This is a genomic window from Mesorhizobium waimense (genome assembly GCF_003601975.1).
GTDB classification, from domain to species: Bacteria; Pseudomonadota; Alphaproteobacteria; order Rhizobiales; family Rhizobiaceae; genus Mesorhizobium; species Mesorhizobium waimense.
The window spans coordinates 173,015-230,379 of record NZ_QZWZ01000005.1 but is presented as its reverse complement, the minus strand read 5'-3'; the positions used below and the strand labels follow the sequence as shown (position 1 = coordinate 230,379).

The window sequence follows — 57,365 nt, the reverse complement described above, 5'->3', positions numbered from 1 at the left end:
AACAGCGAAGGTCAGATCATCGACTGGATCCACGAAGCGATCGACGAGGGAGCCGGGATCGTCATCAACCCGGCGGGTCTCTCCTTCACGTCGATTGCGATCCTCGACGCTCTAAAGATGTTTTCCGGCCCGATCGTCGAGCTCCACATCTCGAACATTCACAAGCGCGAGGCCCACTATCACCATTCCTACGTGTCGAAGGTCGCGACGGCGGTCATCGCAGGGCTAGGCCCGCGCGGCTATCCTGTCGCGGTTCGTGCGGTCTTGGATCTGCAAGCGGCGGCATCGAAGGTGTCATGACCTTGAAGACCTCCATCGCCACCGTGTCGATCAGCGGCGATTTACGCGAGAAGCTCGCGGCCATCGCTGCGGCCGGCTTCGACGGCGTGGAAATATTCGAGAATGACTTTCTTGCCTTCGACGGCAGCCCTGCCGAAGTCGGCCGTATGATCAGGGATCATGGCCTGGAGATCACACTGTTCCAACCTTTCCGCGATTTCGAAGGAATGCCCGAACAGCAACGTTCGCGCGCCTTCGATCGAGCGGAACGCAAGTTCGACCTCATGCAAGAACTCGGCACGGAGCTGATGCTCGTGTGTTCCAACGTCTCGCCGCTGGCGGTAGGCGGTATCGACCGTGCCGCCGACGATTTCCGCGACCTTGGCGAACGGGCAAAGAGACGCGGCCTTCGCGTCGGTTACGAGGCATTGGCCTGGGGGAGGCATATCAGTGACCATCGCGACGCATGGGAGATCGTCAGGCGGGCGAACCATCCCAACATCGGGTTGATCCTTGACTCCTTCCACACCTTGGCCCGACGATTGGATCTGGAGACGATCCGCGCCATCCCCGGCGATCGCATCTTCATCGTCCAGCTTGCCGACGCTCCGCTGATTGACATGGACCTGCTGTACTGGAGCCGCCATTTCCGGAACATGCCGGGCGAAGGCGACCTGCCGGTAGTCGACTTCATGCGAGCGGTCGCGGCAACCGGCTACAGCGGGCCGTTGTCGCTCGAAATATTCAACGACCAGTTCCGCGGTGGATCGCCCAGGTCTATCGCGGTCGATGGCCACAGGTCCCTTATCTACCTCATGGACCAAGTTGCACGCGCCGAGCCGGACATCGCGATCGACGTGCCGGTCTTGCCGGAACGTGTCGCGGTCAGCGGCATCGAATTCGTCGAGTTCGCCGCAAACGAGACCGAGGCTGAAGAGTTGGTGCTGCTGCTGCGTGCCATGGGGTTTTCGCAGATCGCCCGCCACAAGAACAAGGATGTGGTGCTGTTTCGCCAGGGCGACATCAACATTGTCATAAACACCGAAAAGGAAGGGCTGGCACACTCCTCGTACCTCGTTCACGGCACTTCTGCCTATGCGTTCGGATTGAAAGTCGACGATGCGGCCGCAACCGTAGCCCGCGCTCGCGCATTGGGCGCCGAGCTCTTTGAACAGCGCCATGGCCCTGATGAGCTGGCGATACCGGCAATACGCGGGGTCGGGGGCAGCGTGATCTATTTCATCGACGCCAAGAGCGAGTTGGCAAAAGTCTGGGAGATCGAATTCGAACCGGTCAACGATGCCGGCGACGATGCCGGGCTGATGGCAATCGACCACCTCGCTCAATCGATGAACTATGAGGAGATGCTGACCTGGCTGCTTTTTTACACATCGATCTTCAGGACGAGAAAATTGCCCGTGGTGGATGTGATCGATCCGGCCGGCGTCGTGCGCAGCCAGGTCGTGGAGAGCGACGATGGTGGCCTGCTTCGGCTTATTTTGAACGGTGCGGAGAACCGCAGGACGCTGGCCGGCCATTTTGTCGCTGAGAGCTTCGGCTCGGGCGTACAGCATCTCGCCTTCGCCAGCCGCGATATTTTCCAGACCGCCGATCGCCTGGCCGAGCTCGGCTTCAATGTGTTGGAAATTTCACCGAACTACTATGACGATCTCGAAGCACGTCTCGGTCTCGAACCGGAATTCACGGGCCGGTTGCGAAACCGAAACATCCTCTTCGATCGGGATGAGGGCGGCGATTATTTCCAGCTTTACAGCCAGACCTACGGCGAAGGCTTCTTCTTCGAGGTCGTCGAGCGTCGGGGCTATCGGGGCTACGGGGCAGCCAATGCACCGTTGCGCATTGCCGCCCAGAAGCGAACACTGCGGCCAAAAGGCATGCCAGGGGCCTGATCGTCAATCACTGTATCATGAAGCGTGAACTGAACGGCAGGCTCGCCGCTCCAACGGCTTTCGGGCTGATGGTGACACGCGCCGGCAATGCTTCGATGTTCGCAAATTCCCGGCTGATATCAGTGCACAATGCCATGGCAATTTTCTGCGGCGCATAGCTGGACAGCACGACCGTTCTGAACTCGACAAACTGGTTCAATGCAGAGATCGAAACCTTCAGACGGTTGGAACATTCATCCAACCATTCGGTATATGCCGCTCCGAGGTCAGGCCATTCCGGGCTGCTGCTCCAGATGATCTCGGATGGCTGACCGCGCGCACTCAGTTCGGTCTCCAGACGAATGAGACCATGATCAAAACTTGCGCTGGAGTTTCCCTTGTAGATTTGGTGGTTGAGGATGAGCCTGCTCTGCAGCCTGGCTCCTAGATAGAAGAACAAGTAGTCGTTCAGCGGCTTTGCAACGCCAAACATGCTTTCGCCGCCAGCTGCCGCGGTGATGTCGTTCTGCACGAAGACCGGCAGCTTGATCTGCTCTTCGATCTCGCCCTGCAAGGTCTTGAGTGACGTGCTCGATCCGTTGCGGTTTGCCGCCAAGGTGTCGACCTCGTCCGGAACAGCCAGCCCAACGCCAGCGATCCGACAGCGCGCCTCGACCGGCAGGCTCGTCATTGCCTCCCTGATCGCCTGCAGCAAATCGGCACTCTGCGGAAAGGGGTTGGCTTCCTCGGCTGGCAACTGCTTGTGGAAGCGCACGGTGCCAATGAAGTCGATGAGCGCGATGTCGATCCGTCGCCTGCTGAAGCCAACGCCAACCGCATAGGCACCCTCCGCATTGAGCGAAAGCGGTTTCGTCGGCGGCCCCACGCGCCCACGTTGCGCCTCGCCTTGCGAGACCAGGCCTTCTTGCTCGAGCGAGCGGACGATGACCGAGGCGGTCTGTGCCGACAGGCCGGTCTTCTCGCCGATCTCCATCCGCGATATGCCTTCGTTCTGAAGCAGCAAGGACAGCACCAGCCGCTCGTTGTAGCTGCGGACGCTCAATGCATTCAATCCGCTCGCACGATCAGCGATGCGCAAGGGATTGGGTGGTGCGAATCTCATATCAGGCAAGGGTTGCCCCGTCGGTAAGAGCGCGTTGCCTGGCGGTCTGATTGCTCATGTCGAGCGGCTCCAGCCGATGGCATCGACCGCGCGGGCGAGTGCCGTACCAAGCAGTCTGTGAGCTTCGGCGTCGATGTGAAACCCGTCCGCTTCGCTGCAGGACACAACAGAACCGGCATCGAAAAAGTGCAGTTCGAGGGAGTCCGCGAGAACCTCGTATTCGAGGGCGAGCAAACGCGATTTCGCCGGAGCGCCAGCGAAGATCGACTTCCATTCCTTGACGTCGTCCTGCATCGGAGGTGGCGCCACGATCATGATTTCGGGGGTGGTGCCCCCCGGACCAGGCGCCAGCTCCTTGATGTCGTAGACAAGACAGCCGATGCCCATCGCCACTTCCGATGGCGGCTTGTTGAAGCGAATCTTCAGGTCGTTCGTGCCGAGCATGATGATCACGAGATCGAGCGTCGTGTGGCTTTGCAGGCAAGGACGAAGATAGGTTCGGCCGTTCTTGTGGGCGCCTTCGATCGGATCATCGTGGACGGTGGTGCGACCGCTCAATCCCTCTTCAATGACGTACCAGTCGGCTCCCAGCTGAGCACGCAGTATCCCCGGCCAGCGTTCATCTGGACCGTAGCGCTCGAGCGGTCCCTTGCCGGGAATCTGGCCGTGCGTGTTGGAGTCGCCATAGCACAAGACTGATCGCATGTTTTTCCCGCCGGGACTGACCGCGCGCCGATGCCGGCGAGCGACATTCATGATGGATAGCGGAGCGTTGAAAGGCAAGCAAGGGAATAGTCATTCAACATGACTAACTATTGACAGGCCCATTTCGCTGTGCTTCTAAAGTGCCCGGAGGAGTTCTCAACCGTCACAACTGTCCAACCCAGTTGGACCTCGAACCACACGTGTTCGGGGGCGGGAGATCTGTGCGCGTCGGTCGGACTGCAACGCCGAGTGCGCATTGGGAGAGCGTCTCGCGGCCCGTGCGTCCGTACGGGCGCAGCAACCACAAGGAGGAGCTCAATGCTAGGATTGCTGAAAATCGTCGGTCTGGGAGTGCTCGTTGCGTCCGCGCTTGTCGCGACGTCCTTGGCACATGCGGAGGATGTCAAGCTGATGGACGGCGTGACGCCGCGTCCCAACGACACGCGCATGACCGCGGCCGGCGCGTTCAAGAAGGATCCGCCCTGGGTCATCGGAATGAGCGACTTCGGCGTGAACGCGAACACCTGGACCGTGCAGGTGGCGCACGAGGCCGAAAATGCAGCGGCAAAAGACAAGCGCATCTCCAAGTTCATCCTGCTGGATGCGGGCTTTGATCAAAAGAAGCAGGTCGCGGATATCGAGGACCTGATCGCGCAGCATGTCGACGCGATCATCGTCCAGCCGGTTACGAGCACATCGGCCAACGCCAGCATCGCGAAGGCAGTCGCCGCCGGCATCCCCGTCATTCTTCACACCGGCCGCATCGATTCCGATGCCTACACCACCGAAATCCAGGGCGGCGCCGAGCACTTCGGCAAGGTGATGGGCGACTGGCTGGTGAAGACCGTCGGCGACAACGGCAAGATCTGGGTCCTGCGTGGCCTGGCCGGCCATCCGGAAGACACCAACCGCTACAACGGCCTGCTGGAATCGCTCAAGGGCACGCATGTGCAGATCATTGCCGAGGAGCATGGCGACTGGCAGTACGACAAGGCCAAGAAGCTGTGTGAGACGCTCTATCTGAACAATCCGCAGGTTGACGGCATCTGGTCGTCCGGCGCCGACATGACGCGCGCCTGCGTCGACGTTTTCAAGCAGTTCGGCACGCCCATTCCGCCGATCTCGGGCGAGGGCAACAACGGCTATTTCGGCCAGTGGATTACGGACGGATTCAAGTCGATCTCTCCCGAATACAGCCCTGCCCAAGGCGCTGCCGGTGTGCGTGCCGCCGTCGACCTGCTCGAAGGCAAGCAGCTCTACAAGCGCTACGTCTACAACCCCGACGGCTGGGATCGTGACAAGGCCGCAAAATACTATCGCGACGACCTGACGGCCAACGTCTGGTGGCCCAGCGAACTGCCTGAGGACAAGCTCAAGGAATATTACGGCAAGAAGTGACGGCGAAAGCCACCGCCTGCGGGGAGGGGACTACCATTCCCCGCAGGCCGCTCCATCAGTTGAAGCAGGTTTGTTCGAGGGCTCCGTGACCAATCTTATCGAGATGTCCCACATTTCGAAGGCATTCGGGGGAAGCAGGGCGCTTCACGCCGTTTCGCTCGATCTCAAGGCGGGCACCGTTCACGCCTTGATGGGGGAGAACGGCGCCGGCAAATCGACGTTGATGAAGATCCTCGCGGGCGTGCACCGGCCCGATTCCGGAGAGATCTTCATGAACGGCGAAAAGCTCGATCTGAAGTCGCCGCGCGACGCCCTGGATGCCGGCATATCGACCGTTTTCCAGGAGCACTCGCTGCTGCCCAATTTGTCGATCGCCGAAAACATGTTTCTGGGCCGGGAGCCGATGACCCGGCTTGGCTCGATCGACTATCGCGCGATGAACAGACAGAGCGCCAAGGCGCTTGGCGAACTCGGCCTCACACTCGAACCGACGCAACTCGTTTCCAACCTGACCATAGCCGAGCGGCAATTCGTCGAGATCGCGCATTGCATCCAGGCCGATGCCAGCGTGCTCATTCTGGACGAGCCGACCGCGGCTCTCAACGCAGCCGATGTCGACGTGCTCAACCGCAACATCCGACGCCTGCGCGATAAGGGGAAGGCGATCGTCTACATCTCGCATCGCATGGAGGAAATCTTCGAGCTTTGCGACACGGTGACGGTGCTGAAGGATGGGGCGCTCGTCGGCACCAGAATGGTGTCCGAGATTACCACTGACGAACTCATCGCCATGATGGTGGGACGCGAACTCCAGGACCTTTTTCCTGTACGCATGGGCGAGAAAGGCGACGAGATTCTGCGCGTCGAGAATCTCAAGATCACCGAAACGTCGCGGCCGCTGTCGCTGACATTGCACAGAGGCGAGATCGTTGCCCTGGCCGGGCTGGAAGGGCAGGGCCAGCAGCGTTTCCTGCGATCCCTGATCGGTCGCTACCATCCCTTTGCCGGGACGATTTCCATCAACGGCAAGACGCTCAAAATGCCGCTCCCGACATCCGCTGGCGTTCGGCGCTTGCAGCAGCTTAGGGTCGGTTTCGTGCCCGAGGACCGGAAGGAAGAGGGGCTATTCCTCTCGCTCCCGGTCGCCCACAACATCGCCATCGGATTGCATTCGAGGCGATCCGAACTTGCCCTGGCGCGATCGTATCGAAGCGTTATTGCCCGCATGATGGACGCCATGAACATCAAGGCGGCAGGCCCATCCGCTCCGGTCGGCTCCCTGTCGGGCGGCAATCAGCAGAAGGTACTGCTCGGCCGCTACCTGGCAGCCGACCTGGATCTTCTGCTGGTGGAAGAGCCAACCCGCGGCGTCGACATCGGCGCCAAATCTGAGATCTACCATCTGCTGCGCGACTTCACCCGCAAGGGCGGCGCCGTGCTGGTGCTGTCGCGCGAGACGATTGAGCTGATTGGTCTTTGCGACCACATCTACGTCGTACACGACGGCACCATCGTTGCCGACATGCCGGCAGCGCAGGCGACTGAACACAAGATTCTCGATGCGGCCCTGATGGGCGGCTCCATGCGCCAGCATTAGAGGCCTGAATGTACCGTTCGCTGTTCACCATCCTAAGTGCCCGAAACACGCGGCAAGGCTTGTGGGGCCTGCCGCTGCTGGTCGCCTTGCTCATCTCGCTCTGGTTGACTGTCCAGACGACTGAATTCGCAACGGCTGAAAACCTCTTCAACCTGGTTGCCCAGGCGATGCCGCTGATCATCGCGGCGATCGGACAGCTGGTTGTCGTGCTTATCGGCGGGCTCGATCTTTCGGTCGGCTCGGTCATCAGCTTCACGACGGCGGTGCTGGCGCTGGGCCAGCCGGCCATCGTCCTGATCCCCTCGGTCTTCTTGCTGGCCGCACTCATCGGGCTGATCAACGGCCTGGCGATAACCCGCTTCAACGTCCATCCGATCATCGCAACGCTGTCGACGCAGTATATCGTGCTCGGCATCACCCGCATCTTGCGTCCCGTCTCCGGCGGCACCGTGCCGGAGGCCGTCATCGGAGCCGTCTCAGGCAGTTTGCTCGGGATCCCCTATCCGCTCTTCTGGGGCATCGTCGTGATCCTGGTCGCGTGGAAACTGCTCTACGGATCGCGGTACGGGCTGCATCTGTTTGCGATCGGCGGCGGCATCGCTTCCGGCACTGAGAGTGCTGCCCGCAACTTCGGCGTCTCCGATCGACGCAACATCATCCTTGCCTACGTCATCTGCTCCTGTTTTGCGGCCGTTGCCGGTGTCTTCCTGGCCGGGCGCATCGTATCGGGCGATCCGAATGTCGGGCTGCTCTTCGAACTCGACACCGTCACCGCCGTAGCACTGGGAGGCACCCAGCTCTCAGGCGGCATCGGCAGCCTGCACGGCACGGTGATCGGCGCACTGGTCATGGCGCTGCTGGCCAATGGCATGAACCTCGCCAACGTCTCACCCTTTGTCCAGACGGCGATCAAGGGCGGCATCCTGCTGGCGGTGGTTGGGCTGCAATCCCGCAAGAAAATGGGGCTCTGAGAGATGGCTGCCGTTCTCGCAAATCCGATTGCCCGGCGTCTGCTGCGCATACCGCCGTCCTATTTTGTTTTCCTCGTGCTTCTGGCCACGCTGTGGCTCGCCCGGCCAAACATGCTCAACCTAAACATCATGGGCATCTTCATAAGGCAGATCGTTCCGCTCGGCATCCTGGTGTTGGGACAGCTCGTCGTTATGCGGGTCAAGTCGATCGACCTCTCCGGCGGCGGCGTCATCCTGCTCATCAACTATTTCATCTCGTCGGGCAGTTTCCCCGGCGCGTCGCTGCCCTTCTTCGTGGTGCTGGCACTCGCCACTGGCCTCGCCATCGGCTTGTTCAACGGCTTCATGATAGGCAACCGGCGAGTGTCGGCTGTCATCGTCACGCTGGCCGTCAGCATCATCCTGGTCGGGCTGGTGCAGTACCTGTCGAGCGGCAATCCGCCCGGCGACGTGCCGAAGCTGTTCAATGACCTCTACAACACGAAGTTCCTGTCGGTTCCGACACCTGTGCTGTTCTGGATACTGCTGACCGCCGCGGTGTGGCTGCTTCTGGCGCAGACCGTGTTTGGCCGCTACGTCGCCTCTGTCGGGGAGAACGCCGAAGCCGCCCATTTTTCCGGTGTGCCGGTCCAGCGCACCGTCATCCTGGCACATACGCTCGCTGGGCTGATCGCGGCGATCGCGGCCCTCGTGCAGACCGGTTCGATTGCCGTCGGCAGTGTCCGGGTTGGTCTCGATCTGCCGATCCTGGCTGTCGCGGCAACGATCCTTGGCGGCGTCGTCTTCGGTCGCGGCGACGGCGGCGTCTGGGGGCCCTTCTTCGGTGCGCTGTGCTTTGCGCTGCTGTTCGTGGTGATGACGGTGCTCGGCATCGATGAACCGGGGAAACTCATCGCCCAAGGCGTCATCATCCTCGGCGCGGCGATCTTCTACGGAGTGCGCGTGCGAACCCCCTGACTTGACACGGCGAAAGGCAAGCCAGCACCGCTTTGACGGGACCAATAAAACTGCGCGTTCAGACAACTGCAAATAGATGGAGAAACATGGATGTCATCGCCAAAAAACATCATGTGCTACGGCGACTCGCTGACCTGGGGCTGGGTTCCAGTGAAGGAAGGATCGCCGACCCACCGCTACCCCTATGATCAGCGCTGGACGGGCGTCATGGCGGCGGCGCTCGGAGCGGGCTATCACATCATCGAAGAGGGGTTGAGCGCACGCACGACCTGCCTCGACGACCCGAACGATCCGCGCCTGAACGGCGCGAACTATCTGCCCTCGGCCATTGCCAGCCACCTGCCGCTGGATCTGGTCATCGTTATGCTCGGCACCAATGACACGAAATCCTATTTTCGCCGCACGCCCTACGAGATCGCCAATGGAATGGCGAAACTGGTCGGGCAGATCTTGACCAGTGCAGGCGGTGTCGGCACCCCTTATCCTGCCCCGAAGGCACTGGTCATTGCGCCGCCGCCGCTGACGCCTATGCCCGACCCATGGTTCGAGGGCATGTTCGGCGGGGGCCACGAGAAGTCGAAGGATCTGGCCAGGCAATACAAGGCGATGGCGGATTTCATGAAGATCGATTTCCTGAATGCCGGCGATTTCGTCACCACGGATGGTGTCGACGGCATCCATTTTACGGCGGGAAACAACGCCGAGCTGGGCCGCGCGGTCGCCGACAAGGTCAAATCGATTCTCGAGCCAAGCAAGGTCAGCACTGCCGCCTGAAGCCGCATCGCTCGACGGCTTGCGGCACACAGGCCGGCGGAGCGCGGGTGTATCGCCCTTTCTCCCACGATACACAAAATGCGGGGCCGAACGATGAGTTTGGCCCCGTATTTTAATTGGCATCCCAGGCTGACGGGTCAGACTGCGCTCTGAAAAGGAACGGCCCCTGAAAATGTGCCGTCCCATGACGGTCAGCACCTCGCGGGGGCTAACCTATGGCCGCACCACTTAGCAAACAACCGTTGGCCGCTTGATCTTCACGTCTTTCACCGAATGGTTCGTTCCGTGCTTCCGGTAGCTGCGTTACGCAAAGGGACCCATGGCCGCGTAGGTAAGCGCGGCGATCATGGCCGTAGCCGGCAAGGTAATGATCCAAGCCCAGACGATATTGCCGGCAATGCCCCAGCGGACAGCCGAAACACGGCGGGCAGCACCGACGCCGATGATCGCGCCGGTGATCGTGTGGGTCGTGGAGACCGGGATGCCAAGCCAGGTCGCCATGAACAGCGTGATGGCACCACCGGTCTCAGCGCAGAACCCCTGCATTGGATTGAGCCGGGTGATTCGCGTCCCCATGGTGTGGACGATGCGCCAGCCGCCTAACAAAGTGCCTAACGCCAAGGCCGCCTGGCAGGAAATGACCACCCAGAACGGCACATAGAAGGAGTCGCCGAGTTGGCCTTGCGAATAGAGCAGCACGGCGATGATATCCATCGTCTTTTGCGCATCGTTGCCCCCGTGGCCCAACGAATAGAGCGATGCCGACACGAATTGTAGCGCGCGAAAGGTGCTGTCGACGGCGAAGGGCGACTGGCGGACGAACAGCCAGGAGACCGCAAGCACCAGCGTCAATGCCAGGACGAAGCCAGTAAGCGGCGAGAGCACGATCGCGGCGGTGGTCTTCAACACGCCGCCGATCACCACCGCGTCACCGCCCGCCTTGGCGACACCGGCGCCGATCATGCCGCCGATCAGCGCATGCGAGCTTGACGACGGGATGCCGTAGATCCAGGTGACGATGTTCCAGACGATGGCGCCGACGAGAGCCGCGAAGATGACGCGCGGATCGACGACGCTGGCATCGATGATGCCGGTGCCCAGTGTTTCGGCGACGTGGAGGCCGAAGAAAAGGAAGGCGATGAAATTGAAGAAGGCCGCCCAGAACACGGCGTATTGCGGCCTAAGCACCCGCGTCGAGACGATAGTGGCGATCGAATTGGCGGCGTCGTGCAAGCCGTTGAGAAAGTCGAAGAACAGCGCGACGGCAATCAGCCCGACCAGCAGCGGGAAAGCGAGCGAGGCATCCATCAGACGTTTTCGATCACAATGCCGCTGATCTCGTTGGCGACATCCTCGAAGCGGTCGACCACCTTTTCCAGCTCGCCGTAGATCTCACTGCCGATCATGTAGGCCATCGGATCGGTCTTGCCATGACGGACAAACAGATCCTTCAGGCCCTGCTCGTGAAGGTCGTCGGCGCGGCCCTCGATGCCCGTCACCTTCTCGACCAACGCCTGCAGGCGCGCCGCATGAGTGCCGACCTTGGCGAGCATCGGAATCGCCTCGGCGTTGAGCCTGGCCGCCTCGACGATCAGCGCACCCATTTGCTGCATTTTCGGGTCGAAGCTCCTCTGCTCGAACAGCGTCACGGTTTTCACGGTCTTGCGCATCATGTCGATGGCATCGTCCATCGACTGGATCAGATCCTTGATGTCGCCGCGGTCGAACGGCGTGATGAAACTCTTGTGGACGGCGGTCAGAACCTTGTCGGCGATGGCATCGGCCTGATCTTCCAGTTCGATGATCTCCCTGCAGTATCGGTCGACGTCCTCGCCACCGGCCAGAAGCTTCTGCATGACTTCCGCTCCGCTGACCACGATGCGCGAATGCTCGGCGAAAAGATCGAAGAATTTGTCCTCTCGCGGCAGCAGCGCTCGGAACCAGTTCAGCATGGCCGCTCCTTTCAGGAATCAGGACAACCGTTGCTACATACCCCATTGCAGGCGGCGAGGTTCCCCTTCATAGCCGGCTAAACGGCGTTGTTCCACGGCAGAGTTATGAACAGACTTCTCCAGCAGTTGGTAGAAGTGTTTGAAGTGGTTGGCGCCGGCGTGACCCGTGGCGGCGGCTTTCCTCTTGCGGACGTGCCTGCTAGAGCCGGGGTCGCAAAGAGCAAGCGGTGGCACCGGTGCTACGAAAGCGACCTCGACCGCCGTCTGGGGTTCGCCGTCGACCTGACGCGCCGCGCCGGCGAATTCGGCACGTTGTATTTCGCGACGGCTTTTGAGCGTCAGCCAGTAAGCAGTACTGGTCCATGCTCGCAGAACCCAACGCCGACTTTCTGGCCTGCCTCGAACTGCGCATCGACAGTTGTCGAAATGGCGAACACCGCACCGAACTCGGTATCGACGACGAATTCGAGATGGCTGCCGACATAGGTGACCTTGTGCAGCGTGCCGGGAAGCGTTCTGGGGGCTCCCGCGCTGCCGAGTTCGATGCGGCCCGGCCGCACCGCCAATCTGGCAGGGCCCGGCCTTTGGTCGCGTGCCGGCAGTTTCAACGACAACGGGCCGAGTTCCACCGTCGCCACATCCTTCGCTACGTCCGTTATCCGGCAATCGAAGATATTCGCCTCGCCTATGAAATCGGCGACGAAGGCGCTTGACGGTGCGTCGTATAGGTCGCGCGGCGTGCCGTCCTGGGCGATCACCGCGTTGTTCATGACGATAATGCGGTCGGAGACCGCGAGCGCCTCTTCCTGGTCATGGGTGACATAGACGACCGTCAGCCCGAGGTTCTGCTGGATCTCGCGGATTTCCTCGCGAACATGTCGCCGCAGCTTGGCGTCAAGGTTGGAGAGCGGCTCGTCGAACAACAGCACCTGCGGTTCCAGCACCAGGGCACGGGCTACCGCGACACGCTGCTGCTGGCCGCCGGACAGCTGGCTCGGCAAGCGATCGCCGAAACCGCCGAGGCCGACGAGCTCCAAGCCAGCCTTCGCCTTGTCAGCGGTGTCCTTCTTGCTGAAGCCGGAAAACTTCAGACCGTATTCGACATTCTCGCGCACTGTCATATGCGGAAACAGCGCGTAGGACTGGAAGACCATCGACACGTCGCGGTCGGTCGCTGGCAGCCGTGTCACGTCTGCGCCCCCGATCAGGATCTGGCCGCTGGTGGCGAGTTCGAGGCCAGCGATCATGCGCAACGTCGTCGTCTTGCCGCAACCGGACGGCCCCAGCAGCGTCACCAGGTTGCCCGCCTCGATGAACAGCGAGATGTCGTTGACCGCCGGCACCTTGCTCTTGCCGTAGACCTTGGTGACGTTCCTGAACTCCACCGAGGCGGCGTTGCTTTTGATCTCAGCCATGTTCGATCATGTTCTCGTTCATGCTTCTATCCGGCGCCCGCGACGCCGACATTGGTGCGGGACTGCGAAAGATCGGTTTCCATGTGGCGCCGGCCGATGTTGCGCCGCCCGACGGCGAGTTGCATCAGCCCGATGACGGCCAGCATCACGCCGATAAGGACAGCCGAATAGGCGATTGCGATGCCGTATTCGTTGTTTTCGACGCGGCCGACGATGTAGCTGGTCGACATGTTGTATTGCGCACTGACCAGGAAGATGATGGCACTGATCGCCGTCATCGCGCGGACGAAGGAGTAGATCAGCGCCGCCAGGATCGCCGGCCGCAGCAGCGGCAGCACCACCTTGCGGAAGGTTTGCCAGGAATTGGCGCCGAGCGTCAGCGACGATTCATCGAGACTACGGTCGATTTGTGACATCGAGGCAATCCCGGCCCGGACCCCGACCGGCATGTTGCGGAAGATGAATGATAGCACCAGGATGATGCCGGTGCCGGTCAGCTCGATCGGCGGCACATTGAAGGCGATAACGTAGGAGACGCCGATCACCGTGCCTGGAATGGCAAAGGACAGCATGGCGCCGAATTCGAAGGCATCCTTGCCGCGGAAATTTTGGCGCACCAGCAGATAGGCGGTGAGCAGCCCGATTGCAGCCGTCAGCGGCGCCGAGATCAGCGCGATCTCCATCGTCGTCCAGAACGAACTCCATGCGGCGCCCCGCCAGTGGATGCCGAATTGATTCCAGCCAACGGCGAAACTTTCTACATAGTGATCGAAGGTGAGCGAGAAATCGACGCCCCATTGCTTGACGAAGCTGCCGTAGAAAATCGTCACGTAGATGAGCAGCGTAAACAGGGTCCACAAACCGGCGATCGCGTAGATGGCGTTGCGGAACGTTGCCGGAAGATGCGGGTGGATGCCGGAATCGCCCTTGCCGGAAACGGTGGTATAGGATTTCTGGCCGAGCCAGAAACGCTGCGCGTAGAACGCCGCGAGGGTGAAAAACAAAAGCACGATGGCGAGGATCGCAGCCTGCGCCTGGTCGTATTGTGCGCCCACGATGGCGAAGAAGATCTCCGTCGATAAAACATCGAAATTGCCGCCGAGCACCAGCGGGTTGCCAAAATCGGCCATGCTCTCGATGAAGCCGAGCAGGAATGCGTTGGCCAGGCCCGGCCGCATCAGCGGCAACGACACGGTGACGAACGTCTGCCAGCGGCTGGCACGCAAGGTCTGCGCCGCCTCTTCCATCGACGGGCTGACGCCCTCGACAACGCCGATCATCACCAGGAAGGCGATCGGTGTGAACGCCAGCACCTGGGCGATCAGGAGGCCGGGAAGCCCGTACACCCAACGTGTCGGCTGAAGGCCGAACAGATCCGAAAAGCCTTGCGTGATGACACCGGACAGACCGAACAGCAAAATGATGGCGAGGCCGATGACAAAGGGCGGTGTGATGATCGGCAATATGGTGAGCGCGCGCAGCAGCGAACCGTAGCGGAAGCCGGTGCGGGTCACCACCAGTGCGAAAACCAGGCCGAGCGCGGTGGTAAGCAAGCCGACGAGAACGGCAAGGAAGAGCGAATTCCAGGCCACACCGCAGCGCGGCCCGCCTGACACGCAGCCGAGCCCCCAGAGACGACTACTGAACAGTTTGGCAAAGAACACGCCGAGCGAATAGTTGCCGTCCTGGGTGACCAGCGCGCTGCCCAGCATCTGGACGATCGGCATGAAGATGAAGATGCCGACCACCGCGACGATGAAGCCGATCGAGCCAACGACGAATTCGTCGCCACCGACCGCGCCGCGCCCCGCGAGTCCGAGCGTGCAAAGGAACAGGAACGCGCCGCTGACCAGCAGCGCGCCCCATCCCATGCCGAACTGGCGATCGTCGAGCTCGCCGAAAAGCGCAGTCAGCCACGACCACTGGAAACCGCGCAGCCCAATGCCGAAGCCTTGCAGCATCAAGTAGGCGAAACCCGCCGCACCGACAGCGATCAGCAAGTGCCCGAAGTAGGGATCGGCCTTTTTGCGGCGCCACAAAAGAAGCGGCGCCAAGAGTAGGATTCCGAGTGGCGCAAGCCACAGCTTTTGCCCTTGCAGGACGAGAAAGAGCGCCGGCGCCACGTTGTCGTCGAACGGATAGCCGTCGAACAGCCATGACAGCGTGAAGAAATTGTCGCGCAGCCCGTACCAGGGCAGCAGGACAAAACCGATAAGGCCGACCGCCGTCCACAAGACGACGGTCGGGTGAAGCGGGGCAGTGCTGGCTTTAGCGCGCATGCGATGAAACCAGCACTGTCAGGATGGCGCGGAAGAAGGTCAAAACTGTGAACGAACTACTGCGGCAGCGTCGAAACCTCGGTGTCCCATTTCGACAGCAAGCGTTTGCGCTCGTCGCTCGAACCGTACTTCTTGAAGTCGTAGTCGATCAGCTTGATCGTCGACAGGTCGGGCGTCAGATCCGACACGGCAGCCGATTTGTTGGATGGCAACTGGAACGATTTGACGTCCTTGGCCTTGCCCTGCATGTCGGCCGTCAGCGCCCAGTCGTAGAACTGCCTGGCGGCTTCGGGATTGCGCGCGCCCTTGATCAACGACATCGAGCCGATTTCATAACCGGTGCCTTCGCACGGCGCCACGGTGACGATCGGAAAGCCGGCGGCCGTCTGCGTGACCGCGTCATGCATGAACACGATGCCGATGGTGGTTTCGCCAAGGCCGGCCGCCTTGATCGGGGCCGAACCCGACTTGGTATACTGGTTGATGTTGGCGTGCAGCGCCTTCAGATAATCGAAACCCTTGTCCTCCCCCATCAGTTGCACCATCGTCGCCAGCATCGTGTAAGCGGTGCCGGACGAGTTTGGATTGGCCATCTGAATCTGGCCCTTGTATTCGGGCTTGGTAAGGTCAGCCCAGCATTTTGGCTCGGGCAGATTGTTCTTAGCCAGTAAATCTTTGTTGTAGCCGAAACCGAGTGCGCCGGAGTAGACGCCGACGGTCTTGTTGCCAGCGGCCTCGGCCTGCTTGATCGCCCAGTCATGCAGTTCGCCGCGGTTCGGCGAGACATATTCCTCGGTCAGGCCTTCTTCGGCCGCCTGCAGATGCGGATCGCCGGTGCCGCCCCACCACACGTCGCCCTTCGGATTGCCCGCCTCCGCGCGCAGCTGCGCGTAGGTTTCGCCGGAGCTTTTGCGGGTCATGTCGACGGTGATACCGGTCTTTTCCTCGAACGTAGTCTTGATCTGCTGGCACCAGGCCTCGTCGGCGGCGCAATACAATGTCAGGCTGTCGGCCTGAGCCAGAGTTGTTCCAGAGACCAGAAACGCCGCGAGCGCGGCCGAACGAAAATAATCGCTTCTCATGAGTGAATTCCTCCCGCATTGTTTCGCCGTCTAACGAGTTTCGTTGCGACGGCGATAGATTGGGTTCATTCGATCGGATTTGCAATCACGATCGTTGCGAACGAGGCGCTCGGCAACAGGAACACAGACAAGGAGTACCCCGTATCCTGGCCATGGCGGTCGTCAGGTCCAGCTGAAGAACTTGGAGAATGTCGTCTAAGGAAGAGCAGATCATCAGCAAGGTCGAGAAGGGCAAACCTATCCGCCAGGTGGCGGCCGTTCCTTTCCGCTTGGATAACAGTGGCAGCGCCGAGGTGCTCTTGATTACCTCGCGGAAGACCGGTCGTTTTATCGTACCGAAGGGCTGGCCGATGAAGGGTAAAAGCGGCAGGAAGGCAGCGGTTACGGAGGCGAGGGAAGAAGCGGGGGTAACCGGCAAGGCATTGAAGGAACCGCTTGGTGCCTATTCCTACTGGAAGCGTTTATCCAACCGCTTCGTCAATGTGACTGTCACGGTCTATTTGCTAGAGGTAGTCGACACCCTTCCGGATTGGAAGGAAGGCGCCCAGCGTAAACGCGCATGGCTCTCGCCCGCGGATGCAGCGATGCTGATCGATGAGCCGCAACTTGCCAGCCTCCTGAGATCCATGATCGTGCCGTCATGAGGTGACGCGAATTTCGCAGTGCCTTGCTGGCGAAAAGCGCTTTCACGCCATCGATCTTGCGCGCCTTCGCCGAGCTAGGTCGGCAACGCGAATTCGTCGGCCAATTCAATAGCGCGGCCTTCGCGGGCCGATCTTTCAGCGGCGAGGCCCATGACGACGGCCCACCAGCCGTCTTGCAAGGTCACCTCCACTTCGCCTTGCCCGCGCATCGCGGCGACAAAGCGAGCGTGCTCGAAATAGGTCGAGCCATTGTGGTCGCCCGCCGCGAGGAGCCTGGGGTCGACCGGAATCTCAATAAGGCGCGGTCCCGGTGGATTGCGCGGACTGACGATGAGTTCCGGCACGGGGGCGGCGCCCAGATGCTGCGGCCAGAAGCGGCCCGGTCCGGGCACGCGACATTCGATCTTACCATTGCCGCCGACAGCGGAGAGTTCTTCCTGGTAGCGGCTGCCTTCGGCGAACATGCACAGTTCCAGCATGGCGCGTGCGCCGCTGGCGAAGTCTACCACCACATAGCCATGGTCGAGAATATCCGGCGCCTCGCCATCGTAGCGTTCGTCGAGATGGTTCACGGCCTGGGCCGCGCTCGCCATGACGCGGACAGGGTCTGATTTGAGGATTAGCCGCATCAGATCGAAGAAGTGGCAGCATTTTTCGACGAAGGTGCCGCCGGTGTTGCGGTTGAAGCGGTTCCAGTCGCCGACCTTGGCCAGGAAGGGGAAGCGGTGCTCGCGAATGGTCAGCATGCGGATGCCGCCAGTGGCGTCGCCGGCCTGCTCGACGAAGGCGGCGACAGGGGGCATATAGCGGTACTCCATGGCCACCCAGACGAGCGGAAGCCGGGCTTTCAGCGCTACGATCCGCGCTTCGTCGGCGGCGTCGGTGAAGAGCGGCTTTTCAACCAGCACCGGCAGGGGCCTCAGCCTGGCGATCTCCTCCAACTGGGCAAGGTGGTGGTGGTTCGGGCTGGCAATCAGAATGCAGTTGACCTCGTCCATGGCCAGCAACTCGGCTATCGACGCCGCCGGTCGGGCTCCCTGCGCCATCGCCAGCGACGCGGCCAGCATGCCGGGGTCCGGCTCGAAGATCGCGGCCACATGCGTGTCCGGAAGCAGGGCAATGTTGCGGATATGCTCCTGGCCCATCATGCCGCAGCCGATGATGCCGTAGCCGATCGATGATTTGGTCACGCAAATTTTCCTTCGGGCTATTTGAAACGCGTCACGTAGCGCGCCACCCCCGGATCGAACCAGCTGCGGGAATATTCCACGCTGGCTCCGTCGTCTGCCCAGGCGATACGTTCGATGAACCCCACGACCGTTCCCGACGTCGGCCTGAATTCGGCCGGGGCCCAGTCCGGTACGGGCGCGACGGCGATGCGATCCTCGGCGCGAACGATCGAGAAGCCGAGCGCAAGCCGGTAATGGAGGTAGAGCGATTCCGACAGGTCTTCGCGCTTGAGCCGCTCGGCGCGGCTGGCGTCGAGCCATATCTCCTCGATCGCGGCCGGCTCGCCGTCGAGCCGCCGCAGCCGGCGGATGCGGTGGGCTTCCTCGGCGCTGCCGAATTCCGGCAGTCCGGCCGGCTTGGGCAGCTGCTCGACCGACAAGACCTCGGCGGTCGGCAGGCCGCCACCGCCGATGCGCTCCAGCCGGAAGAAGGCATAGATTCCAAGCAGGTCGCCGCGCGCCCGCACATAGTTGCCCGACCCCTGGATGCGATCGAGAAGCCCCTTCTCGGTCAAGTCGGCAAGCGCGCGCCGGAGCGTGCCGACGGCGATCCCCAGGCTTGCGGCCATCTCACGCTCGGGCGGCAGCCGCGCCCCGTCGGCCAGCCGTCCGGCGGCGATTTCGCGGATCAGCATCTCGCTGATCTGCAGGTGCACGGGCAGGGGACCACGCATCTGACTGGATCGATAGCCGGGGTCGGCCCTTGTCAATTGCATTCCGCTTCTCCGGCGGCGCTTGAAAAATTGATACATTATTGATCTACATCAAAACGAATGCTACGCAAACCCATTCGCAGCGCTAAAGCGACGAACGCCTCAAAGAGTGGCCATGACCATTGTCCCGATCACCTCGCCGGACCTCGACGCAGCCGAAGTCTCCTGGTTCGTTGCGCTCTGCTCCGACGACTACCGCTATCTCGGCGTGCCGGATGGCGCGCTGCGCTCGATCTGGGCGCACTGCTCCGAGATCGTGAAGACGTCGGAGGAACTCGGCTTCCGCAACATCCTATGCCCGTCGTCCTATCAGGTCGGACTGGACACGCTGAGCTTCGTTGCCGGCTGCACGCCGATCACGTCGAAGATCAATCTGCTCGCCGCCGTGCGCTGCGGTGAAATGCAGCCGATCATGCTGGCGCGCACGATAGCGACGCTGGACCATATGCTCGGAGGCCGGCTGACGGTGAACATCATCTCGTCCGACTTTCCGGGCGAGACGGCCGACAGCGCCTACCGCTACCAGCGCTCGCGCGAGGTGGTGCAGATCCTGCGCCAGGCCTGGACCCGGGACAGCATCGATTTTGAGGGCGAGGTCTATCGCTTCAAGGGGGTGTCGACGGCGCCGGCAAAACCCTATCAGCAGAATGGCGGCCCGCTGCTCTATTTCGGCGGCTACTCGCCCGGTGCACTCGAACTCTGCGCCGAACAGTGCGACGTCTACCTGATGTGGCCGGAGACGAAGGAAGAGCTCGCCGGTCGCATGAGAGCCGTGCACGAGCGTGCCGCGCACCACGGGCGCACGCTCGACTACGGCCTGCGCGTCCATATGATCGTGCGCGACACCGAGGCCGAGGCGAAGGAGTATGCCCGCGAGTTGGTGTCGAAGCTGGACGACGAGCAGGGCAGGGCGATCCGCGAGCGGGCGCTCGACGCCCGGTCGCACGGCGTATCGCACCAGGCCAGGAACCGCGAGCTCGCCGATGCGGAAGGTTACGTGGAGCCGCATCTGTGGACGGGAGTCGGGCGAGCGCGTTCGGGCTGCGGTGCAGCGCTGGTGGGCTCAGCCGATCAGGTTCTGTCGGAGATCGAGGCTTATATGAAAATGGGCATCCGCGCCTTCATCTTTTCCGGCTACCCGCATCTCGACGAAGCACGCCATTTCGGCACCAAGGTGCTGCCGCAGCTGAAGACTTGTTCGCTGCCGCACGCCTATGGCCGGGTGCCCGACCGGGTCCCCGCGACGCCACTGGGAACGGGGGAGCGACGCTGATGGAGCATGTCGTGTGCGATCCGCGCCTGTTGCGCAACGCGTTCGGGCGCTTTGCCACCGGTGTCACGGTGGTCACCACCGGCACGGCCGACGGGCCGGTCGCGATCACCGCCAACAGTTTTTCGTCGGTGTCGCTCGATCCGCCGCTGGTCCTGTGGTCAATCGGCCGGCACTCGCGCCGGTTCGACGCCTTCGCCAATTCAACCCACTATGCCATCCACGTAATGGCGGAAGACCAGGCCGAGTTGTGCTGGCGCTTTTCGAAATCCGGAGCTGACTTTGCCGATCTCGATCTCAGGTGGAACGCACACGGCGTGCCGCTGCTGCCGCGAGCACTGGCGCGGTTCGAATGCAGCGTCGCCGACCGTTTCCCGGCTGGCGACCATATGATCCTTTTGGGACGCGTGCTGGAACTGGAGACGCAAGAGGGTTTGCCGCTGCTCTTTGCCGGCGGCACATCGCGGACTCAAGGCGCCGGCAGATGAGGCTCGGCGCCGGCCCGCGCTCGTGCCGTCGACTGGCGCACCACGAGATTGCAGGCGAGCTCGACGCGACGCGGTGGCAAACCCGAATGGGCCATGTCGTCGAGCAGCAGGCTGAGTGCGGCCGATCCGATCTCGCGCATGGGAATATGCATCGCCGTCAACGGAGGATTGCAGAAGGCCGCCAGCGGCAGGTCGTCCATGCCGACGACAGAAACATCGGCCGGCACCGAATATCCCGCTTCCTGGACGCCGGCGATCGCGCCAAAGGCCAGGCTGTCGCCCGCGGTCAGCACGGCTGTGAAATCAAGGCCGCGCGTGGCGATGCGCTCCTTCACGGCCTTGCTGGCCAACTCCGGCAACCAATCCTGCACCTCGACCACGAGATCCTCGAAACCGGTGATGCCTCCTGCGACCAGCGCATCGCGCCAGCCTTCGTAGCGCCGCTCGATCGTGCGCCGGCCGCGCCGCATCAGGAACAGGATCCTGCGGTGGCCGAGGCCGATCAGGTGCTGGGCGGCAAGCATGGCGGCGGAGCGATTGCAGGGCGTCACGCTCGAATGGCGCATATTGGGATCGTCGCCATTGACGAGCACGATCGGCTTGGCGAAGCCAGCCGTCAGTGTCAGCACGTCGTCATCATCCAGCGTCAGGAAGAGGCAGCCGGCAACCCTGTCGTCGCGCTCGGATTCACGCAGGAGGGCGACTTCGTCCTCGGGCGTCGCGACCGGTCGGGTCACCAGTTCGACGCCCAGCAGCCGGGCGCGTTCGTTGAGCCCGTCAAGAACATGGTAGGTGAACTGGCTGCGAGCGCTGTCGACCATGGCGACGCTGCTCGCGGCCAGGATGACCTTGCGGCCGGCGACGGAGGCCGGGATGGCGTAGTTCATCGACTTCGCCGTCTCGATGATCGTGGTGCGCAGCTCATCCCTCACGCCGCCGACGCCGCTCAGCGCACGCGAGGCGGTGCTGACGGACACGCCGCAGCGCGCCGCGATCTCCTCAAGTCGAATGCGGCGGCTGGGGCGACCGCGCTTGCCCTGAATCGTCATGCGTTCCTGCGTCTCCGGCAAATTTGCTCAACACTGCAAAAAATTTTCAGATTGCGCAAGAAAAATGCCTGTGGAACAGTTGTGGCGGGAGTGGAGGAACGGGAGGAGTGATGCCGCTGTCGGCCGAACGCCTGAAATCCGCGCTTGCCAGCCTCGTGGCCGGCATGACCGGCTTGCGCCATGACGGACGGTTTCACGAGCCGAATCTCGACGGGACGCCGGGCGACTATGTCAGCTTCGACAGCTGGGAGTGGCCGCAGGGCGTCGGGCTCTACGGGCTGGTCCGGCTGTGGGCGCAAACCGGCGACGAGCAGCTGCTGCAGACGATCGAGGCTTGGTACGACCGACGCATCGCGGCCGGTCTCCCGCCGATAAATGTCAACACCACCGCGCCCTTGCTGGCGCTCAGCGAATTGTGGCGGCGCCGGCGCCAGCCGCGCTTCGAGCCGGTCTTGCACCAATGGGCCGAGCAGGTCGTTACCCACATGCCGCGGACGCCCGAAGGCGGCTTCCAGCACAATGTTTCGGACCGGGTCAACGACGACGAATTGTGGGACGACACGCTGTTCATGGTCGCGCTGTTTCTCGCTTCCTTTGGCCAGGCCGCCGGTGAGCGACGCTTCGTCGAGGAAGCGGAACGGCAATTCCTCGTCCACGCCCGCTATCTCGCCGACTCAGCATCCGGCCTGTGGTTCCACGGCTGGACGTTCCAGGGCCGGCACAATTTCGCCAGTGCCCTTTGGGGGAGGGGCAATGCCTGGATCACGGTGGGCATCCTCGACCTGGTCGAGTTCGCCGAGATCACGCCCTCGGTGCGCGCCTACCTGCTTGGCGTGCTGGAGACGCAGATCGAAGCCCTGCTCAAGCTGCAGGCGGGTTCGGGCGCATGGCACACTCTCCTCGACGACCCAACCTCATATGAAGAGATCTCCGCCACCGCCGGTTTCGGCTATGGGCTGATGAAGGCTGCGCGGCTTGGAATCGGCCCAGCGGAATGTCGCGCCGCCGGCCTCCGCGCCTTGGAAGCCGTGGTGGCCAGTATCGACGACAAAGGTGTGGTGACGAACGTGTCCTACGGCACCCGCATGGGGCACGATCTGCAATTCTACCGCGACATCCCGATCCAGTCGACGGGCTACGGGCAGGCGCTGGCCATACTGTGCCTGACCGAAGGCTCGCGGCACCTGCAGGCGAAGGTGGAGGCGGCATGATGCGGACGGTCTACGGCGCATCGCCGGCGGATATTGCCGGCATGGACACTGAGCGGCTGCGAGCCGAATTCCTGGTCGACGGACTTTTCCGGCCAGCCGCGATCGAGTTCGTCTATACCCATATCGACCGAATGATCGTTGGCGGCGCGGTGCCGCTGGCCAACCCGCTAATGTTCGGCAGCGGAGTCGATGTCGGAACTCCGCACTTCTTTGACGCGCGCGAGATGGGCATCGCCAATCTCGGCGGCAGCGGCACCGTCACCGTGGACGGCAGGCGCTTCACTGTGGCCAACCGCGACGTCGTCTATGTCGGGCGCGGGGCGCGCGAGGTGACGCTGCAGAGCGACGATCCGGAGAGGCCGGCGTGCTTCTACATGAACTCGGTGCCGGCCGGCGCCGACATCCCTCACCGTCTCATTGCCAAGGGCGAAGCCAAGCCGATGGTGCTGGGCGAGGAGGCTCGCGCCAACAAGCGCACGCTGTGCATGTACATCCATCCCGAGGTGGCGCCGTCCTGCCTCTTGCTGATGGGCATCACCGACCTCGCGCCGGGCAGCGTGTGGAACACCATGCCGCCGCATCTGCATGAGCGGCGCATGGAGGCCTATTGCTATTTCGACCTTGCAGCGGCGGACCGGATCCTCCACCTGATGGGCCGGCCCGACAATACCCGCCATCTGGTTGTCGCCGATGGCGACGTCGTCCTGTCGCCGGCCTGGTCTATCCATATGGGCGCCGGCACCGGCCCCTATGCCTTCGTCTGGGGCATGACCGGCGAGAATCAGGCCTACACCGACGTCGATCCAGTTGCCGTGAAGGATTTGCGATGAGTGCGGTCGCCCAAAGCATCGATGCTGACTTTGCCTTGCGCCGGCCGGTCGCCACGGGGCAGCCGATCGTCTACTGGCGGCTGGGTTCTATCGCCGAGCAGCGCTACGACGTGGCCGACCAGCCCATGAAGGGGGAGATGGATCCCTTCTTCTTCCTGACCAAGCACAAAAATTTCATTCCGCATGAATATCCGTGCCGCACTGAGTTCGCAGCGGAGCGCCGCGGCAAGCGGCCTCAGATCGGCGCCGAGTTCAATGCCGAACGCATCTGGCTGCCCTTTGCCTCGCCGCGCGTCGACCTGTCGGGCTTCTGGTTCCGGCCGACCGTGCTCGGAAGCTGGGCCGAGACGACCATCGACACCGTGGCGGCCGGCGAGGCGCTGCTCAGGCTGCGCACATGCGGCGGCGCAATCCTTTTCGCCAATGGCGCGGAAGTCGGCTGGATGGCGCCCTACGGCCGCAATCTGGAAAGCGCCGAGGACTTCAAGATCGCGCTGAAGCCCGGGCGCAACGATATCCGTATATGGTTCGACGATCTCGCCGAGCGCGACGCCCGCTACTATTTCCAGCTCGACTATCTGTCGGGACCCGCTGTCTCCGTCGCGTTGCCTATCGAAGTGGAGGGCAGCGTAGCCGATGCGATGGAAGCAGCCCTCGACGACATGCATTTCGAGCGTCCCGCCTATGATGGCGGCGAGGTGGCGCTGGCCACTGGCGTGGCGCTGCCGCGCGATGCTCGGGTCGCAGTCGAGATCGAGGGTGATTTCATGTCCATCGAGGCGCCGGTGCGCTTCGCCTTCGATCTGACCAAAGGTCAGAAACGGCTGCCGATCGCCGACACGGAGCAACTGCCCGCCGATTTTCGTCATTTCAAGGTGACGCTGACCGTCGGTGACCATGCCGCATCGCGTGTCTTCGGCGTCGAGATCTGCCACGCGCGCCGCCAGGGCAACGCAGCGGCAACGCTTGCCGCGCGCATCGACGAGGCGCTCAGTGAAGTCGCCGAGCACGCCGAGGCCGATACGGTGCGCGCGCTGGCGCGTCTGGCGATCGGGCAGGAGGGTGCCGAGACCGAAGCCATGATCTCCGGCGCGCTGCCGGCGATTGAGGATTGCCACGACTGCGCCGATTTCATCCTGGTGCCGCTGTTGTGGTGCCGCAAGGCCTATGGCGATCGGCTGGCAGCGAAACTCTGCGCGCATGTCGACAAGGCTATACTCGGCTATCGCTACTGGATGGATGAGCCCGGCAACGATGTGCAGTGGTATTTTTCCGAGAACCACGCGCTGCTCTTCCACACCGCCGCCTACATCGCCGGCGGGCTTCTGCCTGATGCGCGCTTCGTGCGGTCGGGCCGCCTTGGCCGCGAGCAATCAGCGGTGGGGGCGGCGCGGGTGCGAGCCTGGCTCGACCATTTCGAAGCTTGGGAGATGGCCGAATTCAATTCGGCGCCCTATTTCCCGATCGACCTCAAGGGCCTGTGCGCGCTCTACGCGCTGGCCCCGGACAAGGACATCGCGGACCGTGCCGGCAAGGCGGTCATCCGCTTGCTGGAAATCGTCGCCCGCTCCGCCCATCACGGGATCCTCACCGGCGCGCAGGGCCGATCCTATGAGCACACGCTGCGCGCCGCGCGTTCGCTGGAACTGTCGGGCATATGCCGCATGGTCTGGGGCAAGGGCAATTACGGAATGCGCTTCCACGCGTTGCCGCAGCTGGCGCTGTGTCTGCGCGACCACGCACTGAGTGTTCCCGCCGAGCTGGCGGCGATTGCCTCGCTCACAGACGATACGGTGTGGGAATGGACTTTCGCGCAGGGACAGGACCGCTTCGCGCGGCTCTATCACCACAAGACGCGCAACCATGCGATGGGCAGCGCCGCCGGCTATCGTTGGAACCAGTGGGGGTATCAGGAGACCGTCGTTCAAGCCCGGCTGGGCGAGAATCCAGGTGCGCAGATTTGGGTGAACCACCCGGGCGAAGTCCTGCAGTCCGGCTACGGCCGACCGTCCTATTGGGGTGGTTCCGGCACCTTGCCGCGAATTCACCAATACCGCGACCTCGCCGTCGTCAGCTTCTTGTGCTCGGACGAACAGCCCGACTTCACGCACGCCTGGTTTCCGGCCAGCACCTTCGATGCCGTGCAAGTGGATAGCCATCGGGCGTTCGCGCAATCGGGCAACGCCTTCGTCATGCTGAAAACTGATGTGCCGCTGATTGAGGTCAAGGGCGGACCGACGGCCGGCAACGAGTTGCGGGCAGCGGGGCGCAAGGCGACATGGATCGTCCGTCTCGGCGGCCGGGATGCCGATCTGCCAGCGCTCGACGCCTGGGCGTCGGTCTTTGCGGACCTGTCGGTGCGGTCGGGCGCCAACGGCGAGTTGATCGTCGAGGATCCGGAATACGGCACGGTGCGTTTCCTCGCCGACGCGAAGGTGGTCGCTGAGGGACGGACACTCGATCCGGCCAACTGGACCGTGCGCGGCGAGGCGACGCGCATGAAGCGCAGGGAATAGGGAGGAATCAGCTGCGGCCCTCAAGAGGAGAGGGCGTGGCGGCTTGAACCATCGGGGTGCAGCCCCGGACAAAGGAGGAGAAGCATGAAGAAGACCCGCACTTTGCTGGCCGCGCTATCGGTCAGCCTGCTCGCATCGACCAGCGCATTCGCCGGCGACGTGCGCATCATGTGGTACTCGGACGGTGTCGAAGGCGATGTCATCCAGGACCTTCTGAACCGCTTCATGAAGGACAATCCCGACATTCACGTCACGCTCGACAACGTCGCCTACAAGGTGATCCAGGAGCAGCTCCCCATCCAGCTCGAAGCGGGCCAGGGCCCGGACATCGCCCGCGTCACCAACATCAAGGAACTCGCCCAGCACTGGCTCGATCTCAGGCCGCTGGTGGCCGACCCGAAATACTGGGACGACAATTTCGGCGACACACTGGACTGGATGCGACCCGACGGCTCCAAGGCCATCACCGGTTTCATGACCCAGCTCACGCTCACCGGCGGCTTCGCCAACAAGACGCTGTTCGAACAGGCGGGCGTGGCGCTGCCCGGCGACAAGGCGACCTGGGACGACTGGGTCAACGCCGCCGCCGAAGTGGCGAAGAGCCAGCAGCTTCCGGCAGCGTTTGCGATCGACCGCTCGGGCCACCGCATTTCGGGTGCGAATGTCTCCTACGGGGCGAACTATATAGGGCCCGACGGTAAGCCGGCGAAAGTCGATGACGGCACCAAGGCGTTCGTTGGCAAGCTCGTCGACTGGACCGCCAAGGGCCTGATGCTGAAGGATACCTGGGTGTCGGCGGCAGGCTCGACCTACCGCGCGGCCGCCGACGATTTCATCAACGCGCAGATCCCATTCTATTATTCGGGAAGCTGGCAAGTCGCCAATCTGTCGACCAAGATCGGCGACAGTTTCGACTGGGTGGCAACCGGCTCGCCCTGCGGCACTGCCGGCTGTTCTGGCGTGAAAGGCGGCGCGGCACTTGTCGCCATCAAATACACGAAGAACCCCAAGGACGTCGCCAAGGTCATGGATTACCTGGCCCGCGAAGACATCGTGAAAGAGTTCAGCGAGCGCACGCTGTTCCTGCCGGCGCACAAGGGCGTCATCACGAAAGGTGGGCTGAAATGGGGTTCGGCCGACAAGAATGTCGGTCCGGCGCTCGACAAGTTCGTCAAGGCGGCGGGTGAAACCCTGCCGGCGGCCGACGCGCTGCCGCCGTGGAAATGGGCCAACGCCTATTTCGCCGCACTGGTGACCCGCGTCAGCCAGGTTATGGCGGGCGAACTCACCCTCGACGAAGCCTGGGGCAAGATCGATCAGGATATCGCCGACAAGGTCGCCGAGGCAAAGTGACCGCCGTCGCGACATTGAAGACATGGACGGGCGCCGCTCTGGCGGCGCCGGTCGTCTGGCTGGCGTCGATCGTCAACGTGCCGCTCAAATGGTGGCAGCGCGCGACGGGCACCGGCGGCATGGCCGCCTTTTTCCTCGCCCCGAACATGGCAATCTTCGGCATCTTCGTGCTGGTGCCGCTGGTCATCAATTTCTTCTATTCAGCCACGTCCGGTACGGCCTATTTCCTGCAGGATCGCACCTATGTCGGGCTGGAGCAGTATCAGCGCCTGCTTGATTGCGGCAACTATCTAGATACCGCCACCTGCCGCGAGGACCTCTTCTGGAAGGCCGTCCACAATACCGGCCTGTTCGTCCTCGTGCAGGTGGCGCTGTTGACGGTCGTGTCGATGATAACAGCGCTGATCCTCAACCGCGAGATCGTCGGGCGCAGCTTCTGGCGTGCGGTGTTCTTCTTTCCGGTGCTGCTGTCGCCGGTCGTCACTGGCCTGATCTGGCGCTGGATCCTGCAACGCCAGGGGTTACTCAACCTGATCGTCCACGATCTGGGGGGCGACCCGTACAATTGGCTGACCGACCGCTTTTGGGCGTTCACCGCCGCCGTCAGCGTCTCGGTCTGGGCCCATATGGGCTTTTACACGCTCATCCTGCTTGCCGGATTGCAGGCGATCCCGCGCGACCTCTACGAGGCGGCCGAGATGGACGGCACCAAGCCGGCGCGGGGGTTCTGGCGCATCACGCTGCCGCTGCTCATGCCGAACCTGCTCGTCGTCATCGTGCTGGCGCTGATCCGCGCCGTACAGATCTTCGATGAGGTCTATGTGCTGACCGGAGGAGGGCCGGGCACCTCGACCCTCTATCTCACGCAGTACATCTATGAGATCGGCTTCGCCTCCCTGCTGCGCAATCCGGGGCTGGCTTCGGCGGCTTCGATCCTGATGGGACTGGTGCTGGTCGTACTGACGCTGCTTCAGCTTCAGGTCGGGCGCCGGGGCGAACGGAAGGGGGCGCGCGAATGAGCGGCGTGACGACATTCCTGACTCGCCGGCGCGGCGGCCGTTTCTGGCACTGGACGGATATCGTCAGCTGGCTGTGGTTGGTCGGCGGTCTCGTCATCATGTTCGGTCCGGCCGTCTGGCTGGTCGGCTCGTCGTTCAAGACACCGGCGCAACTCGCCGAGTTCCCACCGACAATCCTGCCCTATGTCAGCCAGCAGGCGAGCGTCGAAGGTCACGACAAGCCGCTGACGCTCTACCGTGTGAAGCAGGCGGACGGTTCGACCAAGGTCATGGCCGAGGTGCGGCGCATCGGCATCGTGGCGCAGATGGTCGACCCCAAGGCGCCGAAGGACATCATCAAGGTCAATATCGCCGACCGGCAGCCGGTGCGCGAAATTGGCTTCGCGACGGGCAACTACACCGAACCCTTCGTCCATTTCGACTTCATGCGCTACCTGCGTAATTCGGTTTTCGTCACCGCGATGGCGACGCTGATCACGTTGCTCACCAATTCGATGGCAGCCTTCGCCCTGTCGAAATACAAGTTTCGCGGCCGCGATCTCACCATGCTGTTGATCGTCGGCACGCTGATGGTGCCGCTGTCGGTGATCCTGGTGCCGCTCTATTCGGTGGTCAGCGCCGTCGGTCTGCTCGATTCGCTGTGGGGCGTGATCCTGCCGACCGTGGCGACGCCGACCGGCGTGTTCCTACTGCGCCAGTATATGCTGACCATCCCGGATGAATTGCTCGACGCGGCGCGCATGGACAATGCCTCGGAATGGCAGATCTACTGGCGCATCGTGTTGCCGCTTGCGGCACCCGCGCTCGCGGTGCTGGCGATCTTCTCGGTGGTCTGGCGTTGGAACGACTTCCTGTGGCCGCTGGTGGTGCTGTCGCGCAAGGAGCTCTACACGCTCCAGGTCGGGCTCAACACCTATGCCGGCCAGCTCAACGTGCAGTGGCACTACATCCTGGCGATGACCGTCGTGACGATGATCCCCGTCGTCCTCGTCTTCGTCTTCCTGCAGCGTTACATCACGTCCGGCATCGCCGGCACCGGGCTGAAATGAGGGCGCCATGGGACGGATAACGCTGACCAACATCGATCGCGCCTACGGAAAGGTGAAGATCCTGCACGACATCAATCTCGACGTCGGCGACGGCGAGATGCTGGTCCTCGTCGGCCCGTCGGGTTGCGGCAAGTCCACGCTGCTCAGGCTGATCGCCGGGCTCGACCGGCCGACCGGCGGCAAGATCGAGATCGACGGCGCCGACGTCACCGAGGTTTCGGCCGCGCAGCGCGGGCTTGCCATGGTGTTCCAGTCCTATGCGCTCTACCCGCATATGAGCGTGCGCCAGAACCTTGCCTTCGGGCTCGAAAACATCCGCACGCCGAAGGCCGAGATCGACCAGCGCATCGCGGAAGCGGCGCGGATGCTGGAAATCGCGCCCTATCTCGACCGCCGCCCAGGGCAGCTTTCTGGCGGCCAGAAGCAGCGCGTGGCGATCGGCCGTGCGGTGGTGCGCAACCCGACCGCGTTCCTGCTCGACGAACCGCTGTCCAACCTCGACGCCGAACTGCGCATCTCGACGCGCGCCGAACTGGCAGCACTGCACAAGCGGCTGGCAACGACGATGATCTATGTCACCCACGACCAGGTCGAGGCGATGACGCTCGCCGACCGTATCGTGGTGATGCGGGCCGGAAAGGTCGAACAGGTCGGCCGGCCGCTCGATCTCTACAACGCGCCGGCAAACCTGTTCGTCGCCGGCTTCATCGGCGCGCCGCGCATGAACCTTTTGCCGGTCAAGGTGCGTTCGGTCGGCGCGAACGAGGTGACCGTCGAAGGTCCCGGCGGGCTCTCGGCCAGGGTTGCGGCCGAGGGGACCGCGCTGAAGCCGGGAGACAACGCCACGCTCGGCATCCGGCCGCACGACATCGAACTTTCGGATGGCGGCAAAGGATCGCTGGAAGCGCAGGTGACGCTGGCCGAGGCGCTGGGGCCGGAAACGGTCGTCCATGCCACCATCGCCGGCGACAACAAGCTGGTCGCTGTGCTCAAGCGGCAGGGCGTCGAAACGCAGGGCGCGCCGCTCAGCCTTGCTCTGCCGCCTGAACGGATGCACCTCTTCGATTCCGCCGGGCTGCGCGTCGCTTCGCACTAACCATCGGCAAGGTGGCGCCGGAAGAAGTCCACCACGGCGGCGCGCATGGCCGGCGTTTCGGCATGTCCGCTCTCCGGCTCCCGGTGAACGACGAGCTTGCCGCTGGCTCCGGCCCGGTCATAGGCGGCCTTAGTCTGCACAAGCGCGCGATCCACGGCTCCCGGCGGCGTCAGTGGATCCTGGTCTCCGATGCCGATGAATTGCGGCCGCGGCGCGATCCGTCCAGCGATCTCACCATTGCTGGTCAGGTTCAAGAGACCGGGAATCGTAAGATAGATGCCGTGCAAATCGTGCGCGCCGGTGTCGATGAGGCTTGCGAAGTCGGCAAAGCAGCATAGATGTGCCACGCAGGCGATGCGCGGCTCGACCGCCGCGAGCCAGTAGCCCAGTGTTGCGCCCATCGACATGCCGTAGACGCCGATACGGTCGGCAACGATGTCGTCACGCGCGGCAAGCCAGGCGAAAGCGGCTGCCTGCTCGCCCACCATCTGGCCGGCAAGCGAGCAGCCGCGCCAAAGCCTGGCCTTGGTGCGGGCGCTCTCGCCGGGCTCGGTGCGCAGCCCGAAGGCGGGCATGTCTATCATGAGCGTCGCGAGACCCATCGCCGCGAACGCCGGACCAGGCGGGCTGTGCAGGCCCGCCCGGCCATCGAGCAGCTCGCTGGCGCCAACGTCATAGCGAAAGCCATGGGCGTGAATGCACAACACCGCAGGCACCGACCGGCTGTGTAGCGGACGGGCAATGAACCCTCGCACCCGCTCGCCATGCAACGTGGTGAAATCGAGCTCCTCGAGCGTAAAGCCGTCGCGGCGTTCCGCTTTTCGCGAGCGCAAGGTCAGTGGATGCTCGCCGATCTCAAATGCGTCGCGCAGCTTGTTCATAGGGTGTCCGAGTTTTGTAAGTCGAGGCTATTTAGGCAGCAAATCCGGTCAAATGGCCAGACCGGACGAGTGAGCTTTGACTTGCTCGTGCCGCGGCGGCCTTGGCCAACCTCATGGCGCTCGGAAGGAACTTTTTGGGCCTTTTCGCTGCAACTCTCCTTCTCATCGAAGACACACCTCCGACCGGGCACAGAACTCTGGCGTTGAAAGGTCGCCTAGGGATCCGTGCGGTGATCGGCGACAACGACTTGCGAGTGGGACGGTTCGACCCTCACCGGACGTCTCAAACCACGCATTCAACGTCTCAAAAGGGTCGCGATCCTAACATTCAGTCAAAGAAGCCGGCGTCCTCTTCCTTGAGGTGCTTCTTCGCGCCTGCGGCATCGATGTCGACGCCCAATCCGGGAGCCTCGAGCAAGTCGATCATCGAATCCTTTACGATCTGCGGCGGCAGCCCAATAACGATATCTTCCCACCAGGGGGTCGGAGGCGCTGGGATATTCGAAGGCGAGGTAGTTGGCGGGCAGGGTGGCGCAGACATTGATCAGGGCACCGAGACCGAGGAGAAGGTTGATCAGGGAGCTGCATGAACTGAAGACGAACATCTTCATGGAATTGATCAAATCGGGCCGGCTGCCGCTGCGGTCCGGCGTCGCACGGCTGAGGCGACTGCGGCTGGTCTCAAACTAGCGATCTGCTCGACCTCAAACGAACGGGCCGTCCAAGCGATCGTCGACGTGATGCTTGGTCCCTTGCGATCGCGGCAGATACGTGTCTTTGCCGGCGATATCGTGCCGGCGAAGAAACCAGATCCGGCGATCTACGCACTGGCTAGTGTCGAACTGGGAGCTGAACCAAGGCGCTGCCTGGTCGTCGAGGACAGCAACAATGGTCTGCGTGCCGCACTCGCAGCCGGCATGCGCTGCCTCGTGACGACCTCGTCCTATACGTTGGACGAAGACTTTCCGACGCCGAACGCGTGGTGTCGGAACTCGGTGACGGAGATGAGATCCAGGTGCGACTTCGGCCGGGCCACAGGTCTTCGGCGAGTAGGTGGAGATAGGGGTCTTAGCATGATCGGATGTGTTTCCGATGGCGGAGGCGTATCAGCGTTGCAGTCGCCCGCGATCTCTTCGGCAAACCCGTTTGCTCGCAATCGCGTTGCGCGTCGGCTTTCCGCAGAAGGTTCGTTGACCGCGACCTGAAAGCCGGGCTTTGCTCTAAGTCGTGATGACTGGGTCGCGTCAGCCCCAACTGCTAGACATTCTGATCTGCAAGCCATTTTCTGACAGCGGCAACATGCTCAGTCACATCCAGCTTCTTTGGCCAAGCGACGTTGAAGGACTTGCCGGTAATAAGAACGTGCTCCGTTAGTCGTACCAGCGATCCGGTTTTCACTAGCCGTTCGGTGAGGTGGGCCCAGCCCAGGGCGACACCTTGGCCCTCCATCACCGATTGGATGACGGAAACGTAGTCATTGATCCGTAGACCTTGGGGTGCAAGAGAACCATCGAGACCGGCAGAGGCAAGCCAGTCTGGCCATGTAACGGCCGGTCTGTGTGGTTCATCAAGGTGAATGAGTCGGTGCCTGGCTAGGTCCGCCACAGTTTGAGGCTTCCCATAATTCACAAGATAGGAAGGACTGCATACCGGATAGATTTCCTCGGGGGCTATCGGTAACAAAAAATAGTCTGGCCAGTCCTGGTTATCGCCTCCGACAATTCCGAGAGGAATCCCCTCTGCAGCGAGGTCAATGTCTCGATCGCTGGTTTGGATGCGCAGTTCTATGCCAGGGAGATCTTCACGGAAACGCTGCAGCCGCGGCACCATCCAAAGTGAAACAAATGCGGTTGAGGCCGATAGGGTGACGTGATTGCCGCCAGTGGACCCTTTGAGTCGCTCTGCTGACTTCTGAATATGAGAAAGTCCGAGGGACACATCAGCGAAGAAACGGGCGCCCGCTTCCGTCAAATGCACCCGCCTGTGGCCCCGAACAAACAGCTTGGTACGAAACTGCTCCTCGAGCTTTCTAATCGCAAGTGAAACCGCTGCCTGGGACATGCCAAGTTCCTTGCCGGCCGCCGTGAAATTGAGCAGACGGCCGGCTGCCTCAAAGGCGATCAGTCCGTTCGCAGACGGCAAGAGATGTCGCAGGCTATCCATAATCACAGCTTATCGCATCGATCAGGATTTTCCAGCGTCACAGCCATATCTCGTCTCGCTAAGTTGAAGAGATCAGGGAGGATCGAGTTGCCATGAACGCACCGGCCGTTGAAGTGACCGAGACTGCACACCGCCGCAGCGGCGGCCGCCTGGGGCGCAAGGCGATGCGAGGCGCTCCCATCGCGTCGTTTCCGGCCCTGATACGTCAGATCCCCGCCTATCAGATGGTGCCTGACGAGGCGGTGGAGTTGATCCACCAAGAATCGCTCCTGATTCTCGAAGAGGTGGGCTGCGAGTTCCGGGACGACGAGGCGATCGCCCTGTGGAAGGCGGCCGGAGCCGATGTCTCCGAGACGCGCGTCCGTATCGACCGTGCGCTGTTGATGGAGCTTGTCTCCAAGGTCCCGCCGGAATTCACCCTCAACGCCCGCAACCCCGAGCGTACCGTCCGCGTCGGCGGCAAGAACTCCATCTTCGTGCCGATGTATGGCGCACCCTATGTGCGCGACCTCGACAACAACAGGCGCTACGGCTCGCTCGCCGACCTCAACAATTTTCACAAGCTCGCCTACATGGCGCCGGCGCTGCACTCGTCGAGCTCGGTCATCTGCGAGCCGATGGAAATTGCGGTCCCAAAGCGCCACCTGCACATCATCCATTCGGCACTGAAGCATTCCGACAAGCCGTTCATGGGCATCGTCACCTCGAAGGAACGCGCCGAAGACACGATGGCGATGGCCGGCATCGTGTTCGGCGAGGAGTTCGTTCGCGACAATCCGGTGCTGGTGTCGATCACCAACTGCAACTCGCCGCTGGTGTGGGACGCCACAATGCTCGACGCCATGAAGGTCTATGCGCGCAGCAACCAACCGCTGATCCTGGCACCTTTCGCACTCTGCGGCGCCTCGACCTCGGCCTCCGCCGTCGGCGCGGTCGCGCAGGTCAATGCGGAAGCGCTGGCCGGCGTCGCGTTCACGCAACTCTTGCGTCCCGGCTCGCCGCAGATCTACGGCCAGTTCATGGTCACCGTCGACATGAAGACCGGCGCCCCGATGGGCGGCACGCCGGAGGCCGCGCAGATGATGTATCTGATGGGTGCGCTTGCCAGGAAATACCGGCTGCCGTGGCGCACGTCAGGCTTCCATGTCGGGTCGAAGCTGAACGACGCCCAGGCCGGCTACGAGGCGAACATGCTGATGCATGCCGCCATCCTGGCCGGCGCCAACTACATCTGGCACTCGGCCGGCTGGCTGGAGGCGGGGCTCACCTGCGGCTATTCGAAATTCGCGACGGACTGCGAGCAGCTTGTCGGCTGGTACAAATATGCCGGCGGGCTGCCGTTCGACGATTTCAAGGAAGCCATGGCGGCGATCCGCGAGGTCGGGCCTCAGGGCCATTTCCTGGGCACCCAGCACACGCTCGAACATTTCGAGTCCGCCTTCTTCATGCCCAGCATCATGGACTTCAATTCGTTTGAACAGTGGAAGGCTGAAGGCGCGAAGGACCACGACACGCGCGGTCGCGAGAAAGCGCGCAACATGCTGGCCGACTATGAGGAGCCAAAGCTCGACGAGGGCATCGCCGAGGGTCTCAAGGATTTGATCGCGCGGCGTGAGGAAAAACTGCCCGACACCATCAGTTGAAGATGTGACGGAACCAAAGAACCACAAGGGAGGAAAAAATGAGATTCTTTAGAAGCAATGGCGATCGCGTTCCTGCTGCCATCGAAGCGATGGCTGAGGACGCACGTGCAGGTCGCATGGATCGGCGTGAATTCCTGGCGCTGGCCAGCGCCTTTGGCGCGTCGACAGCCCTTGCTTACGGCATGATCGGCCTTGCCGCGCCGACAAAAGCGCTGGCCGAGGAGCCGAAGAAGGGCGGGACGCTGCATGTTTCGATGTCGGTCAAGGCGCAGAAGGATCCGCGCACCTATGACTGGACCGAGATGGCAAACATCACCCGTTGTTGGCTGGAGCCGCTGGTGCGGTACACGCACCAGTTCACGTTCGAGCCGGTCCTGCTCGAAAGCTGGGACGTCAATGACGACGCCACCGAATACACATTGCATCTGCGCAAAGGCGTCACCTGGAACAATGGCGATGCCTTCAACGCTGATGACGTGGTCGCCAATCTGAAGCGCTGGTGCGAGAAGGGGGCTTCCGGCAATTCCATGGCTGCCCGCGTCGGCGCGCTGATCGATGCCAAGACTGGCAAGGCCAAGGATGGGGCTATCACCAAGGTCGATGACCACACGGTCAAGCTGAAGCTGGCCGAAGCCGATATCGCGATCATACCGGGCCTCACCGACTATCCGGCGCTGGTCGTGCATCGCGACTTCGACAAGGATGGCGCCGACCCGATCAAGAAGCCAATCGGTACCGGAGCTTTCGAGCTGGTGTCTTACGACGTCGGCCAGAAGGCGGTCGTCAAGCGCCGCGAGAACGGCAAGTGGTGGGGTGGCGAGGCGCCGCTCGACGGTGTCGAGTTCATCGACTACGGCACCGACTTCAACGCCACGCTGAATGCCTTCGAGTCCGGCGAGATCGACCTCGATTTCGAAACGCCGGCCGACTTCATCGACGCCCTCGATAAGATGGATCTGGTGAAATCGGAGGTCGCGACGGCGACCACACTCGTTGCCCGCACCAACATCACCCATAAACCCTATGACGACCAGCGGGTGCGCAATGCGCTGCAGATGGCCGTAGACAACAATGCCGTCATGCAGCTCGGCTACGCCGGGCTCGGCACGGTCGGCGAGAACCACCACGTCGCCCCGATCCATCCCGAATACTATCCGCTGCCCAAGAAGACACGCGATGCCGCCGCCGCCAAGAAGCTGATGGCGGATGCCGGTCAGGCCGACTTCGAGCATGAGCTGATCACCGTTGAGGACGAATGGCAAAAGAACACCGGCGATGCGATCGCCGGCCAATTGCGCGATGCCGGTATCAAGGTGAAGCGCACTGTGCTGCCGGGCTCGACCTTCTGGAACGACTGGACGAAGTATCCGTACTCGATGACCATCTGGTACATGCGGCCGCTGGGCGTCCAGGTGCTGGCGCTCGGCTATCGCTCGGGCGAAGCCTGGAACGAAACGGCCTATGCCAACCCAGATTTCGACGCCAAGCTGAAGCAGGCGCTTTCGCTGGCCGATCCCGACAAGCGCAAGGAGGTCATGAAGGACGTCGAGCAGATCCTGCAGGATTCCGGCGTCATCATCCAGCCGTTCTGGCAGAAACTCTACTGCCACATGAACAAGAAGGTGAAGAACTACGGAATGCACCAGACCTACGAAATGGACTTCCAGAACGTCTGGTTGGACGCTTAAGCCCGACTCCCGGGGCTACCTAGGCCGGCACTTGTTCGCTCGCGCAGGTGCCGGCCGACTTTTGAAACGTCACTGTGCAGCTGGATCAAAATGGCCGACGACGAGATCATCCTTTCCGAGCTTTCCGACGACGAGTTGGTGCAGCAGATGCACGACGACCTTTATGACGGGTTGAAGGAAGAGATCGAGGAAGGCACCCAGATCCTGCTCGAGCGCGGCTGGGCGCCCTACAAGGTGCTGACCGAGGCGCTGGTCGAGGGCATGCGCATCGTCGGCGAGGATTTTCGCGACGGCATCCTGTTCGTTCCGGAAGTGCTTTTGTCCGCCAACGCGATGAAGGCCGGGATGTTCATCCTGCGTCCGCTGCTTGCCGCCACCGGCGCGCCGAAGCAGGGCAAGATGGTGATCGGCACCGTCAAGGGCGACATCCACGACATCGGCAAGAACCTCGTCGGCATGATGATGGAAGGCGCTGGCTTCGACGTCATCGACCTCGGCATCAACAATGCGGTCGAGAAATATCTCGACGCCATCGAGCAGCACCAGCCCGACATCATCGGCATGTCGGCGCTTTTGACCACCACCATGCCCTACATGAAGGTCGTCATCGACACGATGAAGGAAAAGGGCATTCGCGACGACTATGTCGTTCTCGTCGGCGGCGCGCCGCTCAACGAGGAATTCGGCAAGGCTGTCGGCGCCGACGCCTATTGCCGCGACGCAGCGGTGGCGGTGGAGACCGCCAAGGACTTCATGAAGCGCAAGCACAATGTGCGCATATCATAGCCGCAAGGCGACCTTCCTTCCTTCGTGGAAGGCGTAGGGCGGCCTGGCGCGGTGCGACCGGCACCCACGCGGATCAACTGCCCTCGCGACGACAACCGGTCGATCGGGAAGCGCTCCGGCAGCCAGATGTCGCTCACGAATAGACACCGCCCCGGACATCGCCAGCGGCTAGTGTGAACGGTTGTGGTGCTCAGTCACGCTCTGCCTAGTCTCCCCGAGCCACGCACCGCGGTGGAGCTGATTCGAGTTGGTGGAGTGGCTGGGATGCCAGCGGGCCTCCCAACACCACTCCACCTCACTCGGCTTTACTCATGCGGGCAGAGCCGGCCTCCGGTTAGTGCGAATACCCGGCGGCTGTCTCGCTGAGGCTCTTCCCTTTGGTTTCAGGCGCCACCTCAGCCCCATTGTCGAAACTCTCCTCAACCCGCCGAATAGCCGTGCCTGGCGAAGAACCGATCCAACTCGCGCTGCTCGGGCGCCTCGCCTGTGAAAATCTCCACGTACTCGGGGATGCGCTTCATGCGGACCGCGAGATCTTCCTTGGTCTGCATTGAGATGTAGCCGATCTGCACGAGGTAGATGGTACGCGCTCGAACGTCGGCTGAGCCTTCCTTGTAACCGAAGCGCACGAACATCTGGCTCATTGCGTCGAGACGCTTCTGGTCGGCTTTCTGTACCTCTGCCAGAATGTCTGGAGATTGAAGCGCCCAGCTTCTGATTGCGAATTCGGACTGGGAATCGAACAGAGACTTGTCGAGCCAGCAATCGAAAACGTTTAGCATCGCTTCCACGACAGTCTCGGCATATGCCTCAGCCTGCTTGACGAGGTTGCCGGTGTTCTTGTCTCGCCAACGCGCCACCAGGGCAGCCAACAGTTCCTCTCGATCCTTGAAGAACCAATAGAAGCTGGTGCGCGACAGGCCCAATTTCTTGGCCAATGGCGAAATTCTCACCGTGTCGACGCCGGATTCAAGAAGCAGGTCGTAGGCGGCTGCAAGCCACCCCTCCGGCGATCCGCGCCATCCGCTATCGTTCGAAATTTGCTCCATGAGCGACCAGCCTAACAAAATGTCGACGTGAAGACCAGTAAAATGTACATCTATGTCGAGTTAGTCGACCTATTGGCATCAAAACTTGACACATGTGTACATTTTGGAATAGCGTTCGCACTTACCGTTCCAGCCCGGAGTCCGTCAGATGTCGAACGATCCCCTTCTGCAGCCGTACAAACTCAAGCATTTGACCCTGCGCAATCGCATCATCGTGACATCCCACGAGCCGGCCTACCCGGAGGACGGGATGCCGAAGCAGCGCTATCTTGCTTACACGGTAGAAAGGGCCAAGGGCGGTGTCGCGATGACGATGACAGCCGGGTCTGCGGCGGTTTCGAAGGACAGTCCCCCGGTTTTCAACAACTTGCTCGCCTACAAGGACGAGATCGTGCCGTGGATCAAGCAGATGACCGATGCGGTGCACGAAGAGGGTGCCGCCATCATGATCCAGCTGACGCATCTTGGACGGCGTACACGCTGGGACAAAGGCGATTGGCTTCCCGTTGTGGCGCCGTCCCATCATCGTGAAGCCTCACACCGGGCATTTCCCAAGAAGATTGAAGACTGGGATATCGAGCGCATCATCAAGGATTTTGCTGACGCCGCCGAGCGAATGAAGGTAGGCGGGATGGATGGCGTCGAACTCGAGGCTTACGGCCACTTGCTCGACCAGTTCACGTCTCCTCTCACCAACGAACTTGATGGTCCTTATGGCGGTTCGCTCGACAACCGCATGCGCTTCTGCATGGATGTCTTGAAGGCGATCCGGTCCCGGGTGGGCGAGGACTTCATCCTGGGCGTGCGATACACCGCGGATGAGGCTCTTCCCGGTGGCACTGGCAAGGCCGAGGGCCTTGAAATCTCCAAGCGCCTCAAGGACAGCGGACTTATCGACTACCTCAACGTGATCCGCGGCCACATCGACACCGATGCGGGCCTGACGGACGTCATTCCAATTCAGGGAATGGCGAATGCGCCGCACCTTGATTTTGCCGGCGAGATTCGTGCCGCGACCAACTTCCCAACCTTCCATGCAGCGAAAATACCGGACGTGGCGACTGCACGCCACGCGATCGCATCCGGCAAGGTCGACATGATCGGCATGACGCGCGCTCACATGACCGACCCACACATCGTGCGCAAGATCATCGAAAAGCGCGAAGATGAAATCAGGCCGTGTGTGGGCGCCAACTATTGCCTTGACCGCATCTATCAGGGCGGGGCGGCATACTGCATTCACAACGCAGCGACTGGTCGCGAATTGACCATGCCGCACATCGTCGCCAAGGCCGAGACCCGCAAGAAGATTGTCATCCTCGGTGCGGGGCCGGCTGGCCTCGAGGCCGCCCGCGTGGCAGGTGAGCGGGGGCACGAGGTCGTGGTCTTCGAGGCCGCCAGCGGTCCGGGAGGGCAGATCCGCCTGACAGCGCAGAGCCCGCGCCGCAAGGAGATGATGAGCATCATCGATTGGCGCATGGCCCAGTGCGAAAAATACGGAGTGAGCGTCAAGTTCAATACCTGGGCGGAAGCCGAAACCATCGAGGCGGAAAACCCGGACGTCGTCGTCGTTGCGACGGGCGGGGTCGCGCACACCGACGTCCTTTCCAAGGGCAACGAGTTGGTGGTGTCGTCATGGGACATCATCTCCGGAGACGTAAAGCCGGGAACCAATGTCCTCATCTTCGACGACGCGGGTGATCATGCGGCACTCCAGGCCGCGGAATTCCTAGCCGGTGCGGGAGCGAAGGTTGAAATCATGACCCCGGACCGGTCCTTCTCCCCCGAGGTGATGGCTATGAACCTCGTGCCTTACATGAGGTCTCTTCAAAAACTCGATGTGACCTTCACGGTCACCTATCGGCTCGAATCTGTTGAAAGGAACGGCAACCAGCTCATTGCAAACGTCGGCAGTGACTACGGCGGCGTCTCCAAGCAGCGCGTCGTGGACCAGGTTGTCGTCAACCACGGCACCATTCCGCTCGATGACATCTATTTCGACCTCAAACCGAAATCGACCAATCACGGCGAGATTTCGCACGATGAACTCATCGCTGGACAGCCACAGTCGGTGGTGCGGAATCCGCAGGGCCAATTCCAGCTCTTCCGCATCGGCGACGCCGTCTCGGCACGCAATACGCACGCCGCGATCTTCGACGCACTGCGTCTGACGAAAGATATCTGATGGCCGAGAGCGGACGAGCGCGTCCGCTCATTCATAACAAGGGTTCGGCCATGATCGGAAGTGAAGCGCTGCAATATTTTTTGGACACTGCGTTCGTGGCGTTCGACCGGGTCTCACATGACCTGCGGTCGCGCAGATCGATCATCCAGCTCTTCGCCCAAACGGAAGTTCCCGGGCTGGAAAGGGCCAGGGCCGGGAGCCGTTTGCCGATCTGTTCTTATCTTGGCTCGGCGTTGGCTGAAGACGCGATTCCGTCCGCTCTTCGCAATTTTGTCGAACGCTTTAAGGCGATCGAGCCGTCGCTCGAATGGCGGCTGAAAGCGAACCCGACTCGTCAGCCAGCAGCAATTTCCAGACGGTCATGCCAATGCGATGATTCTTGGCCCGGGCGGCATCGAGGACAGAAAGGATTGGCGTCAAGTTGATGGCTCCTCACGTCCGGTATCCCGACCACGATCATCCGGCGGAAGAACTTACCTCGTGCTTTCGCATGGCGAGTTCAAGCAGGCTGACAACGATTGGTTTTCGCCGGGCATCGGCGGTTCATTCTACAATCCGCCTGGCATCAAACATGCGATGAGATCACTCGGCGCGCCGCTGTTCGCCATCTGGGCGCTGTTGGTGGATCAACCTCGTCATTGAGCGCGGCCATGACCCGACGGAAACTCCAAGGCACAGGAGGTTGCCGTGCCGATAGTGGACCTCGACATCAACGGTCGGTGGGACACTCGCTATGCGGCGACCTTCACACGACCGATCGGGCGAGAACAGCAGGCAAGGATATAGCCATCGGCGATGTCCTCGTCGGTGATGCCGCCATTGTGCACCATGTGCACCTGCCCTTCGGTCTTGCGGACCTTGCAAGTTCCGCAGATTCCCATCGAGCACCCTGAAGGGATCACAAGACCCCCAGCGCGCGCTGCTGCAAGAAGGGTATCAGTCTCGGCGCATTTCGTTGTGACGCCAGACAAGACGAAGACGACCTCGGCCTGACTTTCTTCGTTCGGCACCACATCGTCTGGAACGTCCTCGGCGTGCTCTGGCTCTGCCACGAAGCTTTCCTGATGATAGCGGCTCATGTCGTAGCCGAGACCGGCGAGCGCCTCGCGCACGGCCCGCATGAAGGGTTCGGGCCCGCAGCAGAACACCTCGCGGTCGAGATAATCCTGCGCCATCAGGCCCAGCATGATCTGGTTGAACATCCCCCGATAGCCGGTCCATGACCGGAAGGGATCGGCCTCTTCGACCACCCATTTCAGATCGATGCCGACGATGCGCGAGGCCATGAGTTCCATCCTGTCGCGCAGAATGATCTCGGACGGACGGCGCGCGCAATTGATGAAAACAATGTCCGGTTCGCGACCGGAATCATAGAGCCAGGTGGTCATTGCCACCATTGGCGTGATGCCAGATCCGGCTGAGATGAAAAGGTATTTCTCGGCCGGGTGATGGACGATTGAGAACTTTCCCGCAGGCCCTGTTGCCCTGATGCGCAGCCCCTTGCGCAAATTGTCGAGCATCCACCTGGTGCCAATGGATCCGTCCTGTGCCTTTACAGTGATCGTCAGGGCGGTCGGCCGCGAAGGCGAAGACGAGATCGTAAATGTACGATAGAGCGGCCCGCCAGGAACGGGCAGTTCCAGCGTGACGAACTGCCCCGGTTCATGGTTGAACAGCGCGCCGGACGGGCTTTGAAAGCTGAAGGTCACGACATTCGGCGCTTCCGGAGTACGGGTGACGCATTCAAGCGTCTCTGCGTCCGTCCAGAAGGTGAGTTTGTTGAATGCGCTCATATACTCACTCCGCCGCCACTTGAAGCGGCGCAAGGGCACGCTCAAGCCAGTTCGCATACCAATCGACAAATTGCGCTACGCCGCTTTCCTGAACCGGCGAATATGGTCCGGGAACATAGGCGGGGGAGAAAATCCCTTGTTGGTTGGCTTCAACAATCTCCCGATCTTCATCATTGGTTGCGATCCAGACCTGCGTCAGGCGCTTGAGGTCGTAATCGACGCCTTCGACGGCATCTTTGTTCACGAGCCAGGTGGTGGTGACCTCGGTTTCCGTGGGACTGATTGGCGTGACCCGGAAGGTCAGAGAATGGTCTGGCAGGAAATGGCTCCAGGTCGTCGGATAGTGGAACATCAACAGCGAGCCCGCTTCGGGCAGGGCCACCTGGCCGAGATTCTTGCGAACTGCCGCCTTGCCGTCGAGCGTGTAACTCACGGCCCTTTGCTGCAATGGCATCCGCGCAAGGCGAAATTGGCCGCCGCCGCCGAGCCGGAACCGCGCAGGCGCGCCCGAGGCTTCGCAACGGTCAAAATGCGCCTGCAGGGTCGCCGATACCGAGCCGTCGGCAGACACGCCTGCTACTTCTGGGTCGAGCGAGAAGGAGCGGCAGAGTGCCGGGTGGTTGCTGCTGCAATGGTAGCATTCGCGGTTGTTTTCCCACACCAGCTTCCAGTTGGCCTTCTCGACGATCGTCGATGTGTAGGCGACCTTCGCATTGTTGAGGTCATGGACCTCAAGATAGGGAATGGCCATTTTGGCAAAAGACTCGAAATCCGGCGGAGTGTCCGACAGACAGACATAGATGAGGCCGGCCACATTGCGCAGCTGAACAGGCTTCAGGCCGTGTCTGGTCAAGTCGAAATCGGGTCCCATGTCATTGGCCCAGATCAGCTTGCCGTCGAGTTCATAGGTCCACTGGTGATAGGGGCAGACGAGTTTGGCCACTTGCCCTTCGCGCGCTTTGCAGATCATCGAGCCGCGGTGACGGCAAGAATTGTGGAAGGCGCGGATCTCACCATCGCGACCCCGAACGATGACGACCTCATAGGCACCGACGCGCATCGTCACGAAGCTACCCGCTTTTGTCAGCTGGCACGCCGGGACCGCGTAGAGCCATTCCTTGTAGAAGATGTGCTCAAGATCGAGCTGGTAAATCGTCGGCGACGTGTAGAACGGCTGCTCAAGGGCGTAGCCCGAGATGCGGCGCATTAGCAACTCTTGGAGGGATGGCGAGGAGGCTGTCATGGCAATTTTCCGGGAAACGGCGTGCACATTTTGAGGTGCAATTTTCCTGCTGGAATGCCCATTCGGCAATAGCACTAATTTTCATTCCGATTTAGTTTAACTAATCTCTCGCACGCTGTGGACTCATGTCATGAGACAGGAAAATGGTCCGAGGAGGCTTGATGCCCAGACCATATGATCTCTCGTCAGTGACCGCTCTCATCTGCTTTGAGGCGGCAGCCCGAAATGCCAGTTTCAAGAAAGCCGCTCAGGAATTGAACGTCACGCCAGCGGCTGTCAGCCACCAGATCAAGGCGCTCGAAAGTGATCTGGAATGCACGTTGTTCCTGCGCAGGAGCCGCGGTGTCGAATTGACGGAGAAAGGAGCCTTTTTGTTCGTTGCGCTTCAACGCGGCCTTGAAACAATCTCCGAAGCGGTTGCGCAGATGCGCGAACACCCAGAAACCGTTGATGTGACGATCCGGACAACCACGGCAGTCAGCGCACTATGGCTCACACCGAAGATTTCAGCATTCTGGAAAAGCCATCCTACCATCACCGTCTCGCAGATCGTCAGTGACGTGTCCGGCATGGCTCGCCGCGGCGATCTAAGCATTCAATACGGTATTCTGGAGGAGAACGGTGAAGAGTGTCACGAACTCTTTCGGGATCAAATTGTCGCTCTCGGAACTCCAAGGTTCGCCTCCGAACACGGCATTTGCAGAGTTGAAGACTTACTCAAGGCACCATTGATCCATTCAAGCAACGAGGAAACCGATTGGACAAATTGGACCGATTGGTTCCAAGCGCTTGGGCACACCAACCCCAAGGGGCGGAGGTTTTTTGTGAACAACTATATGATTGCCCTCCAGGCCGCCCAAGACGATGTCGGGGCGGTATTGGGTTGGGACGGGCTGGTCAGGAGCCTGATGCAAGAGGGGCGTCTGGTCAAACTTGTGCCTGACACGATCCCATCACCCAAGGCCTTCTATCTTAGGATCCATCCGAAGGCGGGCCCGAAAGTCCGGCTATTTGCGGAATGGCTCGCCAAAAGTTCTTGAGTGGATGCTTTTTGGTACACGGACTTCTTCTGCCTCGCTCCCGATTTCGCGTGTCCGCCTCCTCGTCATGGCTTTGGCCAATTGTGCGAAGCGTAGCCTGAAAAAGAAAGCGCCCCATCAGCGATGGGGCGCTAGACGCGGCGGGAGCTGTTTGGTCAGCCCTTGATGCCGAGGAGGAGATCCTTGCGCGAAATCGTGCCGACCGGATGGCTCTGGTCTACAACCGTGATGTCCCCATCGGACGTCGAGGTCTACTTCTGCGATCCTCGATCACCCTGGCAGCGCGGCTCGAATGAAAACACCAACCGACTACTGCGCCAATATCTGCCGCGTGGCACCGACCTGTCCCTGCACAGCCAGGCAAAGCTCAGCGCCATCGCGCGGCAGCTCAACGAACGCCCCAGAAAGACCTTGCTCTATCAGACCCCAGCGGAGGAGTTCGCTGAGTGTGTTGCAGCGATCGGTTGAACCCGCCGCGCAAAGCGGGCGTTTGCCGACAGCGGTCCTGTCCCCAGACAAACCTTTGCGCTCCAGGAGCGTGGCGATTTCCCGATCAGCGATCGGCGGCTCCAGCGTGCTAAGCCCGGCAAACATCCGTGATCGCGTGTGCTCGGTTGATGCACGCCGAAACCTTCGGCGGAAGTCCGTCACCGGAAGTCATAGCCACCACGGCTTGGCCGTATGCATACCCTACGCCGCCTGAACGATCTCGACCAGTTCAACGTCGAACACCAGATCCTTTCCGGCCAGCGGATGATTGCCGTCGAGCTTGACGCTGGCGTCGTTCACGCCGACGACCGTCACCGGCATGGAGCGCCCCGCGCGCGTTCTGGCCTGCAATCGAGTTCCGATATCGACGTTGATGTTGTCCGGCACGTTAGCGCGGTCGATGGTCATTACCGCTTCGGGACGGTGGGGGCCATAGGCGGCTTCGGCGGGAACGGTGACGGTGCTTTTCGCGCCGACCTCCATGCCCTCGACATGGGTTTCAAGGCCGGGGATCACTTGCCCTTCACCCAGCGTGAATTGCAGCGGTTCGCAGCCGGAAGCATCGAATTGAGTGCCGTCAGCCAGACGTCCAGTGTAATTGATGCGCACGATGTCGCCATTCTTGGCCTGTGTCATGGCAGTCATCCTTTTGGGAGTTTTTGAGGGACCGGTCAGAGTTCACGGTCCCGTTTTCGATCATCCACGCATTAAGGTGCGCGGCGCGAAACTCTAAAACTAGGGGCCTGGCTGCAGATGTAAACCCGGAAAGCCGATTGAGCTACGCGGACATCTCATGTCCGACTGGCGCACTACCGGTCGCTCGCTGCGCCTTCACCCGCATGTCGACGAGTGCCCGCTCGCGGCACAGACCACTGCGACCTTTCCGTGGGTCGTGGCGGCATGGCGCCAAATCGCCAGGATCGCGGCCGACAGCCTGCCAATATAGCGGCGGCCCCAAGTCACCCGCGCTTGCCGCAGGCTCTCACTGGAAATGATGGCAGGCGTTACAGTGACAAGACGAACGGGATATAAAGCTATCTGGCAGAAGTCTGGTTGAGGAAAGTCCCTCCGTCATGAAGCCGATGAATGAAGAGCATCTGGCGGTTCTGCGCAGGCACATGGTCGAGGTGATTGCGATCCATGCCGACCTTGCAAGCGAAGAACTCGGCAAGGCAACGCTCGATGAACGGGTGATGGCATCGATGCGGCGGGTTCCTCGGCATCTCTTCGTGCCAGCCCCGGTCGCGCCTTATGCCTACCAGGACATGCCGCTGCCGATCGGTTTCGATAAGACCGTCTCGCAGCCCTTCATTGTCGCTCTGATGGCCGATCTCCTCGCTCCCCAACCGCACGAGGCAGTGCTCGAGATCGGCACTGGCCTGGGCTACCAAACCGCAATCCTCGCGGAACTCGCCGGACAAGTTTGGAGCGTCGAGATCATCGAGGAATTCGCAGGCCATGCTGAGGCTTTGCTGCAGGGCCTTGGCTTTTCCAATATCGCCATTCGTGTCGGCGACGGGTCCCGCGGCTGGCCCGAGCACGCCCCATTCGACAAGATCTTGCTTAGCGTGGCGGCTGAGCGGACGCCGCCGGCTTTGCTGGAGCAGCTCAAGCCGGCGGGGCGTCTGGTTCTGCCTTTGGTGTCTGAAGGAGTACAGTTTCTGACTATCATCGACAAGGATGCGGCAGGGCAACTCGAGGCCCGGAAACTCATCCCGGTTCGGTTCAGCCGGCTCGAAACCGTCTAATGGGGTGCGCACAACCGGCGCGACCGCGCTTTTCCGACCATCAAACCAAATGCCAGCCTTCCGCGCTTCTTCGCCCTTGGCGAACGCGGAAGAAATGACCCCTACCGGTCCCACAAAGGAAGGACAGGATATTTATCTGGAGTCGAACGGAAGGCCAGCCGTAGCCAATGCTGTCCTAGAGTTGATTGCTCACCTCAATGAGGTTGCCGTCGGGGTCCTTGAAGTAAACCGACAGGATTGCACCCAGCGCACCGGCCCGCTCGCCTGGCCCGTCCAAAATCGTTATGCCATGACGCTCAAAATGCAGGATGACCGCATCCATCGGAGTATCGGTTAGCAAACAGAAGTTGCCGCTTCCCGGAACGGTGTCGCGTGCAATGGCTGGCGATGCGCGTGCATCCTGCAGGCTGATCTTGTTCATACCGAAGTACAGCGACCACTTGCCAGGACGCTCTTCCCGCGACTGCATGTTCAGCACGCGCTCGTAGAATCGGCACGTGGTTGCAATATCGCTAACACAGAGCACGATATGATCGAGCGCGCGCATTTGCATGCCGTCAGTTTACCCCTCTCGCCGATCAAGCGCGAGCCGGCGTGTACAGACTGGTATCGACCCTGAAGCGGTTCATTGTTTCTCGGAAACGCAGAGCCGCTCTATCTCTTTGTTTTGACGCAATTCCGGACGGAAAACCGTTTCACACTTTTCCTGGAATTGCTCCATGCGGAAGCTCGCCTGCTCCTGGTCGATTCACGGCCATGACCCGAAGCAGTCATAGATAGCTGCCTGACTCACCGGCTGGCTGAGAGCGTCGGTGATAGCCGGGCCTTGTCTCGAGCTTACATCACAAGCCCGGTCGTGGTCGTCGATGGTAGTAAGACGGCTGTTTGGTTATCCCCCGGCAAGACGCGGCAGCAGGAAAATTTCGGCGCCTTGTGGCAATTCCTTCGACCAGGTGTCGCGATAGATCACCCCATCGATGGAGACAGCGATACCGCGATCGATCCAGGGCTCGAGGCCGGGATACTGCTCAGCCAGCTTTCTGAACAGCTCTCTTATGTCCTTGGCCTCGATGTCGACCTTGTTCTTGCCTCCGGCGGCGGTGCCAAGCGACCCCCAGAGCGTCACTTCGACCATCAGCCTGCCTGTTCCGCCTCGAGCGCCGCCAGGATGCGCGGCGGTGACATCGGGATATGCGTCATCCGCACGCCCACGGCGTTCGACACTGCATTGGCGATTGCTGCCAGCGGCGGCACGATCGACGTCTCGCCGACGCCACGCACCCCATAAGGATGGTTGGGGTTGGGGATCTCAAGGATCTGCGTGTCGATCATCGGCAGGTCCGAGCAGACCGGGATGCGGTAGTCGAGAAAGCCGGGGTTCTGAAGCCGCCCGTCCTTGCCGTAGATGTATTCCTCATTGAGTGCCCAGCCGATGCCTTGCGCAGCACCCCCCTGGTACTGTCCCTCCACATAGGTCGGGTGCACCGCCTTGCCGGCGTCCTGAACGACTGTGTAGCGCAGAACCCTTGTGGCGCCGGTCTCGGGATCCACCTCGATATCGCAGATATGGGTGGCGAAGGAGACGCCCGCGCCGTCGGCGACGAGCTCGCTGTGGCCGGCGATCGGTCCACCGGTCTTGCCCGAAGCGGTCGCGATCTCCTTCAGCGACAGGCGTCCAAGATTGCCGTGCTTCTCGCCCTTGGCGATGGCGTGGCCCTTTTCCCAGACCACGTCGTCGACCGGAATGTCCCACATCTGCGCGGCGCGTTCCCGCAGGACCTTGATAGCGTTGCGGGCGGCCGAGATCGTCGCCATGGAGGAGGAGAAGGTGCCGCGGCTGCCGTCCGTCATGTCGTTGTAGCCGAGACTGGACGTATCGGCGACCACGGCCTTGACCTGCTCATAGGCGATGCCGAGTTCTTCCGCCGCCACCAGCGACAGCGAGGCGCGCGAGCCGCCGACGTCCACGGTTCCGACGGCAAGCGAGACCGAGCCGTCCATGCCGATGTTGAGGTCGGTGCAGGTCTGGCCGCCGAAGTTGAACCAGAAGCCGCAAGCCATGCCGCGGCCCTGGTTCTTGCCGAGCGGCGCTTTCATGTGCGGATGGTTCTTCACCGCCTCGAGCGTCGGGCCGATGCCGATCGGGCCGTACACCGGGCCGTAGGAGGATCGGGTGCCTTCCTGGGCGGCGTTCCTGATCCGGAATTCGACCGCGTCCATGCCGATCTCCTTGGCCAGTTCGTCGATCGCGCTTTCCACAGCGAAGGCCGCCATCGGTGCCGATGGCGCGCGATAGGCGGCGGTCTTCGGCCGGTTGACCAGCACTTCGTAGCCGACTGTCTTGACGTTATCGAGCCTGTAGCAGGCAAACGCCGTCATGGCGCCGATCTCGGCCCACGTGCCGGCATAAGGGCCGCTGGAGTAGCGAAGCGTCGCCTCGGCCGCGGTGATCGTGCCGTCCTTGCGGGCGCCGATCCTGATGTCGATCGAGGTCGCGCTGGTCGGGCCCGAGGCGCGGAAAACCTCGTCGCGCGTCATGACCAGCTTGACCGGCCGGCCTGCCTTGCGTGACAGCGCCAGCGCCACCGGCTCGGCCCAGACGTGCGTCTTGCCGCCGAAGCCGCCGCCGATCTCCGACGAGGTGACGCGCAGCTTCGAGGCTTCCATGCCAAGCAACTGGGCGCAATGCTGGCGGTAGACGAAATGGCCTTGTGTGCAGACCCAGAGGTCCGCGGTGCCGTCGGAACTGACGCTCGCCACGCAGGCATGCGGCTCGATATAGCCTTGGTGCGTCTGTTCGGTCTTGAAGGAGCGCTCGACGATAAAGTCGGCGTGCCCGAAGCCCTGATGGACGTCGCCATGGCCAAACTGGCTGCGCTTGGTGACGTTGGAGGGTTTTACGGGCTTCTCCTCGAGGCCCTCGGTGAATGTGGCCTCATTGATGAGCGGCGCCGAGTGCTTCATCGCCTCGTCGACATCGGTGACATGGGGCAGCACCTCGTAGTCGACCTCGATGAGCTTCAGCGCCTGCCGCGCCGTGCGGGCATCGACCGCGGCCACCGCAGCCACCGCATGGCCGTCATAGAGCGCCTTGTTGCGCGCCATGCAGTTGTCGAGGATGTCGTACATGGCGGCATCGCCATCGGTGAGGTCGGGCAGGTCGGCCGCGGTAATCACCGCCTTCACGCCGGCAAGCTTTTCCGCCTTCGACGTGTCGATTTTCCTGATCGTCGCGTGCGCGTGCGGGCTTCTCAGAACGCGCCCGACCAGCTGGCCGGCCATGTTGAAGTCCGCGCCGTAGCGCGCGCGGCCCGTCACCTTGTCGACGCCGTCGGGACGGATGGGACGCGTGCCGACGGATGTGAAATTGCGGTCTAGGTAGCGAGGATCGAAATTCATGGTCACGCCCCCTTCATCACGTTTGCGGCGTCCTGAACGGCACGCACGATCTTGTCATAGCCAGTGCAGCGGCAGAGGTTGCCGGCGAGGCCGAAGCGGATTTCTTCCTCGGTCGGATCGGGGTTCTTGGCCAGCAGGTCCTTAGCCGCCATCAGGAAGCCGGGCGTGCAGATGCCGCATTGCAGTGCCGCGTGCTCGAGGAACTTCTGCTGCAGCGGATGCAGCCTGTCGCCATGCGCCATGCCCTCGATGGTCTCGACGCGCCGCCCTTCAGCCTCCGCGCCGAGCACCAGGCACGAGCACACCAGCCGGTCGTCGAGGATGATGCTGCAGGCGCCGCAATCGCCGGTGCCGCAGCCTTCCTTGGCGCCCGTCAGCCCCAGGCGATCGCGCAGGACGTCGAGCAGCGTCTCGTCCGGCTGGCAAAGGTACTCGACGTTGTCGCCGTTGATTGTCGTTGAGACTGCAACTCCAGCCATCATTTGCCTCCTGCACGTGCATAGGCGGTCGTGGCGGCCCGCTTGGCCAGCACACCCGCAACCTTTCTCCTGAACTCGACGGTGCCCCGCTTGTCGTCGATGGGGCGGCAGGCCCCCGAGCAGACCTTGGCGAGCCTCTCAAGCGTGGCTTCGTCCAGCTTGGAGCCGATAAGGACTTCGGCTGCCTCGTCCACCAGAAGCACCGTCGGCGCCGCGGCGCCCACTGCCACGCGGGCCACCCTGACGACACCTTGCTCATCGAGCGTAAGGTTTACGCCGGCGCTGACCACCGCGATATCCATCTCCGTGCGCGGAATGAACCGCAGATAGGCATCCCCCGAACGCGGCGGGCGCTTGTCGAGCAGGATAGCCTCGATGATCTCGCCCTTGGCCAGCGACGTCTTGCCCGGTCCCGTCGGCACGGCCTCCACGGCAATCGTGCGCCTACCTCCCGGACCGACGACCACCGCCTTGGCGCCGGCGGCCACCAGCGCCGGCACGCTGTCGGCGGCAGGCGAGGCGTTGCAGAGATTGCCGACGATGGTGCAGCGTCCCTGCACCTGCTTCGAGCCGATCAGGTTCGCGGCTTCGACGACGCCGGGCCATGCCTTCTTCAGGGCCTTGCTCTCGCCCAGCACGGCGCAGGGAACCGCAGCACCTATGCTAAAACCCTCCGACGTTTCCCGAATTTCGCTCAAGCCCTCGATCGCCTTTATGTCGACGATCAGATCGGGTTCGACAAAGCCGCCTTTCATCCTCACCAGGAGGTCGCTGCCTCCGGCAAGTATGGCGGCCGTGCCGGTCGATCCGGCCAGCAGGCCGGACGCATCTTCAATTGAAAGCGGACGTATGTAACGCATCGTCTCCCCTTGATCATCGCAATTTCAGCGACCGTTATAAAGAGTCTCCTCATAATGGCCATCCGGTTCCTCACCTGCGGCGATAGGCCAGGCGCCGCAAAATGCAGTCCCAAACAGCGCTCCGTGCCGCAGCCCAATACCGCCGCGCCTCAGCGCGATGACGTTGTCGCGCTTACCGATCGCGCAAGAGCGGGCGCGAGATCACATTCTCGGATCGTCAGACACCGCGGTGTCTGTCGCGGTTTCTCCGTCATACTTCATGACTGCCTTGGCAAATGCGGAAATAGCGGGCGACGGCAAGCGGTCCGCGCCGGAAACCAGCGACGCTGGCAGACGCCGGGCTCGCCGGCCGAGAGTTCGGCAAAGGTTTCTGCCCCCTTCATGGGAAAGAAGAAACGCAAACGACATGGCTCCGTCACGGCTGACCCGCACATTGTTCCGAGGATGCCTGCGCGAAATTTCCCGCGCCCGTGCGCACTCAGAGATCGCCCTTCCTGACTCTGCCGTAAACGATGTTCCGGTTCGATCCATAATATACTTGGGCTTCGAAGGAACCCTTGCCGATTGCGGCATTGATGATGCCCCACATATCGTCAGCCGAACGCAGGATAAGTGGCCAATCCATGAAGGTCTCCATATAGCCATCCGTCGTGATCTCATCGCTGAAATTGGCAAACAGGAATTCGCCCCCAGGCTTGACCAGTTCCATGGCTCTTTGAAGCAGGCGGGCGCCGATGGCACGCGGCAGGTAGTCGTAGAGTCCCGATGCGTAGACGAGATCGAATGTACCAAGTGAGTAGGCGCGGCGAAGAATACCACGTACAGAGCCGTGGAGTGCCTCGACTGCAGTGCCGGCAAAGTCGTGGTTCACCGTGGTTACGCTGACCGGGTCTTGATCCAGGCCGACCCAACGCTGCAGTTGTTGCTTGGCGAGCGCCTCGGAGCGTTCAGCTTCTCGTAGATGACCGCACGCTATTGCCAGCACCTGCGCCTTTTCCACCCTACGGGCCGTTTCGTCCACAGTTCTGGTTAGTATGTCCCGGCGCTCACGGCCCGCCACCGAACTCGCCGCCTCACTGGTATAGGCGTAAATCTGTCGGCCAAGCGAGGTCGACGAAGCGACGATCTCTTCGGCAACGGGGTGCTTGTAGTAAATGTCCAGCAGGCTTGCATCGCCCGAATACCCGCGCGGCTTTTCGACCGACCAGCGCGTGAACGGATCCTGGATCAAATATTGCGCCACGGGATGTTGCTGAGCCAAAGGGATGAGTTTCTGCCAGACCGCAGGAGCAACCTGCCTGCGAAGCTTATGGAGTCTCCCTGCCAGGCGGTCGACGGTCAGGCCGGCCGATTTGTGCCGTACGAAAGCTTGATTCGCGAGATCCAGCACGAGTGCGAGCTGGGCCGTCCTCGTTCGCAGTTCGTCTGCATCGACAATCTCGTCAGATGTCGCGGCATGTCTCTTCATCAACGCAGGAGTTACGAGGCTATATTCGTCGATTTGCAATTCTAGGTTGAGCCGCATGCCGTATATACCCTCCGGTCCACGGCGAACAACTATAGACGCGGTGGGGATGATGCGAAATATTTTCATAAAATTTTATGCAGTGGCGGGTGCGGCGGCGTTGACCCGACCCCGCTAAATCCGAACTGCCCTGTTTACTGGCGCTTAGCGATATTCAGCCTTTTTTGCGGACAGTGATGCTTCATCCTGCGTCCGATAAGCGACCTCGGCTATTGCATTCGCTACCGGGGGTCGCAGAGGAGCGCTACAATGCAACTGACTGAGGAGGTAGCTCAGAGGGTGGTCGCAGCGCTCGCGCGCCCGCGTTGGCATTCGCCCGATCCGACACTTTTAGCAAGGTTCCTCCAGAAGGAGGCCGATGAAAACCGCAAGCTCGTGCAATGGGGCATAAGGGCTGCTGTTCTTAGCTATGTCGCATACGGCTTCTTCGATTGGTTTCTTTTTCCGGACATCGCCGATCGGCTTGTACTGACCCGCGTGACGCTAGGGATCAGCTCCTTGGCGCTCGTCGAGCTAATCGCCCGACGGAGCTTCGCTCTAGCTACCTTACATCTCGTGGCGGCGCTGGCGATTGTAGTCGGCGCAGTCGGATGGCTGCTATCTGCTCTTGGAACAGGCCACCAGGCGGCCCTGTCCCAGTTCATGGTCTTTGGCACAATGTTTATTCTTGGAGCGAACTTATTCTTCAATTTCCGTTTCTGGCTTTCAGCGATTTCATCGGCGACAGTGACCATAAGCTTCATAGGCGCAGCGCTTTTTTCCCTTCAGACCGACATCGTCGGCCGCCTCGTGCTGTCAGCCTATTTCGTGAATTGCCTGGTGCTGTCGCTCTACCTTTCCTGGCGACTTAGCGTAGAGCGGTACCAAACTTTCCTGCACGCCCTTCGGGCGCAAATTCAGGAACAGGCTGCTATCAAAAAGGGGCAAAAGCTGACGGAAATCGCGGATACGGATCCGCTCACGGGGATGAAAAATCGCCGGGCGATCATTCGAGAGTTCTCGGAGATGCGCAACGAATGGGCCACGGACGACGACGAAATAGGCCTCATTCTGATCGACGTGGACTACTTCAAGAGATTTAATGATGGACTTGGTCATCAGGCTGGCGATGATTGTCTGATCAAACTTGCCCATGTCCTTTCCGAGACGGCAGCTTCGAACAACGCTATCGCGGCCCGCTATGGCGGCGAAGAGTTCGTTGTCCTCTGCAAGGTCACCGGGCGTGCTCATCTTAATGAGCTCGCGCAGCAGTTTTGCCGCGCTGTAGAGGATTTGCATATCCACCACCCTGATCGGGGCGACAAGCTAAACATCGTCACCATCAGCGCCGGCGCGTCGTTGACACGCGCCGATCAGAGCATGGAACTTCGCATCCTGCTGCAGGAAGCTGATCGCGCCCTCTACACGTCCAAGTTTGCGGGTCGTGCAACGTTCACCATTTACGACCCTCTCGCTACCGACCTAGACCGCTCCAGCGAAAATCTTTCAGAACTGTTGAAGCTCGCAGTTTCCAAGCAGCTCGTTTCTGTCGCCTATCAGCCAATTTGCGACCTAGCGTCTGGACGAGTGTTGGGCCATGAGACGCTCATGCGCGTGTGCGACTTCGACGGCACCATGATCAGTCCGTCCGTGTTCATACCGGTTGCCGAGCAAACTGGCGCGATAGTGGAACTGGGTACGTGGTTAATTGATCAGGCCTGCAGCGACATGGTGGAATATGGTTTGGGGTCGGTCGTGACAGCGAACGTATCAGTTCGTCAGCTCAAGGCTCCTAATTTTTCACTGCGGATCACTGAGATCCTTGGTCGGCATGGCCTTGCGCCACAGAAGCTTGCCATCGAGATCACCGAAGGAAGCGACATCTTTTTGGAGGCGCAAGCCGTAAGAAACATGGAGCGGCTGCGAAACCTGGGCGTTCAGATCTGGCTGGATGACTTCGGAACGGGATTTGCGGGCCTTTCTTGGCTCCGCCGTTTCAAATTCGACGTCGTCAAGATCGATCGCAGTTTCCTCCACGATTGCCAGACATCTCGTGGCCTAAGCCTGTTGCAGGACATGGTCGGGCTTCTGCGCAATCTCGACCATGCCGTGCTCGCGGAAGGCGTCGAAACTGAAGAGCAGCAGATGTTGCTGCAGCGCCTGGGCGTCCATTCGATACAGGGTTTCCTCACGGGTTATCCCGTCCCGATCGAAGAAATAAGCCAAGCTAGACCAGGCCTCGTCGCCTAACACGGCCACGGCCGCGGCAGCGATTTCGACTGGCCCATCAAGAAGCTGGGCGCCTCCACCTCGGCTGGCAAATACGCTTTTCCATGCCTCTCCTGTCTTCGCCCGCAAAAGCGTGAATGAATTTGGGCCCGGGTTGCGCATTCGCTGATCTTTGAACAAGCGTGCAATTTGGAATTAAGGCTCGTTGCTAACCTAGGCTCTGGGGCCTGGTGATGGCAATTTGCCGATGCGGTCATCGCCAAGGCTGAGCGATTGCATGAACGGGGGCCGGCGATTTGCGCCGGCCCGTCCATCTGTCCGGATCAAGCAGCCTTGATCTTCATGTCTTCTTCGCTGCGCACCATCTTGGTCACGCCGGCGAAGTCGAGCTTGCCGGAACCGAGCACCGGCACTTTCTGAACGATGCGCACTTCGGCCGGCACCATCAGGTCCATGGCACCGTTGGCCTTGGCGAAGGCCAGGAATTCGGCGCGCGTGGCGTTGGCTGCCTCGGTGATGAGGATCAGCTTTTCACCCTTGCGGGCATCCGGCACGGTGGCGACGGCCGACAGCGACCCCTTCCACAATTCGCCGGCCAGCACTTCCACGGCAGCCAGCGAGATCATCTCGCCGCCGATCTTGGCGAAGCGCTTGGCGCGGCCGCGAATGGTGATGAAGCCTGCCTCGTCGACGGTGACGACGTCGCCGGTGTCATGCCAGCCGTCTTCCAGCGGCTCGAGCACACCGGGTTTTTCGGTGCGCAGATAGCCCGACATGACATTGGGGCCGCGCACGTAGAGCCGTCCGCCATCATCGACGCCGGGCACCGGATCCAGGCGATATTCCATGCCGGGCATGATTTTGCCGACGCTGCCAGACCTGTTGTACATCGGCGTGTTGATGGAGATCACAGGTGCTGCTTCGGTCACGCCGTAGCCCTCCAGGATGCGCAGGCCGAACTTTTCCATATAGGTCATGCGGGTCGCGGCCTTGACCGGCTCGGCGCCGGCAAAGCAGTAGCGCACTGAACGGAAGTCGTAAGGATGAGCCGTGCGCGCATAGCCTGAGAGGAACGTGTCGGTGCCGAAGATGATCGTCGCGTTCGACGCGTAAACCAGTTCCGGCACGATGCGGTAGTGCAGCGGCGAGGGGTAGAAATAGACCGGCACGCCGGAGATCAGCGGCAGCACCGTGCCCGCCGTCATGCCGAAGGAATGGAAGATCGGCAGGATGTTGAAGACCTTGTCGCCCGAATGGAAGTCGATGCGCGAGGCGGCCTGGGCGGCATTGGCCAGGAT

The 57,365-nt window shown here is 61.6% G+C and carries 49 protein-coding genes and 3 pseudogenes (2 of these 52 running past the window's edge); 28 read left to right on the top strand and 24 right to left on the bottom strand.

All coding sequences use genetic code 11. From position 1 onward, the window contains the following. Together D3227_RS09125 and D3227_RS09120 are read left to right on the top strand one after the other, a co-directional pair. Positions 1-300: the 3' portion of a type II 3-dehydroquinate dehydratase gene (locus tag D3227_RS09125; protein ID WP_120013839.1), read on the top strand. It extends 150 nt beyond the left edge of the window; the window shows 300 of its 450 coding nt (coding positions 151-450); its start codon lies off the left edge, out of view; its stop codon occupies positions 298-300. A gap of 2 nt (positions 301-302) precedes the next feature. Then, on the top strand, positions 303-2,189 hold the full coding sequence (locus D3227_RS09120) for a bifunctional sugar phosphate isomerase/epimerase/4-hydroxyphenylpyruvate dioxygenase family protein (RefSeq protein WP_120013838.1): 1,887 nt from the start codon (positions 303-305) through the stop codon (positions 2,187-2,189). Between the two features lie 7 nt (positions 2,190-2,196). Here the strand turns inward: D3227_RS09120 and D3227_RS09115 are convergent, their stop codons facing one another. Together D3227_RS09115 and D3227_RS09110 are read right to left on the bottom strand one after the other, a co-directional pair. Further along, a complete protein-coding gene (locus D3227_RS09115; protein ID WP_245451704.1) occupies positions 2,197-3,267 on the bottom strand; it encodes an ROK family transcriptional regulator in 1,071 nt (356 codons plus the stop codon). 78 nt (positions 3,268-3,345) lie between these two features. Next, positions 3,346-3,996 (bottom strand): SGNH/GDSL hydrolase family protein, encoded by a 651-nt coding sequence (locus D3227_RS09110; RefSeq protein ID WP_120013837.1) that lies wholly within the window; start codon positions 3,994-3,996, stop codon positions 3,346-3,348. A 318-nt stretch (positions 3,997-4,314) separates the two neighbouring features. Between D3227_RS09110 and D3227_RS09105 the strand changes: the two genes are divergently transcribed. The 5 genes from D3227_RS09105 to D3227_RS09085 all read left to right on the top strand — a co-directional run bounded on the left by D3227_RS09105 (position 4,315) and on the right by D3227_RS09085 (position 9,693). Then, positions 4,315-5,394, top strand: coding sequence for an ABC transporter substrate-binding protein (locus D3227_RS09105; RefSeq protein WP_120013779.1), 1,080 nt, complete (start codon positions 4,315-4,317; stop codon positions 5,392-5,394). 85 nt (positions 5,395-5,479) lie between these two features. Then, positions 5,480-6,991, top strand: coding sequence for a sugar ABC transporter ATP-binding protein (locus D3227_RS09100; RefSeq protein WP_120013836.1), 1,512 nt, complete (start codon positions 5,480-5,482; stop codon positions 6,989-6,991). A gap of 8 nt (positions 6,992-6,999) precedes the next feature. Then, complete coding sequence (locus D3227_RS09095) at positions 7,000-7,962, top strand: ABC transporter permease (protein ID WP_120013778.1); 963 nt, start codon at positions 7,000-7,002, stop codon at positions 7,960-7,962. Positions 7,963-7,965: 3 nt separating this feature from the next. Further along, entirely contained in the window at positions 7,966-8,919 is a 954-nt protein-coding gene (locus tag D3227_RS09090) for an ABC transporter permease (protein WP_120013777.1), read from the top strand. 90 nt (positions 8,920-9,009) lie between these two features. Then, positions 9,010-9,693 carry an SGNH/GDSL hydrolase family protein gene (locus D3227_RS09085; protein WP_120013776.1) on the top strand — a complete coding sequence of 228 codons (684 nt, stop codon included), beginning with the start codon at positions 9,010-9,012 and terminating at the stop codon, positions 9,691-9,693. 303 nt (positions 9,694-9,996) lie between these two features. On the opposite strand, the gene D3227_RS09080 is transcribed toward D3227_RS09085, so the two are convergent. The 5 genes from D3227_RS09080 to D3227_RS09060 form a co-directional block, all read right to left on the bottom strand. Next, the gene (locus D3227_RS09080; protein ID WP_120013775.1) at positions 9,997-11,001 is read right to left on the bottom strand and encodes an inorganic phosphate transporter; all 1,005 of its coding nucleotides are present in this window, start codon (positions 10,999-11,001) and stop codon (positions 9,997-9,999) included. Further along, positions 11,001-11,645 (bottom strand): DUF47 domain-containing protein, encoded by a 645-nt coding sequence (locus tag D3227_RS09075; protein WP_120013774.1) that lies wholly within the window; start codon positions 11,643-11,645, stop codon positions 11,001-11,003. The genes D3227_RS09080 and D3227_RS09075 overlap by 1 nt, the downstream gene beginning before the upstream one ends. Before the next feature lie 338 nt (positions 11,646-11,983). Further along, positions 11,984-13,060: an ABC transporter ATP-binding protein gene (locus D3227_RS09070; RefSeq protein WP_120013773.1), complete on the bottom strand. Its 1,077-nt coding sequence runs from the start codon at positions 13,058-13,060 to the stop codon at positions 11,984-11,986. A 26-nt stretch (positions 13,061-13,086) separates the two neighbouring features. Further along, positions 13,087-15,339, bottom strand: coding sequence for an ABC transporter permease (locus D3227_RS09065; RefSeq protein ID WP_120013772.1), 2,253 nt, complete (start codon positions 15,337-15,339; stop codon positions 13,087-13,089). 56 nt (positions 15,340-15,395) lie between these two features. Beyond that, complete coding sequence (locus D3227_RS09060; protein WP_120013771.1) at positions 15,396-16,421, bottom strand: ABC transporter substrate-binding protein; 1,026 nt, start codon at positions 16,419-16,421, stop codon at positions 15,396-15,398. 188 nt (positions 16,422-16,609) lie between these two features. Here D3227_RS09060 and D3227_RS09055 point away from each other — a divergent pair, with 188 nt between their 5' ends. Beyond that, complete coding sequence (locus D3227_RS09055; protein ID WP_120013770.1) at positions 16,610-17,065, top strand: NUDIX hydrolase; 456 nt, start codon at positions 16,610-16,612, stop codon at positions 17,063-17,065. 74 nt (positions 17,066-17,139) lie between these two features. Here D3227_RS09055 and D3227_RS09050 read toward each other — a convergent pair whose 3' ends face one another. After that, complete coding sequence (locus D3227_RS09050) at positions 17,140-18,213, bottom strand: Gfo/Idh/MocA family protein (protein WP_208646354.1); 1,074 nt, start codon at positions 18,211-18,213, stop codon at positions 17,140-17,142. Between the two features lie 59 nt (positions 18,214-18,272). Next, a complete protein-coding gene (locus D3227_RS09045; RefSeq protein WP_245451703.1) occupies positions 18,273-19,010 on the bottom strand; it encodes a GntR family transcriptional regulator in 738 nt (245 codons plus the stop codon). A gap of 112 nt (positions 19,011-19,122) precedes the next feature. On the opposite strand from D3227_RS09045, the gene D3227_RS09040 reads away from it, so the two are divergent. After that, positions 19,123-20,280, top strand: a complete 1,158-nt coding sequence (locus tag D3227_RS09040) for an LLM class flavin-dependent oxidoreductase (protein WP_120013835.1) — start codon at positions 19,123-19,125, stop codon at positions 20,278-20,280. Then, on the top strand, positions 20,280-20,765 hold the full coding sequence (locus D3227_RS09035; RefSeq protein WP_120013767.1) for a flavin reductase family protein: 486 nt from the start codon (positions 20,280-20,282) through the stop codon (positions 20,763-20,765). Before D3227_RS09040 ends, D3227_RS09035 begins: the two co-directional genes overlap by 1 nt. Here the strand turns inward: D3227_RS09035 and D3227_RS09030 are convergent. Then, positions 20,747-21,814, bottom strand: coding sequence for a LacI family DNA-binding transcriptional regulator (locus D3227_RS09030; RefSeq protein WP_120013834.1), 1,068 nt, complete (start codon positions 21,812-21,814; stop codon positions 20,747-20,749). The two genes, D3227_RS09035 and D3227_RS09030, sit on opposite strands and share 19 nt — an antisense overlap. A 110-nt stretch (positions 21,815-21,924) precedes the next feature. Between D3227_RS09030 and bglB the strand changes: the two genes are divergently transcribed. The 7 genes from bglB (at position 21,925) to D3227_RS08995 (ending at position 30,888) form a co-directional block, all read left to right on the top strand. Beyond that, complete coding sequence (bglB, locus tag D3227_RS09025) at positions 21,925-23,025, top strand: beta-galactosidase BglB (protein ID WP_120013766.1); 1,101 nt, start codon at positions 21,925-21,927, stop codon at positions 23,023-23,025. Then, positions 23,022-23,855 carry a 5-dehydro-4-deoxy-D-glucuronate isomerase gene (kduI, locus tag D3227_RS09020; RefSeq protein ID WP_120013765.1) on the top strand — a complete coding sequence of 278 codons (834 nt, stop codon included), beginning with the start codon at positions 23,022-23,024 and terminating at the stop codon, positions 23,853-23,855. The genes bglB and kduI overlap by 4 nt, the downstream gene beginning before the upstream one ends. After that, positions 23,852-26,371, top strand: a complete 2,520-nt coding sequence (locus tag D3227_RS09015; protein ID WP_245451702.1) for a hypothetical protein — start codon at positions 23,852-23,854, stop codon at positions 26,369-26,371. The genes kduI and D3227_RS09015 overlap by 4 nt, the downstream gene beginning before the upstream one ends. Before the next feature lie 84 nt (positions 26,372-26,455). Next, positions 26,456-27,724: an ABC transporter substrate-binding protein gene (locus D3227_RS09010; RefSeq protein WP_120013764.1), complete on the top strand. Its 1,269-nt coding sequence runs from the start codon at positions 26,456-26,458 to the stop codon at positions 27,722-27,724. Further along, positions 27,721-28,743: a carbohydrate ABC transporter permease gene (locus D3227_RS09005; RefSeq protein ID WP_425374490.1), complete on the top strand. Its 1,023-nt coding sequence runs from the start codon at positions 27,721-27,723 to the stop codon at positions 28,741-28,743. The genes D3227_RS09010 and D3227_RS09005 overlap by 4 nt, the downstream gene beginning before the upstream one ends. Then, entirely contained in the window at positions 28,740-29,792 is a 1,053-nt protein-coding gene (locus tag D3227_RS09000) for a carbohydrate ABC transporter permease (RefSeq protein ID WP_120013763.1), read from the top strand. Before D3227_RS09005 ends, D3227_RS09000 begins: the two co-directional genes overlap by 4 nt. Before the next feature lie 7 nt (positions 29,793-29,799). Continuing rightward, the gene (locus D3227_RS08995; RefSeq protein WP_120013762.1) at positions 29,800-30,888 is read left to right on the top strand and encodes an ABC transporter ATP-binding protein; all 1,089 of its coding nucleotides are present in this window, start codon (positions 29,800-29,802) and stop codon (positions 30,886-30,888) included. Here D3227_RS08995 and D3227_RS08990 read toward each other — a convergent pair. Together D3227_RS08990 and D3227_RS08985 are read right to left on the bottom strand one after the other, a co-directional pair. Beyond that, complete coding sequence (locus tag D3227_RS08990; protein WP_245451701.1) at positions 30,885-31,769, bottom strand: alpha/beta hydrolase family protein; 885 nt, start codon at positions 31,767-31,769, stop codon at positions 30,885-30,887. The two genes, D3227_RS08995 and D3227_RS08990, sit on opposite strands and share 4 nt — an antisense overlap. Positions 31,770-32,097: 328 nt before the next feature. After that, a pseudogene (locus tag D3227_RS08985) lies at positions 32,098-32,341 on the bottom strand (mandelate racemase/muconate lactonizing enzyme family protein); the annotation flags it as partial. Between the two features lie 42 nt (positions 32,342-32,383). Between D3227_RS08985 and D3227_RS44280 the strand changes: the two are divergent. Next, positions 32,384-32,974, top strand: a complete 591-nt coding sequence (locus tag D3227_RS44280) for an HAD-IA family hydrolase (RefSeq protein WP_120013761.1) — start codon at positions 32,384-32,386, stop codon at positions 32,972-32,974. A 52-nt stretch (positions 32,975-33,026) separates the two neighbouring features. Here the strand turns inward: D3227_RS44280 and D3227_RS08975 are convergent, their stop codons facing one another. Further along, positions 33,027-33,932: a LysR substrate-binding domain-containing protein gene (locus D3227_RS08975; RefSeq protein ID WP_120013760.1), complete on the bottom strand. Its 906-nt coding sequence runs from the start codon at positions 33,930-33,932 to the stop codon at positions 33,027-33,029. 92 nt (positions 33,933-34,024) lie between these two features. On the opposite strand from D3227_RS08975, the gene D3227_RS08970 reads away from it, so the two are divergent. The 3 genes from D3227_RS08970 to D3227_RS08960 all read left to right on the top strand — a co-directional run bounded on the left by D3227_RS08970 (position 34,025) and on the right by D3227_RS08960 (position 38,049). Then, complete coding sequence (locus tag D3227_RS08970; RefSeq protein WP_120013759.1) at positions 34,025-35,575, top strand: trimethylamine methyltransferase family protein; 1,551 nt, start codon at positions 34,025-34,027, stop codon at positions 35,573-35,575. A gap of 38 nt (positions 35,576-35,613) precedes the next feature. Continuing rightward, a complete protein-coding gene (locus D3227_RS08965) occupies positions 35,614-37,263 on the top strand; it encodes an ABC transporter substrate-binding protein (RefSeq protein ID WP_120013758.1) in 1,650 nt (549 codons plus the stop codon). 90 nt (positions 37,264-37,353) lie between these two features. Beyond that, complete coding sequence (locus D3227_RS08960; RefSeq protein ID WP_120013757.1) at positions 37,354-38,049, top strand: corrinoid protein; 696 nt, start codon at positions 37,354-37,356, stop codon at positions 38,047-38,049. A gap of 419 nt (positions 38,050-38,468) precedes the next feature. Here the strand turns inward: D3227_RS08960 and D3227_RS08955 are convergent, their stop codons facing one another. After that, positions 38,469-39,098: a TetR/AcrR family transcriptional regulator gene (locus D3227_RS08955; RefSeq protein ID WP_120013756.1), complete on the bottom strand. Its 630-nt coding sequence runs from the start codon at positions 39,096-39,098 to the stop codon at positions 38,469-38,471. A 148-nt stretch (positions 39,099-39,246) separates the two neighbouring features. Here D3227_RS08955 and D3227_RS08950 point away from each other — a divergent pair, with 148 nt between their 5' ends. The 3 genes and pseudogenes from D3227_RS08950 to D3227_RS44270 all read left to right on the top strand — a co-directional run bounded on the left by D3227_RS08950 (position 39,247) and on the right by D3227_RS44270 (position 41,925). Then, the gene (locus tag D3227_RS08950; RefSeq protein WP_120013755.1) at positions 39,247-41,283 is read left to right on the top strand and encodes an NADH:flavin oxidoreductase; all 2,037 of its coding nucleotides are present in this window, start codon (positions 39,247-39,249) and stop codon (positions 41,281-41,283) included. Beyond that, positions 41,283-41,708: a dimethylsulfonioproprionate lyase family protein gene (locus D3227_RS44275; RefSeq protein ID WP_425374489.1), complete on the top strand. Its 426-nt coding sequence runs from the start codon at positions 41,283-41,285 to the stop codon at positions 41,706-41,708. The genes D3227_RS08950 and D3227_RS44275 overlap by 1 nt, the downstream gene beginning before the upstream one ends. Then, positions 41,708-41,925, top strand: a pseudogene (locus D3227_RS44270) (dimethylsulfonioproprionate lyase family protein). The gene D3227_RS44275 and the pseudogene D3227_RS44270 overlap by 1 nt, the downstream one beginning before the upstream one ends. Before the next feature lie 89 nt (positions 41,926-42,014). Here the strand turns inward: D3227_RS44270 and D3227_RS08940 are convergent. Both D3227_RS08940 and D3227_RS08935 read right to left on the bottom strand, forming a co-directional pair. Next, the gene (locus D3227_RS08940; RefSeq protein ID WP_120013754.1) at positions 42,015-43,076 is read right to left on the bottom strand and encodes an FAD-binding oxidoreductase; all 1,062 of its coding nucleotides are present in this window, start codon (positions 43,074-43,076) and stop codon (positions 42,015-42,017) included. A 4-nt stretch (positions 43,077-43,080) separates the two neighbouring features. Continuing rightward, positions 43,081-44,319, bottom strand: a complete 1,239-nt coding sequence (locus D3227_RS08935) for an aromatic ring-hydroxylating oxygenase subunit alpha (RefSeq protein ID WP_120013753.1) — start codon at positions 44,317-44,319, stop codon at positions 43,081-43,083. Positions 44,320-44,480: 161 nt separating this feature from the next. Between D3227_RS08935 and D3227_RS08930 the strand changes: the two genes are divergently transcribed. Both D3227_RS08930 and D3227_RS08925 read left to right on the top strand, forming a co-directional pair. Further along, positions 44,481-45,359: a LysR substrate-binding domain-containing protein gene (locus D3227_RS08930; protein ID WP_120013752.1), complete on the top strand. Its 879-nt coding sequence runs from the start codon at positions 44,481-44,483 to the stop codon at positions 45,357-45,359. Between the two features lie 237 nt (positions 45,360-45,596). Further along, positions 45,597-45,827 (top strand): annotated as a pseudogene (locus D3227_RS08925) (IS30 family transposase); the annotation flags it as partial. Between the two features lie 222 nt (positions 45,828-46,049). Here D3227_RS08925 and D3227_RS08920 read toward each other — a convergent pair. Beyond that, the gene (locus D3227_RS08920; RefSeq protein WP_120013830.1) at positions 46,050-46,484 is read right to left on the bottom strand and encodes an FKBP-type peptidyl-prolyl cis-trans isomerase; all 435 of its coding nucleotides are present in this window, start codon (positions 46,482-46,484) and stop codon (positions 46,050-46,052) included. Between the two features lie 437 nt (positions 46,485-46,921). On the opposite strand from D3227_RS08920, the gene D3227_RS08915 reads away from it, so the two are divergent. Further along, a complete protein-coding gene (locus D3227_RS08915) occupies positions 46,922-47,596 on the top strand; it encodes a protein-L-isoaspartate(D-aspartate) O-methyltransferase (RefSeq protein ID WP_120013751.1) in 675 nt (224 codons plus the stop codon). A gap of 175 nt (positions 47,597-47,771) precedes the next feature. Here the strand turns inward: D3227_RS08915 and D3227_RS08910 are convergent, their stop codons facing one another. The 6 genes from D3227_RS08910 to D3227_RS08880 form a co-directional block, all read right to left on the bottom strand. Beyond that, positions 47,772-48,143, bottom strand: a complete 372-nt coding sequence (locus tag D3227_RS08910; RefSeq protein WP_245451700.1) for a VOC family protein — start codon at positions 48,141-48,143, stop codon at positions 47,772-47,774. A 342-nt stretch (positions 48,144-48,485) separates the two neighbouring features. Continuing rightward, complete coding sequence (locus tag D3227_RS08905) at positions 48,486-48,731, bottom strand: MoaD/ThiS family protein (RefSeq protein WP_120013749.1); 246 nt, start codon at positions 48,729-48,731, stop codon at positions 48,486-48,488. Beyond that, positions 48,731-50,995, bottom strand: a complete 2,265-nt coding sequence (locus tag D3227_RS08900) for a xanthine dehydrogenase family protein molybdopterin-binding subunit (RefSeq protein ID WP_120013748.1) — start codon at positions 50,993-50,995, stop codon at positions 48,731-48,733. Before D3227_RS08900 ends, D3227_RS08905 begins: the two co-directional genes overlap by 1 nt. Before the next feature lie 2 nt (positions 50,996-50,997). Continuing rightward, the gene (locus tag D3227_RS08895) at positions 50,998-51,474 is read right to left on the bottom strand and encodes a (2Fe-2S)-binding protein (protein WP_120013829.1); all 477 of its coding nucleotides are present in this window, start codon (positions 51,472-51,474) and stop codon (positions 50,998-51,000) included. Beyond that, positions 51,474-52,334 carry an FAD binding domain-containing protein gene (locus tag D3227_RS08890; protein ID WP_120013747.1) on the bottom strand — a complete coding sequence of 287 codons (861 nt, stop codon included), beginning with the start codon at positions 52,332-52,334 and terminating at the stop codon, positions 51,474-51,476. The genes D3227_RS08895 and D3227_RS08890 overlap by 1 nt, the downstream gene beginning before the upstream one ends. Before the next feature lie 478 nt (positions 52,335-52,812). Beyond that, complete coding sequence (locus D3227_RS08880; protein ID WP_120013828.1) at positions 52,813-53,859, bottom strand: class I SAM-dependent methyltransferase; 1,047 nt, start codon at positions 53,857-53,859, stop codon at positions 52,813-52,815. A 249-nt stretch (positions 53,860-54,108) separates the two neighbouring features. On the opposite strand from D3227_RS08880, the gene D3227_RS08875 reads away from it, so the two are divergent. Then, a complete protein-coding gene (locus D3227_RS08875; RefSeq protein WP_120013745.1) occupies positions 54,109-56,088 on the top strand; it encodes a putative bifunctional diguanylate cyclase/phosphodiesterase in 1,980 nt (659 codons plus the stop codon). A gap of 302 nt (positions 56,089-56,390) precedes the next feature. Here D3227_RS08875 and D3227_RS08870 read toward each other — a convergent pair whose 3' ends face one another. After that, a protein-coding gene (locus D3227_RS08870; protein ID WP_120013827.1) for an acyl-[ACP]--phospholipid O-acyltransferase crosses the window boundary here: on the bottom strand, positions 56,391-57,365 show its 3' portion. Its footprint extends 2,430 nt past the window's final position; the window shows 975 of its 3,405 coding nt (coding positions 2,431-3,405); the start codon falls outside the window, past its right edge — the gene reads right to left on this strand; it ends in the stop codon at positions 56,391-56,393.

Excerpts from the sequence above, each read along its gene's own strand:
- D3227_RS09110 (WP_120013837.1), bottom strand. The coding sequence starts at position 3,996 with ATGCGATCAGTCTTGTGCTATGGCGACTCCAACACGCACGGCCAGATT.
- D3227_RS09105 (WP_120013779.1), top strand. The coding sequence starts at position 4,315 with ATGCTAGGATTGCTGAAAATCGTCGGTCTGGGAGTGCTCGTTGCGTCC.
- D3227_RS09095 (WP_120013778.1), top strand. The coding sequence starts at position 7,000 with ATGTACCGTTCGCTGTTCACCATCCTAAGTGCCCGAAACACGCGGCAA.
- D3227_RS09090 (WP_120013777.1), top strand. The coding sequence starts at position 7,966 with ATGGCTGCCGTTCTCGCAAATCCGATTGCCCGGCGTCTGCTGCGCATA.
- D3227_RS09085 (WP_120013776.1), top strand. The coding sequence starts at position 9,010 with ATGTCATCGCCAAAAAACATCATGTGCTACGGCGACTCGCTGACCTGG.
- D3227_RS09080 (WP_120013775.1), bottom strand. The coding sequence starts at position 11,001 with ATGGATGCCTCGCTCGCTTTCCCGCTGCTGGTCGGGCTGATTGCCGTC.
- D3227_RS09075 (WP_120013774.1), bottom strand. The coding sequence starts at position 11,645 with ATGCTGAACTGGTTCCGAGCGCTGCTGCCGCGAGAGGACAAATTCTTC.
- D3227_RS09070 (WP_120013773.1), bottom strand. The coding sequence starts at position 13,060 with ATGGCTGAGATCAAAAGCAACGCCGCCTCGGTGGAGTTCAGGAACGTC.
- D3227_RS09065 (WP_120013772.1), bottom strand. The coding sequence starts at position 15,339 with ATGCGCGCTAAAGCCAGCACTGCCCCGCTTCACCCGACCGTCGTCTTG.
- D3227_RS09060 (WP_120013771.1), bottom strand. The coding sequence starts at position 16,421 with ATGAGAAGCGATTATTTTCGTTCGGCCGCGCTCGCGGCGTTTCTGGTC.
- D3227_RS09055 (WP_120013770.1), top strand. The coding sequence starts at position 16,610 with ATGTCGTCTAAGGAAGAGCAGATCATCAGCAAGGTCGAGAAGGGCAAA.
- D3227_RS09050 (WP_208646354.1), bottom strand. The coding sequence starts at position 18,213 with ATGATGGGCCAGGAGCATATCCGCAACATTGCCCTGCTTCCGGACACG.
- D3227_RS09045 (WP_245451703.1), bottom strand. The coding sequence starts at position 19,010 with ATGCAATTGACAAGGGCCGACCCCGGCTATCGATCCAGTCAGATGCGT.
- D3227_RS09040 (WP_120013835.1), top strand. The coding sequence starts at position 19,123 with ATGACCATTGTCCCGATCACCTCGCCGGACCTCGACGCAGCCGAAGTC.
- D3227_RS09035 (WP_120013767.1), top strand. The coding sequence starts at position 20,280 with ATGGAGCATGTCGTGTGCGATCCGCGCCTGTTGCGCAACGCGTTCGGG.
- D3227_RS09030 (WP_120013834.1), bottom strand. The coding sequence starts at position 21,814 with ATGACGATTCAGGGCAAGCGCGGTCGCCCCAGCCGCCGCATTCGACTT.
- bglB (WP_120013766.1), top strand. The coding sequence starts at position 21,925 with ATGCCGCTGTCGGCCGAACGCCTGAAATCCGCGCTTGCCAGCCTCGTG.
- kduI (WP_120013765.1), top strand. The coding sequence starts at position 23,022 with ATGATGCGGACGGTCTACGGCGCATCGCCGGCGGATATTGCCGGCATG.
- D3227_RS09015 (WP_245451702.1), top strand. The coding sequence starts at position 23,852 with ATGAGTGCGGTCGCCCAAAGCATCGATGCTGACTTTGCCTTGCGCCGG.
- D3227_RS09010 (WP_120013764.1), top strand. The coding sequence starts at position 26,456 with ATGAAGAAGACCCGCACTTTGCTGGCCGCGCTATCGGTCAGCCTGCTC.
- D3227_RS09000 (WP_120013763.1), top strand. The coding sequence starts at position 28,740 with ATGAGCGGCGTGACGACATTCCTGACTCGCCGGCGCGGCGGCCGTTTC.
- D3227_RS08995 (WP_120013762.1), top strand. The coding sequence starts at position 29,800 with ATGGGACGGATAACGCTGACCAACATCGATCGCGCCTACGGAAAGGTG.
- D3227_RS08990 (WP_245451701.1), bottom strand. The coding sequence starts at position 31,769 with ATGAACAAGCTGCGCGACGCATTTGAGATCGGCGAGCATCCACTGACC.
- D3227_RS08975 (WP_120013760.1), bottom strand. The coding sequence starts at position 33,932 with ATGGATAGCCTGCGACATCTCTTGCCGTCTGCGAACGGACTGATCGCC.
- D3227_RS08970 (WP_120013759.1), top strand. The coding sequence starts at position 34,025 with ATGAACGCACCGGCCGTTGAAGTGACCGAGACTGCACACCGCCGCAGC.
- D3227_RS08965 (WP_120013758.1), top strand. The coding sequence starts at position 35,614 with ATGAGATTCTTTAGAAGCAATGGCGATCGCGTTCCTGCTGCCATCGAA.
- D3227_RS08960 (WP_120013757.1), top strand. The coding sequence starts at position 37,354 with ATGGCCGACGACGAGATCATCCTTTCCGAGCTTTCCGACGACGAGTTG.
- D3227_RS08955 (WP_120013756.1), bottom strand. The coding sequence starts at position 39,098 with ATGGAGCAAATTTCGAACGATAGCGGATGGCGCGGATCGCCGGAGGGG.
- D3227_RS08950 (WP_120013755.1), top strand. The coding sequence starts at position 39,247 with ATGTCGAACGATCCCCTTCTGCAGCCGTACAAACTCAAGCATTTGACC.
- D3227_RS44275 (WP_425374489.1), top strand. The coding sequence starts at position 41,283 with ATGGCCGAGAGCGGACGAGCGCGTCCGCTCATTCATAACAAGGGTTCG.
- D3227_RS08940 (WP_120013754.1), bottom strand. The coding sequence starts at position 43,076 with ATGAGCGCATTCAACAAACTCACCTTCTGGACGGACGCAGAGACGCTT.
- D3227_RS08935 (WP_120013753.1), bottom strand. The coding sequence starts at position 44,319 with ATGACAGCCTCCTCGCCATCCCTCCAAGAGTTGCTAATGCGCCGCATC.
- D3227_RS08930 (WP_120013752.1), top strand. The coding sequence starts at position 44,481 with ATGCCCAGACCATATGATCTCTCGTCAGTGACCGCTCTCATCTGCTTT.
- D3227_RS08920 (WP_120013830.1), bottom strand. The coding sequence starts at position 46,484 with ATGACACAGGCCAAGAATGGCGACATCGTGCGCATCAATTACACTGGA.
- D3227_RS08915 (WP_120013751.1), top strand. The coding sequence starts at position 46,922 with ATGAAGCCGATGAATGAAGAGCATCTGGCGGTTCTGCGCAGGCACATG.
- D3227_RS08910 (WP_245451700.1), bottom strand. The coding sequence starts at position 48,143 with ATGCGCGCGCTCGATCATATCGTGCTCTGTGTTAGCGATATTGCAACC.
- D3227_RS08905 (WP_120013749.1), bottom strand. The coding sequence starts at position 48,731 with ATGGTCGAAGTGACGCTCTGGGGGTCGCTTGGCACCGCCGCCGGAGGC.
- D3227_RS08900 (WP_120013748.1), bottom strand. The coding sequence starts at position 50,995 with ATGAATTTCGATCCTCGCTACCTAGACCGCAATTTCACATCCGTCGGC.
- D3227_RS08895 (WP_120013829.1), bottom strand. The coding sequence starts at position 51,474 with ATGGCTGGAGTTGCAGTCTCAACGACAATCAACGGCGACAACGTCGAG.
- D3227_RS08890 (WP_120013747.1), bottom strand. The coding sequence starts at position 52,334 with ATGCGTTACATACGTCCGCTTTCAATTGAAGATGCGTCCGGCCTGCTG.
- D3227_RS08880 (WP_120013828.1), bottom strand. The coding sequence starts at position 53,859 with ATGCGGCTCAACCTAGAATTGCAAATCGACGAATATAGCCTCGTAACT.
- D3227_RS08875 (WP_120013745.1), top strand. The coding sequence starts at position 54,109 with ATGCAACTGACTGAGGAGGTAGCTCAGAGGGTGGTCGCAGCGCTCGCG.